Here is a 47,947-nt window from a genome sequence, read left to right on the forward strand (position 1 = left end):
GGCGACGCCAACGACCACGACTCGCTGGGCCTGTTCCAGCAGCGCCCGAGCTCGGGTTGGGGTACCCCGGAGCAGATCACCGATCCGGAGTACTCGACCACCGCGTTCCTGAAGGGCCTCAAGCAGGTCGACGGGTGGCAGGACATGCCCCTGACCCAGGCGGCGCAGACGGTGCAGGTGTCGGCGTACCCGGACGCCTACGCCCAGTGGGAGCAGCAGGCCGCCGATCTGGTCGCCCAGTACTGGAACAGCTGACAACCGGATCAAAGCAACAGACGCTGCTGGCCGGCACCCCGAACCCGGGTGCCGGCCAGCAGCGTCTCCGTCTGGCGCCGATCAGGTCGCGCTGATCGTCCCGGTGAGGAGCAGGCACAGGACGAGGGTGCCGAGCGCCACCCGGTACAGCACGAAGAGGTACAGGGTGTGATGGGCGACGTAGCGCAGCAGCCAGGCGATGGCCGCATAGCCGATGGCGAAGGCGATCACCGTGGCGACCACCATCTGGGCCACGCTGGGTGCCGCAGTGCCCGGCTCGGCGGGCTCGAAGACGTCGCCCAGGCTGAACACGCCGGACAGCACCACGGCCGGAATGGCCAGCAGGAACGAGTACCGGGCCGCCGTCTCCCGGGTGAGGTTCAGCAGCAGGCCGAAGGTGAGCGTGCCACCGGACCGGGACACGCCGGGGATGAGCGCCATCGCCTGGGCGAAGCCCATGACGACGCCGTCGCGCATCCGGAAGTTCTCCAGCGTGCGGGTCTGCCGTCCCCAGTACTCGGCGAAGGCCAGCACCAGCGCGAAGAAGATCAGCGTGAAGGAGATCAGGTACAGGTTCCGGGCCGTGTCGCGGATCGCGTCCTTGAACAACAGCCCGAACACGCCGATCGGGATGGTGCCGATGATGACGTACCAGCCCATCCGGTAGTCGAGGCTGGACCGGACCGAGGGGTCCCACAGGCCGACGAACCAGGTACGGACGATCCGCCAGATGTCCTTGAAGAAGTAGATGAGCACCGCCGCCTCGGTGCCCAGCTGGGTCACCGCGGTGAACGACGCGCCGGCGTCCCGGCCGAAGAAGATCGCGGAGGTGATCCGCAGGTGCCCGGAGGACGAGACGGGCAGGAATTCCGTGAGCCCCTGGACGATGCCCAGGACGATGGCCTCGACCCAGGTCACTCGCCGACTCCGGACAGTTCCAGGGCCTCGGCGACGGTCCGCAGGGTCTGCACACCGCTCTCCCGGTCGGCCACGAAGAGGGTCACCGACAGGGTGGTGACGCCCGCGTCCGCGTACTCCTGCATCCGCTCGGCGATGCGCTCCTTCGGACCGAGCAGCGAGGTGCGGTCGATGAACTCGGTCGGCACCGCGGCGGCGGCGTCGCGCTGCCGCTTGGCGAGGTAGAGGTCCTGCACCTCTCGGGCGGCGTCGCCGTAGCCCATCCGAATGGCGAGCTGGTTGTAGAAGTTCTGCTGCCGGCTGCCCATGCCGCCCACGTAGAGGGCGGCGTACCAGCGGACCAGCTCGGCGCAGGAGGCGACGTCCTCGCCGACCACCACGGGGACGCTGGGCACCACGTCGAAGCCGGCCAGTTCCTGGCCGATCCGGGCCCGGCCGGCCCGGACGGCGGCGAGCTGCTCCTCGGCGAACTCGGGTGCGTAGAAGACGGCGAGCCAGCCGTCGGCGATCTCGCCGGCCAGTTCCAGGTTCTTCGGGCCGACGGCGGCCAGGTAGATCGGGATGTGCTCGCGGGGCGGGTGGAAGCCCAACCGGAGTGCCTTGCCCGGGCCGTCCGGCAGCGGCAGTGTGTAGTGCTCGCCGTCGTACGCGACCTCCTTGCGGGCGATCGCCAGCTTCACGATGTCGACGTACTCCCGGGTGCGGGCCAGGGGCTTGGCGAAGCGGACGCCGTGCCAGCCCTCGGAGACCTGCGGGCCGGAGACGCCCAGGCCGAGCCGGAACCGGCCGCCGGAGAGGGTGTCGATGGTGGCGGCGGTCATCGCGGTCATCGCCGGGGTGCGGGCGGGGATCTGCATCACCGCGCTGCCCACGTCGATCCGCTCGGTCTGGCCGGCGATCCATGCCAGCATGCTCGGCGAGTCGGAGCCGTAGGCCTCCGCCGCCCACACCACCGAGTAGCCGAGCCGGTCTGCCTCCTGGGCCAGGGCCAGATGATCGGCCGGCGTGCTCCACGCCGTCTGGTATCCGAGGCTGAGCCCGAGTCGCACTGGTCCTCCCACCGTCCGCACCACAGGTCGCATCAGGTTACGCAATACGGGTGGCCGAGCCGATCACCGGCTCACCCCGAACGCGTCACAACCCGGGCCGGACGGTGGAGCAGGAACTTGACTCCGGGCGAGGATATCCGTGACGCGACGTTCGAAATAAGGTTCACCCATGCAACAGCGACCGCTCGGCCGAAGCGGGCTGGCGGTTTCGCGGCTCGCGCTCGGCACCATGACCTGGGGACGGGACACCGACGCCGACGACGCGGCCGCCCAGTTGAAGAGCTACCTCGACGCGGGCGGCAACCTCGTCGACACCGCCGACGTCTACGCCGACGGCGACGCCGAGTCGGTGATCGGCTCGCTGCTGGGCGGCCTGGTGCCCCGCGACGAGCTGCTCATCGCCACCAAGGCGGGGCTGCGGCCGGGCAGCGGCCGGCGCCGGGACAACTCCCGGGGGCACCTGCTGCGGACGCTGGAGGCGTCGCTGCGCCGGCTCGGCACCGACCACGTCGATCTCTGGCAGGTGCACGGGTACGACCCGGACACCCCGCTGGAGGAGACCCTGGCCGCGCTGGACCACGCGGTGTCCAGCGGCAAGGCCCGGTACGTCGGGGTGTCGAACTTCTCCGGCTGGCAGACCGCCCGGGCCGCCGCCTGGCAGGCCGCCTGGCCGGGGCGTGCCCCGGTGGTCGCCGCGCAGGTGGAGTACTCGCTGCTGGAGCGGGGCGTGGAGCGCGAGGTGCTGCCCGCCTGCGCGGCGTTGGGGCTGGGCGTGCTGCCCTGGTCGCCGCTGGGCCGCGGGGTGCTCACCGGCAAGTACCGGCACGGCCGCCCGGCCGATTCCCGGGCCGCGTCGCCGCACTTCGAGCGTTTCGTCGCCACCTACCTGGAGCCGCGCTGCTCCAGCATCGTGGAGGCGGTCGCCACCGCGGCCAGCGGGCTGGGCGTCTCGCCGCTGGAGGTGGCGCTGGCCTGGATCCGGGACCGCCCGGGGGTGACCGCGCCGATCCTCGGCGCCCGCACCGTGGGGCAACTCCTCGGCGCTTTGCAGGTGGAGCGGATGACCCTGCCGGAGGAGATCGTCACCGCGCTCGACGACGTCTCGGCGGTGCCGGTGGGCTATCCGGAACGGGACGGCTGAGGACCTACCTGCCCGCCGGCCAGCGACGCCGGTCACTCAGGGGGTTGGCGATGGGCCACCGGGCTGGGCAGCATAGAGGCCATGGACTACGAATACGCGCCGCTGCGGTTGCCCGCGAATGTCGACCGGTTGACCGCCGCGGCGCAGCTGGCGATCCAGGCGGAGTTCTCCGGATGGGAGTTGGCCCGGGTGCGGCTGTACCGGGACGGGACGCGGCAGGTGATGCTGCGCCGCCGCCGGGTCAACCAGCCGCAGCCGGGCCTGTCGTACTGAGGGCGGCCGGACCGGGACGACGCGGTACGCCCCGGGGCCCGCACCGGATGGTCGGGCCCCGGGGCGGCGCGGCTCAGTGCGCGTGGTCGTGTTCCTCGTCGAGCTCCAGGAACGGGTGTTCGTCGAGCCGGCCCACGAGACGGTCGTCGGCCGTGGGCTGGAACGGGCCGACCGCGTCGTCGTCGTCGAACGACTCCAGGTCGACGGGGTTGCTGACCTCGCTGACCATGACCAGGCCGTCGAGCGGCTCCAGCTCGGGGACGTCCAGCGCGCTGAGCGAGCCGTCCCCGCTCTGCAGCAGCTCCAGCACGGCCTCGCCGACCCCCTCGACCGGGGCCGGCTCGTCCTCCTCGGGGGTGCCCTCCCGGCGGGCCGCCTCGGCCGCCCGGATCAGGGCGGACACGCTCGGCACCCGGTAGTCCCGGCGCTGCCGCACCGAGATGACCCGCGGGTGCGGATCGGTGGCCTCCACCCCCTCGACGCCGCCGAAGCGCTCGTCGGCCTCGTTCGGGTCGATCGACTCCACGTCCCACGGGGTCACCTCGCCGAACGCGTCGAGCAGCTGCTCGTCGTAGGCGAACGAGGCGTTGTTCAGAGCGACGTACGCCTGCCAGACGTTGTCGTCGTCGATCCGGCCCTGGGCGGCACGGACGGCGGCCAGGTGGGCCCGCGCCGCGTCGATCACCCGCTCCAGGGCGGCGTCCAGCTCACCGTGCTGGTCGGTCATGTGAGGCAGTCCCTTCGGGATGGGGGAGATTCCGCGCCGACGGTGACGTGACGGACACGGTTAGCAACTGCGGAGGAACCGGTCGAGAACCCGCACGCCGAACTGTAGTCCGTCCACCGGAACCCGCTCGTCGATGCCATGGAACAGGCCGGAGAAGTTGAGGTCGGCGGGCAGCCGCAGCGGCGCGAAGCCGAAGCAGCGGATGCCGAGCTGCGAGAACGCCTTGGCGTCGGTCCCGCCGGAGAGCATGTACGGCACCGGGCGGGCGCCCGGGTCCTCGGCGCGCAGCGCGGCGGACATGGCGTCGACCAGGTCGCCGTCGAACGTGGTCTCCAGCGCCGGCTGGCGCTGGATGTACTCGATGGCGATGTCCGGGCCGATCAGCTCGCGCAGCTGCCGCTCCAGCAGCTCCGACTGCCCGGGCAGGCTGCGGCAGTCGATGGTGGCGGTGGCCCGGCCGGGAATGACGTTGTCCTTGTAGCCGGCGGCCAGCCGGGTCGGGTTGGCGGTGTTGCGGATGGTCGCGCCGATGAGGTTGGCGATCGGGCCCAGTTTGGCGATCGCGGTCTCCGGGTCCTCCGGGTCGATCTCGATGCCGAGCACGTCGGAGACCTCTTCGAGGAACGCCCGCACGGTGTCGGTGACCACCACCGGGAAGCGGTGCCGGCCGACCCGGGCGACCGCCTCGGCGAGCGCGGTGACCGCATTGTCGTCGTGCACCATCGAACCGTGGCCAGGCCGTCCCTTGACATGCAGGCGCAGCCAGTCGATGCCCTTCTCGGCGGTCTCGATGAGGTAGAGCCGCCGCTGCTCGTCGACGGAGTAGGAGAAGCCGCCGACCTCGCCGATGGCCTCGGTGCAGCCGGCGAAGAGGTCCCGGTGCCGCTGGGCGAGGAAGTGCGCGCCGTAGTCGCTGCCGGCCTCCTCGTCGGCGGTGAAGGCGAGCACGATGTCCCGCGACGGGCGCACCCCGGCGCGCTGCCAGCCGCGGACCACGGCGAGCACCATCGCGTCGAAGTCCTTCATGTCGATCGCGCCGCGACCCCACAGGTAGCCGTCGCGGAGTTCGCCGGAGAACGGGTGCACCGACCACTCGTCGGGGTCGGCGGGCACCACGTCGAGGTGGCCGTGCACCAGCAGCGCGTCCCGGCCCGGGTCGGTGCCGGGGATCCGGGCGACCAGGTTGGCCCGGCCCGGCGCGGACTCGTGGATCTCCGCGTCGACGCCGACCTCGACGAGCTTCTCGGCGACGTACTCCGCGGCGCGGCGCTCCCCGGCGCTGGTGTCGTTGTCCCCGGTGTTGGTGGTGTCGATGCGCAGCAGGTCGCGGCAGAGGTCCACGACCTCGTCGGTGGGGTCGGGTCGGGCGGAGGCGGCGTCGCTCGTCATCGCTTCTTCATACCAGCCGGCCCCGAGGCGTCCACCCCCGCCCGCGCACGGTTTCGCGGATGTCGCGGACGGGTACCGCCGCTGGCGTCTCCGCAACGCTCACCCGGGCCGGCGACCCCCGCCGGTCCCCCGCCGGCCACCAGCCGAGGAGGGCACCATGACCGTCCCCCTGCCGCCGCTGCCGCCCGCCGCCGACGACGTGTACCGGCCGGGCGGCCGGAGCGTGGCCGACCTGGTGACGCGGGAGCACGGCGCGCTGCTCGGCCTGGCCGGGCAGGTCACCGACCCGGACCTGCCCGCCGAGCGCCGGCGGGAGGTGCTCGACGTGCTCACCGCCGCGGTGTCCCGGCACCTGTCCGCCGAGGAGCAGTACCTCTTCCCCGCCGCCCGGGCCGCCGTGCCGGACAGCGCCGAACTGGTGGACCGGGAGATCGAGGCGGACGCCGCGCTGCTCACCGCCCTGCGGGACCTGTCCGGGCCGGACGATCCGGCGCTGGCCGAGGTGGCCGACCGGGTCCGCCGGCACGTCGACCGGGTCGCCGCGCTGGTGGCGCCGCTGCGCGAGGTGGCCACCGACGCCGAGCTGATCCGGCTGGGCAACCGGTGGGAGATCGCCGAGGAGGCGGCGCCGACCCGGCCGCACCCGGGCACCCCGGCCAGTCCACCCTGGAACAAGGTCGTCGAGCCGGCGGTGGGGGTGCTGGACAAGGTCCGCGACGCGGTGACCGGCCGGCGTACCCAGCTGTCCGATCTGGAGCGGCCGGCGAGCGGTGAGCCGGGGGCGGCCGACTGATCGGCGCACATCGATGGCGGACGAACCCTTCCGCATACCCGTTCGTGGTCCTACCGTCACCGTATGAATCTGGAGCTGCGACATCTGCGGGTGGTCTGCGCGATCGCGGAGACGGGAAGCGTCACCAAGGCCGCCTCGATGCTCGGCCTGGCCCAGCCGGCGCTGACCGCCCAGCTCCAGCGCATCGAGCGGGCCCTCGGCGGTCCGCTGTTCGACCGGGACCGCCGCGGCGCCCGCCCCACCGCGCTGGGCGAGCTGGTGCTCGACCGGGCCCGGGTGCTGCTGCCCGCCATGAAGGGCCTGCAGGACGAGGCGGCCCGGTTGGCCGGGGCGGCCGACCCGCCGAGCCGGTACCGGTTCGGCGGCGTGAACAGCCCGATCCTCGGCCGGCTGGTGCACCGGCTCACCGCCGAGCAGCCCGACGTGCGGATCACCACGTACGCGTCCTGGTCGGTGGACGAGCTGGCCCAACTGGTGACCGGCGGCCGGCTCGACTTCGCGCTGACCGGGGTGTGCGGGGACGCCGCCCCGTCGGCGGAGTTCGGGCTGAGCTGGCGGGAGGTCGCCGTCGACCCGATCTTCGTGCTGCTGCCGCAGACCCATCCGCTGGCCGGCCGGGACGAGGTGCGCCTGGTCGACCTGCGGCGCGAGCAGTGGGTGGCGGCCCCGGGGGAGGGCTGCTTCGGTGACTGCTTCGCCGCCGCCTGCGCCCGGGCCGGCTTCACCCCCCGCAAGGTGTACGAGACGGACGTGCGCGGCTGCATGGACCTGGTTGACGCCGGCGCGGCGGTGGGCCTGTGCCAGGCCACCTTCCGGCCGGTCGCCGGCCTGGTGACCCGCCGGCTGGCCGGCACGCCGCTGCGCTGGCGGCTGCTGCTGGGCTGGCACCCGGACGCGCCGGCCGCCCGGGTCGCCGAGACGGTGCTCGAGACGGCGGTGGCGGCGTACACCGACGCGCTGGCGCCGCACCCGGACTATCTGGCCTGGCTGCTGGGTCATCCCGAATTCGGCGCGCAGGTGGCGGTCGCCGACGGGGTGCGAACCGCCTGAGCGCGGGTATCACGGCGACATGACTGATCTGTACCCCGCCGCCGACCAGCGGGAGCTGCTGCGCCAGGCCGCCGCCGCGCACACCGCCGCCTCCGCCGACCTGGAGGCGTTCCTGCGCCGGTTGCCGGAGGTGCCCGACGCGGCGGACATCACCGAGTACGCCAACCTGCTCAGCCGGGAGGAACGGGCCCGCACCGACCGGCAGGCCGCCGCCGACGCCGCCGGCCTGGAGCTGCCCAGCATGGAATCGTCCGAGTAACAACAGGTACGCGGACGGCACCCGGGCTGGCCCGGGTGCCGTCGGCTGGTCCGGTCAGCGTTCGACCAGGACGTCGTGCCCGAGGTCGAGCAGCGAGTACCGCCACTCGTTGTCGCTGTTGCCCCCGCTCGGCCGGGCGTCGATGAGGGACTGGATGCGGTCGATCGCCTCCTGCATCACCTCGATGTCCTCCCGGGTGAGGTCCACCTTGCGCTTGCTCAGCACCCGCAGGATGTGCCGGCCCGGCTCGGGCAGGTCCATGTTCGGGGCGGGGCCGAACGACTCCTCGCCCGAACCGCGGGTCAGCAGCCACTGGCGCAACTGCTCGGAGGGGACGTTCACCAGGGCGTGGAAGTCGTCCCAGATCACGTCGACCTCGGGATCCACGCGAGTCTCGCGTACCATCACGCCTCCTCTTCCGGCGGCGGCCCGGACGGTGTCCGGTCGCCCTCCTCGGTCTGCTTCTTCACGCCCTCCGGCGGCACCTTCACCCGGGACGGGTTCGCCGTCGGTGGGCTCACGATCGGTTCGCGCCGCTCGGTTTCCTCCCGGCTCTCCTCCGGTTCGGTCATCTCGTCCCGCTTCCGCTTCACCGCGGGTGCGACGTGCTGGCGGCGGCGTAGTCGCGGTCCCCGCTGCCCACGTCGACGGACAGCTGACCGTCGCGGGCGTCGACCACGACCTTCTGGCCCGGCGAGACCTGGTGTTCCAGCAGCATCCGGGAGAGCCGGTTGTCGACCTCCCGCTGGATCACCCGGCGCAGCGGACGGGCGCCGAACTCCGGCTGGTAGCCGTGCTCGGCCAGCCAGTCGATGCCGGCCGTGGTGAACTCGACCCGGATGTCCTGGGCGTGCAGCCGGCGCTTGGTCTCCTCCAGCATCAGCTCGGTGATCTGCCGCAGCTGCTCGGCCTCCAGCCGCTGGAAGATGATCACCTCGTCGATCCGGTTGAGGAACTCGGGGCGGAAGTTCTCCTGCAGCCGGCGCATCAGCCGCTCCCGCAGTTCGCTGGCCTCCTGCTCCCGGCCGGGCTCGCCGACGCCGAAGCCCACCGTGCGCTGGGTGCCGGTGATCATCTCCGAGCCCAGGTTGCTGGTCATGATCAGAACGGTGTTCTTGAAGTTGACCGTGCGTCCCTGGCTGTCGGTGAGCCGGCCGTCGTCGAGCACCTGGAGCAGGATGTTGAACACATCCGGGTGCGCCTTCTCGATCTCGTCGAGCAGCACCACCGCGTACGGGCGGCGGCGCACCGCTTCGGTGAGCTGCCCGGCCTCCTCGTAGCCGACGTAGCCGGGCGGGGCGCCGACCAGCCGGCTGACCGTGTGCCGCTCCTGGAACTCGCTCATGTCCACCCGGACCATCCGGTCCGCCTCGCCGAAGAGCGCCTCGGCCAGGGCCCGGGCCAGTTCCGTTTTGCCGACGCCGGTGGGGCCGAGGAAGAGGAAGCTGCCCATCGGCCGGTCCGGGTCCGCCAGCCCGGTACGCGAGCGGCGCACCGCCTCGGCCACCGCGCTGACCGCGTCGTCCTGGCCGACGACCTTCTCGTGCAGGTACCCCTCCAGCCGCAGCAGCCGGTCACGCTCCTCCTCGGTGAGCTGGTTCACCGGGATGCCGGTGGCCCGGGAGACCACCTCGGCGATCTCCGTCGGCCCGACCGTCGGCACGTTCGGGCTCTCGCCCTCCCCGCGCGCACGGCGGACCTGGTCCTCCAGTTCGGACACCCGGTCGCGCAGCTCCGAGGCGCGCTCGTACTGCTCGCTGGCGACCGCCTGCTCCTTGTTGCGGCGCATCTCGTCGAGCTGCCGCTCCAGGTCGCGCACGTCCTCGGCCGGGGTGCGGGTACGCAATCGGACCCGCGCGCCGGCCTGGTCGATCAGGTCGATCGCCTTGTCCGGCAGGTAGCGGTCGGTGATGTAGCGGTCGGAGAGCTCGGCGGCGGCGACGAGGGCCTCGTCGGTGAAGCGGACCTGGTGGTGCGCCTCGTAGCGGTCCCGCAGGCCGCGCAGGATGGTGATCGTGTCCTCGACGCTCGGCTCGGGCACGAAGACCGGCTGGAACCGGCGGGCCAGCGCGGCGTCCTTCTCGATGCTGCGCCGGAACTCGTCCAGCGTGGTCGCGCCGATCACCCGCAGCTCGCCGCGGGCCAGGGCGGGCTTGAGCATGTTGGAGGCGTCCATGCCGCCCTCGCTGCCGGCGCCGCCCGCGCCGACCAGGGTGTGGATCTCGTCCAGGAAGATGATCAACTCGTCCTTGTGCGCCCGGATCTCGTCGATCACCTTCTTCAGCCGTTCCTCGAAGTCGCCCCGGTAGCGGGTGCCGGCCACCAGGCCGGCCAGGTCGAGCTGGATGACCCGCTTGCCGATCAGGGTCTGCGGCACGTCGCCGTCGCAGATCCGCTCGGCCAGCCCCTCCACGATCGCGGTCTTGCCGACGCCCGCCTCGCCGATCAGCACCGGGTTGTTCTTGGTCCGCCGGGACAGGATCTCCACGGCCTGCTCGATCTCGTCCGCCCGGCCGATGACCGGGTCGATCTGGTCGTTGCGGGCCAGTTCGGTCAGGTCCTGCCCGTACTGGTCGAGGGTGGGGGTGCCACGGTCGGGACGGGGGGCGCCGCCGCGTTCCGCGCTGGCCGCCTGGAGCGACTCCGGCTGAATCCGGCCCGCGGCGAGCATCCGGCCGGCCGGCGACTCCGGATTCAGCGGCAGGGCCATCAGGATGTGTTCGGGGCCGATGTAGTTGGCGCCCATCGCCCGGGAGAGCTGGTGGGCGTCGAGCAGCGCCCGCTTGGCCGCCGGGGTGAGCGACAGGTTCGGCGGCACCTCGCCGCGGGGCGCCCCGTCACCGCGCCCGCCGAGGGCGTTGACCAGGGCGTCCGGGTCGGCGCCGGCCCGGCGTACCAGGTCGCGCAGCGGCTCCCGCTGCAGCCCCGCCCAGAGCAGATGGTCGGTGTCCAGGTCGTTGCTGTGCTTCTGCGCCGCGCGCCGGGCCGCGTCGGCCAGCATCTCCCGCGCGTCGGCGGTCATCAGCCGGGTGATGTCGACCCGGTGCGCCGGTCGGCGTCCCCCCTCGCCGCGGCCGAAGTACCGGGCCAGGAACTCGTCCCACGGGTCGGAGCCGAAGTCACCGGGTCCCATCATCTCTGTCCTCCGCTGTTCGGACGGGCACGGCCGCCGGGCGACTGGCGCGGCACGGTCGGCGGTGGCTACCCGGCGGTCGGCGCGACAAACGCAAGCGGGTCGGGAGTGGGGCGGCAGCCGGGTCGATGGCAGGGTGGGGGCATGGAGGACAGGCCGCTGCTGATCGTCGACGGCGCGAACGTGGTGGGCTCGCGGCCGGACGGCTGGTGGCGGGACCGGGCCGGGGCGGCGGCGCGGCTGCGCGACGCGCTCGCGCCGCTGGCCGACCGGGGTGTGCCGCCCGAGCTGCCGCCGCCGGTGGACGTGGTGCTGGTGGTGGAGGGCGCGGCCCGGGACGTGCCGGCCACGCCGGGGGTGGTCGTGGTCGCCGCGCCCGGCTCCGGCGACGACACCATGGTCGAGCTGGTCGCCGCGGCGCCGGACCGGCGCCGGGTGGTGGTCACCGCCGACCGGGAGCTGCGGGCCCGGGTGGGCGCGCTGGGCGCCGAGGTGCACGGGCCACGCTGGCTCCCCCAGGACGTCCAGCGCCGCGGGCCGGCGCGGTGACCGGGGTACGCCCCGGCGGGGTGACCCGTGGACGGGACCAGCCGGTTCGCCGGTGGGACCGGCGCCGCCCGGCCGAAACGGTCTCCGCGCACGTCAGGGGACTGATCGGACAGGCGGGCAGGAACACCGCGAGGGCGGATGTTCGTGCACCCGCCGGGATGGGTTGTAATGGAGATCTCCCTTGCCCCCAGGAGGTCCCCCGTGGCGAGCGTCGCCGAGCTGAAGGCAGCCATCGATGTCGCCCTCCAGCAGATAGGTGACGGGCAGACAGCTGTGCAGGCGGCCGGCGAGAAGCTGGCCGAGGCGCAGCAGACCCTGGCCGGCGCGCTGGAGGGCAGCGGGCACGAGACGGTCGAGGCGGCCCAGGCGTCGCTGACCCAGGCCAGCCAGGAGCTGGAGGAGTGCCTCGCCGCCACACTCGTCGCGGTCGAGCAGGCGCAGCTCTACGTCGCCACCCTCTAGGGCCGGCCGTGTCCATCATCGAGGACGTCGGCGCGCAGGTGCGGGCCGCCGCCGAGGAGCTGCCGCTGGCCCAGCTCGCCGCGGCGCTGGAGAAGTTCGGCCAGGCCACCGAGCGGCTGCGCTGGGTGCGGCAGGAGTCGGCGAACCCGATGGGGGTGCCCGAGCTGTCCGCCGCGACCGAGCACGCCGAGACCGCCGGGTACGCGCTGCGGGTGGCCCAGGAGCAGCTGTCCGCGTACCTGGCCGCGATCGGGCTGGCCGCCGACGGCGCGCCCGCCCCGCCGACCGCCGGGCGGCGGCCGCGGCACGACGCGCCGCGGGAGGTGGCCCCGCCGGCGGCGGCCGGCGCACCGGAGCAGGGGGCCGAACCGGCGATGCGGCGCTGGTGGTCGGTGCGGGTGGCGGAGCTGACCGGCGGCCGCGAGGGCGCGCCGGACGAGCCGGACGCGCGGGTCGGCGACTCCCGGGAGCTGCTGCGCCGGGTGGTGACCGGGGTCCGCTCCGGCGACCGGGCCCGGTTGCACGCCGAGCTGCGCCGGGCGCACGCCGACGTCGGGCTGGGGCTGGCCGCGGTCGCCCCGCCGCTGCTGCGCGACCTGGCCGGGGAGCTGCTCGGGCACCCGCCCCGCGCCGACGACCTGGGCCGGCTGCGCCGGGAGGTGGACGGTCGGGTCCGCGACCTGCTGCCGGGGCTGCCGCCGCCGGTGCTGGACACCCTGCTGACCCGGGTCTGCCGGATGCCCCCGCCCCGCCGTTCCGGCGAGCAGGAACAGCCGCACGCCGCGGATCCGGCGGTCACCGCCGGAGTGGTCACCGCAGTGCTGCTCGACCGGCTCGGTCGCGACCTGCCCACCGAGGCCGACGAGCGGAAGACGCATGGCTGACGTCCGGGCCCAGGTGGTGTCGCGGGTCCGGGGGCTGCTCTCCGAAGCCCTCGGGGCGACCCGGAGCCGACTGGCCGACGCCGACGCCGAACTGGCCGCCCGCCGGGACCGGCTGGTCCGGGTGCGGCGCGCCGCGGCGGCCGTACCCGAGCGGGTGGGCGGCGCCCGCGACCGCCGGCTGACCGAGATCGACGCCCGGCACAGCGCCCGGATCGCCGAGCTGGCCCGGCGGGCCGCCGCCGCGGCCGAGCGGGAGGCGCCCGGCGCGGCGTCCGCGCCGTGGGACCGGTGGCACCCGACCCCGGCCGATCGCGCCGAGACCCCCGGCGCGGTACGCGTCGGCACCGTGCGCATCCCCGGCGCGGAGCCGGTGCCGGCGCTGGTGCCGCTGCTCGACGCCGGCCACGTGCAGCTCGCCGGCGGCGACCGGGACGGCATCGCCGCGGTGGTGCCGGCCCTGCTGCTGCGCTCGGTCGGGCGCGCCGACCCGGGCACCGTCCGGCTCGTCGGGTACGACCCGGAGCACCTGGGCGGCGGGCTGGCCGGGTTCGCCCCGCTCGGCACCGCCGGCCTGCTCACCTTCGTCGGCCCCGGCGGGCTGGGCCGGCTGCTGGACGACCTGGTGGAGCAGATCCGCCGGATCAACGAGACCGTGCTGGCCGGCGAGTACGCGTCGCTGCGCGAGCTGGCCGCCGCCACCGGCCGCCGGCCGGAGCCGTGGCGGGTGGCGGTGCTGCTCGGCGGTGACGAGCTGTCCCGGCACGAGCGCGGCCAGCTGGACCGGGTGGTGCGCACCGGGGTGGCCTGCGGGGTGCACCTGGTGGTCCGCGGCATCGAGCTGCCCGACGACCCCACGGTCACCCGGGTCGTGGTGGAGCCGGACGACGCCCGGATCGGCGGGCTGCCGGTGGTGCTCGACGCCCCACCCCCGGCCGGGCTGGTCACCGAGACCTGCCGGGAGACGGCCTCCCGGGTCAACGCCGGGCCACCCCCGGCGCCCTTCACCGACCTGCTGCCCCCGCCCGAGGACTACTGGCGGGAGGACTCGGCGCACGCCCTGACCGCCCCGATCGGCGAGGGCCCGCACGGGCGGCAGGTGCTGCTCACCCTCGGCGACTACCCGCCGCACGCGCTGATCGGCGGCCCCTCCGGCACCGGCAAGACCAACCTGATCTTCGCCTGGATCGGCGCGCTCGCCGCCCGCTACTCCCCCGCCGAGCTGGAGTTCTATCTGCTGGACTTCAAGGAGGGAGTGTCCTTCGCCCGGTTCGCCCAGGGCCGGCGGGACCCGAGCTGGCTGCCGCACATGCGGCTGGTCGGGATCAACGTGAACACCGACCGGGAGTTCGGGCTGGCGCTGCTCCGTTTCCTCGCCGAGGAACTGCGCCGCCGGGCGGACGCGGCGAAGAAACACGAGGTCACCAAGCTGGCCGAGCTGCGCGCGGTGGACCCGACCGGGCACTGGCCACGGATCGTGGCCGTGGTCGACGAGTTCCAGGCGCTGCTGGCCGGCCGCGACGTGGTCGCGCGGGAGGCCGCCGACCTGCTGGAGGACCTGGCCCGGCGGGGCCGGTCGCAGGGCATCCACCTGGTGCTCGCCTCGCAGGACGTGCGCGGCATCGAGGCGCTGTGGGGGCGGCCCGCCCTGGTTGCCCAGTTCACCCTGCGGATCGCGCTGCCGAAGGCGCTGCGCATCCTGGCCGAGCGCAACGACGCGGCCCAGTCGCTGCCCCGGCACCACGCGGTGGTGAACGCCGAGTCGGGGCTGATCGAGGGGAACCAGGTGGCCCGAATCCCGTCGGCCAGCGACTGGGAGACGTGGAGCGAACTCCAGCACCGGCTGTGGCGGATGCGCCCGCAGGACGCCGCCCCGGCCCGGCTCTTCGACGGCGACGCGATCCCGAGGCTGGCCGAGGCGCCGGACTTCCGGGCGCTGGCCGCCCCCGAGCAGGGGGTGCCGCGCAGCCCGGTGGCGCTGCTCGGGGAGATCATCGACGTGCAGGCCCGTTCGGCGGCGCTGCGGCTGCCCCGGGCGCCCGGGCGCAACCTGGCCGTGCTCGGCACCCGGGTGGACGAGGCGTGCGCGGTGCTGGACGCCGCCGCCCGCTCGCTGGCCCGGCAGCACCGACCCGGCACCGCCCGGTTCTCCATCGCCTGCCTCGACCCCGACGCCGACCCGGCCGCCCGCGCCCTCTACGAGGACCTGGCCGACGACGCCGCCTGGTACGACGAGGAGACCGTCCCGGAGCTGATGGCCGAGGTGGGCGACTCGCTCGGTGCCCCGGGCACCCCGCACAGCCCGCACTACCTGCTGCTGTACGCGGTCGACGCGGCCGCCGGGCAGCTCGCCGGCAAGGCGGGCCGACGCACCGGGCTGGAGCAGCTGCGCCGGATCCTGCACGACGGGCCGGAACGGCGTACGCACGTGCTGGCCTGGTGGCGCGGGGTGGCCCGGATGCGGGTCGACCTGGGCGGGCCGGCGGCGCGCACCGACCAGATCGGGGCCTGGGTGGCGCTCGACGTGCAGGGCGCGGAGCTGGGTTCCTCGCTCTACCCGGGCACCGGCGGCCCGGACTGGTACCCGCGCCCGTGGCGTGGGCTCTACTTCGACCGGGCGGTGCACCGCACCGGACAGGTGATCATCCCCTATGGTCCATCGCGATGAACGAACCGGTCGCCAGTGAGACGTACGCCGCCCAGATCCGTCGGCTCGCCGAGCTGACCGCCCGGGTCGCCGCCCAGCGCGCCGAGGCGCACACCTGGTACGCGCAGCAGTGCGCCGCCGCCGACCGGGCGGTGGCCGAGGCCACCGAGCAGGTCCGCCGGGCCGAGGCGGAGGTGGCGGAGGCGCGGGAGCTGGTGGAGCGGGTCGACGCCGAAGCCGCCCACCTGTGGGGGCAGCTGCGCGCCCGGGTGGGCACCGGTGGGCGGCGACTGGGCGAGCTGCCCGGGCCGGCCCGGGACGCGACCGGCGACCCGGTGCCGCTGCTGCACGGGGTGCGTGAGGTGCTGGACCGTACCCGCCAGCCGGGCGAGCTGCCCGGCTCGGCGAACCCGCTGCTGGTGGGCTGCGGGATCGGCGGCGCGCTGGTCGCGTACGCGCTGGGGATGGGTGCGCGGGCGCTGGGCGACGGCTCCAGCGGGGACCTGGCGGTCGGCCTGCCGGTGCTGGCGCTCGTGGTCACGCTGCTCGGGCCGCTGGTGGGGCTGGCCCCGGCCCGGCTGCTGGCCGACCGCCGGCACGCCGTGCTCACCCCCCGCGCGATCACCCTGGTGGCCGCCGCCGGCCTGGTGACCACCGTCCTCCTGCTCGCCCTCGCCCCCCGCTGACCGAGGGCTGGTCGGTTGCTGCACTCCGCTGCACACGCCCGCACCGCCGCCCCCGCGCCCCGGCCCACGGCAGGCGGTTTGGGCCGGGCCTCGCCTCGGCGATCATGAGGTTGGCGGCGGTCGCCACGGCGTGTCGCGCCGCCAACCTCATGATCGACGCGCCCTGGAGCGGCGGCAGCGGGGCGGGGCCGTCAGGCCGGGGTGAGGACGGCTTCCTTGAGGAGGCGGCGGGCCAGGACCAGGCGGTCGGCGTCGTCGTCGAGGCCAGGCAGGTCGCCGACCCGGGTGACCTCGCCGGTGAGCAGGGCGCGCAGCGCCGGCTCGCAGGTGTCGGGCAGGGTGATGGTCCGGTCGAACAGGCGCAGCGTGATCCGGCCGTCCCCGCTCGGGTCGAGCTGCCAGCGCAGGCCGCCCCGGACGGCGACCCGGCTGTCCGGGTCGAGCCCGGCCAGCGCGGCGGCCTGGGCGAGGGGCCGGATCGGCGCCGGTCGGGCGGCCGACCAGGCCCGCTCTCGCAGCCGCGCGGCCACGACGGCCGGGTCGGCCCGCAGCAGCCAGTCGCGCAGCGCCTCCACGGTCTCGGTCAGCTCCGGCTCCAGCGCGTCCGGGTCGGCCACGTCGGTGCCGAAGGGCAGCCCGGCGCGCAGCCGCGGATCCTCGGCGGCGAGTGCCAGCAGCTCCTCGACCAGGGCGTACCGGGTGAGCGCCCGGATGCCCACGGTCAGGTGCAGCGAGCTGCTCTCCTGCGCCTGGGCGCTGTGCAGCCAGCCGCGGGGCAGGTAGAGCGCGTCGCCCGGGGCGAGCACCACGTCCAGGGCGGGCGGCCCGTCGGCGGTGGCGGCGATCTCGTCGGCCCGCCCGCCCCAGGGCTGCCGCTCCAGCGGGTCGGGCAGCACCGGCGGGTGGATCCGCCAGTGCTTGCGGCCGTCGACCTGGAGCACGAAGACGTCGTGCGTGTCGTAGTGGGTGGCGAAGCCCTGGCTGCCGGCCGGGGTCAGGTAGGCGTTGACCTGCACCGGTTGGGCCAGCGCGAGGCCCAACTCGCGGGCGAAGTCGACCAGCGCCGGCCAGGTCCGGTGCAGACCCTGCAGGACCAGGGTCGCGCCGTCGGCGTACAGCTGGAGGACCTTCTCGTCGAGGACCTGGTCGCCGATCTCGGCGCCCGCGCCGCCGCCGCCGGTGTAGCGGGCCGCGGCGACGAGCTCGCCGTCCTTCGCCATGCGCAGGAACGGGGTACGCAGGCCGCGCCGGCTGAGCAGCTCGTCGGCGTCGGCCGGGCTGAACAGGTCGGTGAAACCGCGCGGGTTGGGCAGCTCGACGGCCCGGGACAGCAGCGGGCTGCGCCCCCAGTGGTCGGCGGCGAACTTGGCCGGCTCCACCGTGATGCAGCGGGCGAGTGCCTCGGCGGCGGACGACGGAACCGCCGGGCGGCCGTCGCCGCCCGGCGGCGGTTCCAGGTCGTGGCGCGGCGTCAGACGCGCCGAGCTGGATCTGTCGGACGCGTCGAGGTGCGTCATGGCGACCGGTCAGGCGCTGCCGTCGGCGCCGCCGTCGCGCTGGCCCGGGGTCGCGCCACCGTCGGCCGGACCTTCCGCGCCGCCATCGGCGCCACCGTCCTGCTTGCCCGGGGTAGCCCCGCCGTCGGCCGGACCCTCGGCGCCCCGGTCGGCGCCGCGATCGGCCCCGCGCTCCGCGCCGCGGTCCGCGGCGCCGTCCGCGCCGCCGTCGCGCTGGCCCGGGGTCGCGCCACCGTCGGCCGGACCCTCGGCCCCGCCGCCACCGGTGGTCTGCATGTCGTCGTCGTTGAGTGCCATGGGTGCTCCCTCGGGTGTGCCCCGGTGTCCGTCGGGGTTCGTCGTGGAGCGGGTGGTACCCCACGCGCGATCTTCTCTAACCCCACGGTAGACGGCGGGGCCCGGCGACACGGACGGTTCGCCGGGGCGGGCGTCACCCGGCCCGGGCGCGCGGGCGTGCACGGCGGGCCGGCCCGGTCGGTGCCAGGATGGCGGGAGGACGCCGGAGAGGAGGTGGCCGTGGGGCAGCCCCAGCCGCTGGGGCGGCGGCGATGATCCTGGTCGGCACCTCCGGTTGGCAGTACCGCGACTGGCGGGAACGGTTCTACCCGGCGAAGCTGCCGCAGCGGCTGTGGCTGGAGCACTTCGCCGCCCGGTTCGCCACTGTGGAGGTCAACAACGCCTTCTACCGGCTGCCCGAGCGGGACACCTTCGTCGCCTGGCGGGACCGCACCCCGGACGACTTCTGCGTGGCGGTGAAGATGAGCCGCTACCTGACCCATATAAAGCGGCTGCGGGAGCCGGCCGAGCCGGTGGCCCGCTTCCTCGACCGGGCCACCGGGCTGGGTGACCGGCTCGGGCCGGTGCTGGTGCAGCTCCCGCCGAACCTGCGGGCCGACCCGGACGCGCTGGACACCACGCTGCGCCTCTTCCCGGCCGAGGTGCGGGTGGCGGTGGAGCCACGGCACCCCTCCTGGTGGACCGACGACACCCGGCGGGTGCTGGAGCGCCGCCAGGCCGCGCTGGCCTGGGCGGACCGGCTCAGCCGCCCGGTGACGCCGCTGTGGCGTACCGCCGACTTCGGTTACCTACGGCTGCACGAGGGACGGGCCCGGCCGTGGCCGCGCTACGGCCGGGCCGCCCTCGCCTCCTGGGTACGCCGGTTGACCGCGACGTTCGACGCCGCCGAGCCGGCGTACGTCTACTTCAACAACGACCCCGGCGGCGCGGCGATCGTGGACGCGGTGGCCTTCGCCGACCTGGCCGGGCTCAGCGGCCGAGCGGTGAGCCGCGTGCCGCGGGCGGCCGAGGGCTGAACGCGGACGGCCCGCTCCACCGGTGGTGGGGCGGGCCGGGTCGGGACCGTCGGTCAGGGAAAGATCTGCACCAGGTCCCGGGGCATGTTGTCCTTCACGTCCTCCCACTGGTCCTGGGTGATGTGCCGGCTGAGGGCGTCCAGCACCACCTGGACCACGCGCTCGGTGCCGCCCTCGACGTCGTACGGGAAGTGCTGCCGGACCTCGAACAGGAAGTCGTCCCGGTTCAGCTTCACCGGCACGTCCGTCGGCGTCCAGCCCTCGAAGTAGATCCCGCGGAGCAGCAAGGGCAACTGCGCGGCGAACTCCACGCTCTCCTGCACCGGCATCCGGTCGCGGAGCAGATGCAGCACCGTACGCAGCGCGCAGTAGGACTGGTTGCGTTGCGACTTCGGCCAACCGTAGGCCTGCTCGATGTCCTTGAGGATCAGGTTGGTCTTCTCGATGGAGGACTCAATCGCGGTACTCAGCTGCTCAGCCATCTGCCCACCCCCGTAGGTCGGTTTCCCACCGTCGGTCGTCGGTGCGTCGCGGCGGCCCGCTGGGCCCCCGCCACTGCCGGGTCGGACTGAACCGACCGGGCCGCTCGCCGCGCCGGGGGCCGTCGGACTTCCCGACCACGTGCAGCACCCCGCCACGGCGTCGATCCGATACCACCCGCACCGCCATGGCCCACCTCCTGTCGGCCTCGCGGTCGCGTCGTCGACGGACCGCACACACCGCCCAGACTGTCCGGGGAGAGGGTGAGCCGGCCTCACCCCGACGGGGTGAAACCGCACCGGTCAGTCGACACCGAGCAGGGCCTGCAACCGCTGGCCGTTGCGCTGGGCATAGTCGCGGTAGCAGTTGTTCATGAGCACGTGGGTCTGCTCGGCCTCCCCGGCCAGCTCGCGCAGCCGGGGCGCCCAGTCGCGCAACTCCCGGTCGGAGTAGTCGTAGCCGAACTTCTCGTGGATGTCCTTGCTGGTCCACCGCTCGCTGTGGCCGTGGAAGCGGACCACCGCGAGGTCCGCGGTGGCCGCCAGCACCGGCGGTACGGACGACCGGTGCCCCTGGGGCATGTCGACGCAGACGTACGGGAGCTGGTGCTTGCGCAGAAAGCCGAGGGTCTCCTCCCGGTTGTCGCCGTCGAACCAGGAGGCGTGCCGGAACTCGAAGGCCGCCCGGAGCGGGGCGCACCGCTTCGCCACCTCGAGGAGGTACTGCTTGTTGTCCCGCTTGATGGTGAACCAGGGCGGGAACTGGAACAGCACCACGCCGAGCCGGTCCGCCTCGACCAGCGGGTCGAGCGCGGACAGGAACCGACTCCACACCTCCTCGTACGCCTGCGGCGGCAGGTCGTCCGGATAGAGGTTCTTCTTCTCCGTGTCCGGGCGCAGGTCCTTGTAGAGCGCCCCGACGCGGGTCGGGTGGCCGGTGAGCAGGCTGAACGCCTTGACGTTGAAGGTGAAACCGGGTGGCGTACGGTCCACCCACAGGTGCGCCGTCCGCTCGGCGGGTGGCGAGTAGTAGGTGGCGTCCACCTCGACCAGCGGGAACTGCCGGGCGTAGTACGCCAGCCGCTTCTCCGGGGTGTCCGCGGTCTGCGGGTACCAGCCGGAGTCGAGCAGGGTCCGGTCGGTCCACGAGGCGGTACCCACCTTGAGCTCACCCATGGGGCGAGTCCACCGCGTCCGGGACCGACCGGCAACCCGGGGCGACGCTCAGGCCGCCCGCCGCTCCCGGGTCTGCTTGCAGGACACGCAGGAGGTGGCGGACGGGAAGATCTCCAGCCGCTCCACGGGGATCGGCGCCGAGCAGCCCTCGCAGAAGCCGTAGGTGCCCTCTTCGAGGCGGGTGAGCGCGTGTTCGAACTGGGCTCGCCGGTCCAGGATGCTGCGCAGCAGGGACTGCGCGGTGTCCCGCTCGGCGGTCTTGGTGCCGCTGTCGGCCTGGTCGTCACCGGCGGTGTCGCCGACCTCGACCAGCCGCAGCACCTGGCTCTGCAGCACGGCCTGCTCGTACTCCGCGGTCAGCTCGTCGTACCGCGACCGCAGGGACTGCCGGATCTGGTCGACCTCCGCCTGCGAACGGCCCGTGGCTGTCGTGTCGTGGACGAGCATGGCTGCCTGCCTTTCCTCGGGGCCTCATACCGGTCCGGGGCGACGAGCGCCCCGGACCGGAACGTTGGGGTGCGCGGGCGAGATCACCCGTGCTCTGTGAGCCGGGCGATTACCCACCACCTCGGAGGATCAAACCGGGGATTTCGGTGGCCTTCCACCGCATTCGTGCGCTGTTGCGCCGCCCGGTCCGTCCCCGGCCGTCCCCGAGGCGGCCCGGCCGTCCGGGCTGTCCGACTCGGGTCGCCGGGTCAGCCGGCCTCGACCACGGCCGGGTGGCGCGGGTCGTCGGCGCGGACCACCACGTCGGCGAAGGAGGCCGGGGCGACCTCGTCGGCGTACCGGGCGAAGGCGGGCAGGGTCCAGCGCAGCTCGGGACCGGTCCGCCGGTCCAGCGCGGCCGGGGAGAGCTCCACGTGCACGGTGACGTCGAAGGGCAGCCCGCCGCCGAGCAGCAGTGACCCGCTGACCAGCACCACCCCGCCGGGCGGCAGCTCCACGTACGCCGCCCGGCTGGCCCGGTCGGCGGCGGCGTCCCACAGGGACGGGAGCAGCCGGCCCGAACCGTCGGGACCGGCGGGGTCGAGCACCTCGCGGCGCAGCCCTGCCTCGTCGATCCAGCCCTCGTAGTACGCGTCCGGGTTGGTCCGGCCGTGTTCCAGGCGTACCGAGGCGGGCCGGAGGAAGTCCGCGGCGCGTACGTGCAGCACCGGCCGCCCGGCGGCGCGCAGCGGGTCGACCAGCGCCCCGGCGAGGGCGTCCGGGTCGGCGGCCGGCGGGCCGTCCACGGCCACCCGCAGCCGGCCCGGTACGGCGGTGCCGGTCAGCCGGTCGGTCAGCTCGGTGACGAGGCGCTCTGGCGTGATCGGACGGACCCGCATCCGACCATCCTGCCCGGCGACCGGACCGGCGGGTCAGCCGGTGCGGTCGATGGTGACGCGGGCGTCGTCGGCGAGCCGGTAGCCGACCCCGTAGACGGTGGTGACCAGCGGGACGTCCACTCCGACCTTGCCGCGCAGCCGGCGGACGTGCACGTCGACGGTGCGGACGCCGGCGTGCTCGTACCCCCAGACCGCGTTGAGCAGTTGCAGCCGGGTGAACACCCGGCGGGGGTGGGCGACCAGGTGCAACAGCAGGTCGAACTCCAGCCGGGTCAGCGGCAGCGGCTCGCCGTCGCGCAACACCGACCGGGACGCGGCCAGGATGTGCAGGGTCGGGATGGCCGGCGCGAGCGGGCGGCCGGGCGACCGGCCGATCGGCACCGGGTCGGCCCGGCGGTCGACCGGCCCGCCGCTGGTGACCACGGCGTCGCCGCGTTCCAGCAGCTCGCGGGCAGCGTCCAGCAGTCGCCGGGCGGCCGGGCTCAGCGACTCCTCACCGGCCAGCGGGATGTTGAAGGTGACCGTCAGCACCGGGGTGGTGGTGTTGGCGGGGCGACGCTGGCCGCCGGGGGGGACGACCGGGAACCGCGGGTTGGGACGTATGCCATCCGGCGCGCGACGAGGCGGGGCTGACCGACATGGTCCTGCTTCCTACTAGTAGCTCATGGCTGAGCGGTTCGGATGGTTCGCTCTCCGCCCAGCGGTGGCTGGGCTGGAGTCCTGGACCGGCAGTCTGGTCCGGTGGCGATCGGTCCGGTCCTGCAGGATCTGCTTCACCCGCCGGTGTGGGGTGTGCAGGGCGATGTCGGGGTCGCCGGCTCGGTGCAGGATGTTGATCGCGGCGTTCACGTCTGCCTGCCACACCACCCCGCACGTAGTGCAGTGAAACCTGTCCCCACTACGGCGGCCGAAGACGCCGCAGCGGTGACAGGTTTGTGAGGTGTAGGCGGCGTTGACGGGAACGAGCGCAGAACCTCTACGCTCCGACACGCTTTTCAGGGCCTCCGCGGTGACTCCTTTGGTCCACGCGGCGAGACGCCTGTTCATGTTCTTGGGAAGCTCTTTGCGGCCGGCGATGCGTTTGGTGAGGTCTTCGGCGACCACGGTGGCTGCCTTGTCGACGACCTCGTGCACGGCGGTGAAGATCTCCGTACGCACCCGCGCCCGGTGCCGGGCGGCCTGCCGGTCCCGCTTCACGGTCCCGAGGTTGTTGACCTTGATCCGGTGGGCTTTCGCGTGATCACCACGCAGGGAGGCGGTGTTGGCGATCGAGCGCAGCTTCGCTCGGCGCCGGTTGCGTTCCTTCAGCCGGTCCGACTCACGGGTGAGCAGGTCGCCGAGTTGTTGGCCGTAGGGCTGGCCGTCGGAGTCGGTCAGGGCTTCGGTGTAGCCCTTGTCCACACCGACCTTCCGATCGCCGCATGGCCGCTGCGACGACCGCATCGCCGCCGAGTCGATCTGGTAGTGCACCTCGACCCGCCCGCCGCGCAGGATCAGCCGCAGCGTGCCCGTCGGCGCAACAGTCGTCGACAGCGGGATGCGGACCATTCTGCGGCGTTCCAGGCCGGGGATCGCCAGCCACAACCGGCCCCGCCCGTCAACGAGCGTGTTGTACCTCTCGGCGCGCACGACGATCTGGTTGTGCGTGTGGTTGCGGCCCCGCTTCCAGTGCTTACGCACTTGCCGAGCCAGGAACGGATCACCGGCCCACTCGTCAGCCTTCAACGCGCCGAACATCCGCTTCCGCCCGTCCGGATCGTTGGTGTGTCGGCTGATCGCCCGCCGGACGTCGACCTTGGCCGCCTCCAGGTTCGCGGCGATGTCGCCGATTGCGTCGCGGACGATCTCCTTCCACGCATTCGCCAACACACCAAACGACGCGTGTGTGCCGTCGGCCAGCCACCGGTCCCGCACCTGCCGGTCTCTCAACCCGGACCCGACCCCGCCGATCGAGCCGTAGCGCTGCCACACCTCACTACGAACCCGGCCCAGCCGGCGCGCCTGCTTCACCAGGACGGCGTACTTGCCCGGATTCAGGTGCGCGGAGTAGGCGATCCGGGTGACCTTCACCGGTCATCCTCCGCAGCGCGGTCCGTTCTTTTCCGCACGCTCCCGTAGCGACGCAGCCCGTCCAGCGGACGCGAGAACCTGTGCACCACCGCCGGCAAGTCCCCGACCAACTCCTGCCGCAGGGGCATTCGCATCGTAAGCACGGAACCGCCGCCCACCCGCTCGCCGAGCCGGCCGATCCCATGCACGCTACCCACAGCAGTCAACATCGACAGTTCTAAAACAACCACTTGTCGCTGCTCCTTGGCTGGTCCGGGTTCCCACGGCCCCGGGATGCCGCTTCGTCGATGCTTCCCGGCACCCAAGTGAGGGTCAAGAGGGGCTACGTTTGCATGAATGTGACAATTGACGAACACAGCGGAGCCAGGCGCTCGCTCTGCGTACGAGCCAGACCATTACAGCAGAGCGGCGAGATGACCCGTTACGGGGGGTCCCCGCCCGGTTGCCCGGTTCGACGTGGCGACCTGCCGGCGCATGCGACGGAAGCGCGGCGCACCGGGCCACCCGGTACGCCGCGCCGTCGGCGCGCCGCGCTCAGCGCTGGCGGTCCACCACGATCCGGGCCTCGTCGGCGAGCCGGTAGCCGACGCCGTAGACGGTGGTCACCACCGGCGTGTCGGCGCCGAGCTTGGCCCGCAGCCGGCGCACGTGGACGTCCACGGTACGGGCCACCGCGTGGTCGTACCCCCATACGTTTGCGAGCAGCTGGAGCCGGGTGAACACCCGCCGGGGGTGCTCGGCGAGGAAGAGCAGCAGGTCGAACTCGATCCGGGTCAGCGGGACCGGCACGCCGCCCCGGCGGACCACCCGGGTGCCGGCCAGGATGCGTACCGTGTGGGGCTGCTCCGCCGGCGGGGGCGCGGCGGCCTCCGGGGTGGCCGGCGCGGGTGGCTCGGCACCTCGCCGCGGGTCGAGCACGCGGACAAGCTGGTGCTCGTCGGCCCGGACCACCCCCTCGCCGGACGCGGCGAGCTCGTCGAGGAGGTCGACCAGGCGGGCCAGGCCGGGCGTCAGCCCGGCGCCCAGGTCGAGGGTGATGGTCAGGGTGGGGGCGGTGCGGGGTCGGGGCGGGGCGGCCCGGTCGGGGCGGCCGGACCGGTGCGGGCGCGGGGAGATGGCGACGACGGACATGGAGCCTCCTGAGCTGGCGGTCGCGCCCGCCGGGGTGTGGCGGGACGATCAGCGGAGCGCCCGGCCGGTGGTGACCGGGGGCGGGGCGGACGAGGGTCGGAGCGGCGGGGTCGGGCCGAGGGTGGGCAGCCCGGCGATGCGCCAGGCGGCGAACCCGCCGACCACGTCGGTGGCCCGGTGCAGGCCGAGGTCCTGGAGCGCGGCGGCGGCCAGCGAGGAGGTGTAGCCCTCCTGGCAGAGGATCACCACCGGCACGTCGTAGTCGACGGCCTGGGGCAGCCGGGCCGGGCAGCGCGGGTCGAAGCGCCACTCGAGCACGTTGCGCTCGACGGCGAGGGCGCCCGGCACGGTGCCGTGCGCGGCCCGCTGGCCGGCCGGGCGGATGTCGACCAGCAGCGCGCCTTCCCGGTACGCCAGGTGGGCCTGCTCGGGGTCGAGGCGGCGCAGCCGGCGACGGGCGGCGGCGAGGATCTCGTCGATGCCCCGCGAGCCGGGTGGTGGGACCGGACAGCTCTCGGTACGGGTTCGGGGCTGGGACATCCTCGGGTCCTTCCGTGCGGCGTGGGTCGGGGTCACGAATGCGGCGGGCGGCCGGGTCACCAGCCCACTCCCGCCTCGGCCACCTCGGCGGCCAGGAGCTGCCCGGCGACGAGGCGGTAGCGGGTCATCCGGCGCAGCGCGGGCCGGTAGACGTGCACGCTGACCGCCGGCCGGTCCCCTCGGTTGGTGACCACGTGCACGTGGCGGACGCCGAAGCGCCGGCCCGTGCCGGCGGCGAGCCGGTGCGGGCGCAGCCGGCCGCCGCTGACCGTCTCCTCGGTGAGGGTGCCGGCGAGCACCAGGAAGGCGCCTGCGGAGCCGCCGTGGTCGTGCAGGTCGGTGCCCTGTCCGGGCAGCCAGCTCAGCGCCCACACCTCGTACGCGGTGTCGGCGGCCAGGCGCGCGTACCACCGCTCGGCGGGGTCGAAGTGCAGCGGGACCGGCCAGCCCGTCGGGTCGGCCCAGCGGGCGGCGACGGCGAGCAGGTCGGGCGGATCGGGGCGGGCCATCGGCGGTTCGTCCTCACGGGTACGGGGCGGCGCGGTCCCCCACAGCATAGAAGGCAAACCCTATAGGTTTAGTAGGTAATACCGGATGCTGGGACAGCGCGTCCGGCGCCGCGGACGGTCAGCGCCGGACCGGTGGGCCCACCCGGTAGCCGGGCACCGAGGGCCAGCGCACGGTGAGCACCACCGACTCCCGCTCGGCGTACCAGGAGTGGTCCACGCCCTGGCCCCACACCACGTAGTCGCCCGGCTCGCGCAGCACCACCGTGCGGTCCCGCAGTTCGATCCGGAACGCCCCGCTGATCAGCACCAGCAGGGCGGTGCGCCGCTCCCCCGTCGCCCACGCAGCGCGGGTCTCCCCGGCCGGGTGCACGCCCCACTTCACCTCGACCTCGCTGCTGTGCCGCACGTCCTCGAGCGGCTTGAAGTGGCCGAGCAGCCAGCCCGCGTCAGCCGCCCCGTCTACCGCCGCGTTGCCGACGTACACCCGATCGCGCATCCATCCCCTCCCGTGCCGGCTCGGCAAGCTACCAGGCGGCTTCGGGCGCCTCCGACCGCCGAGGCCGCCCGCACCTCTCGGCGACGGCACCGACCGTCTCGGGCTGGCCGACCACGCGCCCACACCGCCCCTGACCAAGCCGACCTCGGCGGGCGGACCTGCCCGAGGCGCTGGCCCAGCTCACCCGGAGCTGACCGACCCGCCAGGGCCCCGGCGCGGCGGTCGGCCACACGGTATACAGGTGCGGTGGAGGATCCCCTACCCGAGCGGATGCGCGCGGCGGCCGGCGCGTGGCTGGCGGCGCTCGACGAACCGGCCCGGCAGCGGGCCCGGCACGATTTCGCCGACGAGGCCGCCCGGCGCTGGCTGGAGTACCGGCCGCGGCCCCGGCCCGGGGTTAGCCTCGCCGACCTGGACGTCACCGCGCGCAAGGCCGCCCACCGGCTGCTCGCCACCGCGCTCAGCCCGGCCGCGTACGCCCAGGCCATGGCGGTCGTCGCGCTGGAGGAGGTGCTCGACCGGGCGGAGGGCTGGCGGCGCGGCCGGCACAGCGGCGACTACTGGGTGGCCGTGTTCGGCGACCCGACCCGCGACGACCGGTGGGGGTGGCGGTTCGAGGGGCACCACCTCTCGGTGACCATGACCGTGGTCGACGACCAGGTCTCCCCCGCGCCGCTCTTCCTCGGTGCCAACCCGGCCACCGTCCGGCACGCCGGACGTCCGGTCTCCCGGCCGCTCGGCCCCGAGGAGGACCTGGCCCGGGAGCTGCTCGACGCGCTCGGGCCGGCCGGCCGGGCCGCCGCGATCATCGCCGACGAGGCGCCGGGCGACATCATCAGCGCCACCCGGGCCAGCGCCCCGGACCGGCTCGACCCGCTCGGGGTACCCCGGGACCGGCTCACCCCGACCGGGCGGGCGCTGCTCGACCAGCTCGTCGCGCTCTACCTGGACCGGCTGCCGCCGGAGCTGGCGGCCCGGGAGGCGGGCCGGCTCGACGGTGGGGAGCTGCACTTCGCCTGGGCCGGCCCCACCCGGCCGGGGCAGCGGCACTACTACCGGATCCAGGGCGACGACCTGCTGATCGAGTACGACAACACCACCGACGACGGCAACCACGCGCACACCGTGCTGCGTCGCCCGGCCAGCGACTTCGGCGCCGACGTCCTCGCCGCCCACCACACCACCGCCCACTGACCCGCCGCCGGGTCCCGCCCGGTTGATCAAGAAGTTTGCGTCCGGTTGGAGATCGACTCCGACGTAAACCCCTTGATCAACGCCTGCTCGCGGTGGGGCGGGCCGGTCGGGCGGTCAGGGGCGGCGAGCCTCGATGAGGAACCGTCGGGCGTGGGCGACGAAGGGGCCCTCGGTGCGGATCCGGTCGTGCAGGCGCCGGAGTTCGGGACGGTAGCGGTCGACGGTGAACCCGGGCACCGTCCAGATCACCTTGCGCAGGAAGTAGACCACCGCGCCGATGTCGTGGAAGACCATTCGCAGGGTGGCCGTACGCAGGTCCACCACGGTCAGCCCGGCGGCCTCGGCGGCGGCGACCGCCTGCTGCGGGTGGCGCGCGGTCGGCGGCGGGAGCGGGCCGAGGATCGCCTCGCTCAGCTCCCGCACCGTGCCGGCGCCGATCTGCTGGGAGAGGTAGCTGCCGCCGGGGCGCAGCACCCGGGCGATCTCGTCCCACCAGGTGTCCACCGGGTGCCGGCTGACCACCAGGTCGAAGGAGCCGTCCCGGAACGGCAGCGGCGGCCGCTCCGCCACCTGGACGACGGTGGCACCGACCGCGCGCAGCGTACGGCGGGCGACCGCGACGTTCGGCGGCCACGCCTCGGTGGCGACCAGCAGCGGCGGCGGGGTGGGCACCTCGGCCAGCACCTCGCCCCCGCCGGTGTCGATGTCCAGCGCGGCGTGGACGGTCGCCAGCCGCGCGCCGACCAGTCGGGCGTACCCCCAGGGCGGGCGTTCCTCGCTGGCCCGCCCGGCCAACCAGGAGAAGTCCCAGCCGTCGACCGGCACCGAGGCGGCCTCGGCGATCAGGTCCTCGAAGTCATCCGCGCTCACCGGGTGAGCCTGTCCCAGCGGCGCGCGCCACGGCAACGGGTTTCCGGCTGCGGCGCGGCGCGGCCCTGACCGACCTCCGGCCGGCGCCACGGCGACCGCCTCCGGGTCGTTGCGGCCGCCCCGTCCGAGGGCGGCAACCGCTCAGGCCGGCGGGCGGATGATCTCCACGGTGGATGCGGGGAGGTCGGCGAGCGTCTCCAGGCCGGCCTGCTCGCTGGCCCGGCCGCGGTCGAACTGGCGCACCAGCCGGGCGCCCAGCCACACCCCGACCGACCCGACCGCCAGGGCCAGCAACTCGGTGGCCAGCTCGACGCCGGTCGCGCCGCGCTCCGGCGCGTCGGCCCGCATCAGGCAGGTGAGCAGGAACAGCGCCGCCATCGCGGCGTTGACCAGGTTGACCGTGACCGCGGTACGCCGGGTCCGATCGGCGCGCGCGTCCCACAGGTCGACCAGGCCGGCGACGGCGGCGAGCGCGGCGGCTACCAGGGCGGCCACGGCGGTCCAGTAGCCGACCTCGCCGAGGAAGGCCGGGCCGCCGGCGACGTCGGCCAGGTCGAGGACCGCGGCGCTGACGAAGAGTCCGAACGGGAACGTCACCAGCATCGGTTGGATGGGGTGCCCCTGCACCCGCAGTCGGCTCTCCATCGGTCCCTCCCCAGGTCGGCGCGGCTCACCAGTCCAGGGTGCTACCCCCGCGCCAGCGGGACGAAACGAACGCTCAACTCTCCCGGGGCCGGGACACGGTGGACACCAGCCGCTCGGCGACCTCGCGCAGCGGGATGTCCAACGAGGACGCGGCGCTGCGGAGCACCGCCAGGGCCTCCGGCGCCCGGCAGCCGCGCTGCGTCATGATCACGCCGACCGCCTGCCCGATCACGCCCTCCTCCAGCAGCGCCGAGTCGAGCTGGCCGGCCTGAACGGCCTGCCGCTCCCGGTCCCGCACGGCGGCGAGGAGCAGCCCGGCGTGCTCGGCCAGGAGCATCGCGGTGAGCTGGTGCCGCGGGGTGAGCGCGTCGGCGGGCTCGGCGTACAGGTTGATCGCACCGATCACCTGCTCGTCCACGTCGACGGGCGCGGAGATCACCCCGCGTACGCCCAGCCCGCGCGCCCGCTCGGTCCAGGCCGGCCAGCGCGACTCCCGGTCGAGATCCGGCGCGGTGATCATCTCGCGCCGCCGGATGGCGGTCAGCGCCGGCGTGTCGGGGCCGTGCCGCAGGTCGTCCAGCTCGGCCCGGGCGGCGTCGGAGGCGGCCCCGCCGGCGGGCTCGCCGGCGCGCAGCGCGGTGAAGCCGCAGCAGTCCACCCCGGGCACGGCGTCCCGGGCGACCCGGACCAGCCGGGCCAGCGCCTCGTCGAAGTCGGCGACGGCGATCAGGCCGGCGGTCAACTCGCGCAGCAGGGCGGCGGTCTCCAGCACGTTGAGCGTGTCGATCATGGGTTCCCGCGTGTCGAGGTTCACCGGGCCACGGCCCCCGCCGCCTCCGCCTCCGACCACGCGGTGTCCCTGTCCGGCGCCATTGCCTGTCGCATCCGCTCTCTCCCTGACTCGAAGCCCCGGCCTACTACCCTCGCAAACCCGGTTCGAAACAGTGCAAAGGGGTCCCTTTCGGCGCGCCACGCGCCGGCGGGGACCCCTTCGTCGACGGTCAGCGGGACCCGGAGATGAGCCGCCGCCCCACCGAGGCGATCAGCCGATCCAGCTCCGAGCCGAACGGGTTGTCGTGCACCAGGTAGGTCCAGGTGGCGCTCGGCCGGACCAGCTTCGCGGCGTCCGGCTCCCACCCCTCGGCGAACTCGGTCTCCTCGAAGGTGGCGATGGTCCGCGTCTCGATCTCCGGGACGAGCGCGTTGAACGCCGGGACGGCGCTGCGGTGGAACTCGTCCAGCGGGTCGAGCCGGCCCAGCGCACGCAGGTGCACGCCCTCGCGGACCTCGGAGAGCTCGGCCAGGTGCTCGGCCCAGAGCCGGTCCAGGTGGTAGAGGGCGATCTTGCGGGCCACCTCGGCGAGCAGGTCCTCGTCCATCTCGCCGGCCTTCTCCGGCACCCGCTCCAGCAGCATCAGTGCGGCGATGTCGCTGGTCAGCAGCCGCTCCCGCCGCTCGGCGAGGGCCTTGCGCTGCTGCTCGATCACGACGCTGTAGCGCCAGGTGTTGCGGTGGATCTCGTGGTTGACGCCCTCGGCGACCCGCTGGGCGTGCTCCACCGCGTAGTCGACCTGCGGGTCGGTGACCAGGCCGTCGGCGTTCATCCGGGGCGACGGCGGAACGGTGTCGCCGGCGTGCCGGACGACCAGGTCGTCCTCCAGGCTGACGAAGAAGACCGACCCGCCCGGGTCGCCCTGCCGGCCGGCCCGGCCGCGGAGCTGGTCGTCAACCCGGCGGCTGTCGTGCCGGCCGCTGCCGATCACGTAGAGGCCGCCCAGGTCGGCCACCCGCTCCCGGTCGGCCTGGTCGCTGCCGCCGAGGCGGATGTCGACGCCACGGCCGGCCATCTGGGTGGAGACGGTCACCGCGCCGTACGCGCCGGCCTCGGCGATGATCGCCGCCTCCTCGTCGTCGTTCTTGGCGTTGAGGACCACGCAGGGCACCCCGGCCGCGTGCAGCCCGGCCGCCAGACCCTCGGACTCCTTGACGTCCAGGGTGCCGACCAGCACCGGGCGGCCCGCCTCGTGGCAGCGCTTGATCTCGTCGATCAGCGCCTCCTCCTTCTCGGCCCGGGTGGCGTAGATCCGGTCCGGCTCGTCCTCCCGGATGCAGGGGGTGTTCGGCGGGATCACCGCCACCTCCAGGCCGAAGAACTCGCGGAGCTGGTCGCCGACCAGCACCGCCGTCGCGGTCATCCCGCAGACCTTCGGGTAGAGCGCGATGAACGCCTGCACGGCGATGGTGCCGAGCACCTCACCCTCGGCGGTGGCGTCCAGGCCCTCCTTCGCCTCGACCGCCGCCTGCAGCCCGTCCGGCCAGCGGCGGCGCTGGGCCACCCGGCCACGCATCTCGTCGATCAGCTCGACCGAGCCGTCCCGGACGATGTAGTCCACGTCGCGGTGCAGCAGGGCGTGCGCGTGCAGCGCCACGTTGACCGCGGAGAGCTGCCCGACGTGCTCCTCGTCGTACAGGTCGATGCCGCCGAGCTTGGCCTCGATCGTGGCCAGGCCGGCCGAGGTGAAGGCGACGCTGCGGCCGTCCTCGGCGATCGTGTAGTGCTTGCCCTTGCGCAGGCCGCGGACCAGCGCCGCGGCCGCGTGCACCGGGTCCTGCCCGCCGGGGACCGCGCCGGCGAGCACCATCGGCACCCGGGCCTCGTCGATGAGGATGGAGTCGGCCTCGTCGACGATGGCGGTCTTCAGCGCCGGCTGGACCCGGTCATCGAGGTCGGTGACGAGCTGGTCGCGGAGGAAGTCGAAGCCGGCCTCACTGACCGACACGTAGGTGACGTCGCAGGCGTACGCGGCGCGCCGCTCGTCGGGGGTGGAGGACTCGTTGACCCAGCCGACGGTGAGCCCGAGCAGGCGGTAGACCGGCGCCATCCACTCGGCGTCGCGGCGGGCCAGGTAGTCGTTGACGGTGAGCACGTGGACCGGGCCGTTGCCCATCCGGACGTGGCCGTACGCGGCGATGGTCGCGGTGAGCGTCTTGCCCTCACCGGTCGCCATCTCGGCCACCTTGCCGGCGAGCAGGGCCATCGCGCCGAGCAGCTGGACGTCGTACGGCCGCTGGTCGAGGCCGCGGCGGGCCGCCTCACGGCCGATCGCGCAGAGCTCCTCGTACCCCTCGGCCAGGCCGGCGGCCTCGGTCAGCTCGGCGTCGGAGAGCTTCTCCAGCTCCGCCTCGCGGGCCTCGATGGCCGGCAGCAGCTTCTCCAGCGGGGCGAGCTCCACCGTCGTCCCCGGGCGCTGGAGGAACCGCCGGAACCTGCTCTTCAACCGTTGCGACACACCCATGAGCGGCAACGGTACGCGAATCGGAGCCGATTGGGACCCCCGCCCGGCGCCGGGTCTGTCCGGTGTCCGATTTCCTGACCGTTTCGGCAGCTCAGGGCGGTTTCCGGGCGGTGACCGTCGGGGCTGGCGGGCGCCCGGTCGGTCCGCGGATCAGCCGGTGACCGTCGGGGCCTGGCCGGCGCCCGGGCGGTCCGCGGGTCAGCCGGCGAACACCACCTGGAGTTCCTGGCGGCGGCGCTCGGCCAGGTCGATCAGCAGCCCCGGCGCTTCCTCCAGCGGCGCCACCGCCGTCACGAGGTGCTTGCGGATCAGGTCGCCGTACTGGCGCAGTAGCTCGATGGTCTCCGCGGAGAGCCGCTCCCGGTCCCAGACGGGGGCGAGCCCCCGGGGCACCCGCCCGATCTGGGCGCAGCGCAGCGACAGCCCGTTGTGATGGAACTCCTCGCCGAGCCGGACCTCGTCCGCGCCGGCCTGGTAGAACGCGAGGTCGATGACGGTGCCCTGGGGGCGCAGCAGGCGCAGCGCGAGGTGCAGCGCCCACGCCTGGCCCCGGCACTGGAACACCACGTCGGCGCCCCGGTCGCCGGCGGCGTGGTTCCACCGGGTCTTAAGCACCACGGCCGGGTCGTCCGCCTCCGGGTCCAGAGTCTCCAGGCCCAGCGCCTCGGCCACCTCCCGCCGGGCCGGGGTCGGGTCGAGGACCACCACGGAGGCGGCACCGTGCCGCCGGGCGAACAGCGCGGTGAGCAGGGCGACCACCCCGCTGCCGACCACCGCCACCCGGCGGCCGCGGACCCCGTCGCCGAGCGAGCGCACGTCGGTGCCGCACAGGTCGGCGGCGGCGTGCAGCAGACCGTTGGCGCAGATCGGGCCCATGTGCGCGACGTAGACGCCGAGCAGCGGGTCGAGGTCGTCGGGGAGCGGGACGAAGCGCTCGGCGACCGGGTCGGCGACGTACCCGGTGCGGTGGCCGTAGGTCATCGCCCCCACGGTGCCCACCCGGACGGCCGGGGTGCGGCTCTCCACCACCCGGCCGACCTGCATGTAGCCGAGCCGGGTCACCGGGTACGGGGTGCTCGCCGCGCCGGGCTGGAACAGCCCGAGATCGCTGTTCCAGGTGACGTTGAGGTAGGGGTTGGTGCCCTTGACGTAGCTCAGCTCGGTGCCGGCGGAGACGCCGCTGTAGACCGTCTCCACCCGGAAGGTGCCCTCACGCAGCTCAGCCGGGTCCTGCTCGACCAGCTCCACCGCGCCCGGTCCGTTGACCACCACCACCCGGTCACGCATCGACGGTCACCTCCCGTTCCGCCTCAGCCGGCACAGTGCCGGTGACCGGGGTGGTGGGGCGTGCGGCCGGCCCGGTGGGCAGGGCCACGCTGCGCCCGGTCCGCGCCGACTCGGCCACCGCGAGGGCGAGCCGCTGGGTGCGCAGCGCCTCGGCGTACGGGACCCGGATGTCGTCGCCGACCCCCCGGACCGCGTCGACGAAGGCCCGGTCGACGGCCACCCGGGCGCCGTCCGGGTCGGCGGGCAGGTGCCGCTCCCCCTCGCCGTCGCAGATCAGCAGGCCGTCCTCGGCCAGCGACATCGCCAGCCCGTCGGCGAGGATCTCCACGCCGGCCCGGTGCTTCCAGCCGAGCACGCAGGCCGCGGCGAGGGTGCCCACCGCGCCGGAGGTGAAGCGCAGGGTCGCCGCGGTGACCGAGTCGATGTCGGCGCCCTCCACCGGCGGCGGAGTCCCGTCCCCGTACGCGGTCACCTCGGACGCCTCGCCGACCAGCAGCCGCACCAGGTCGAGCACGTGGGCGGCCTGCTCTACGACCGGGCCGCCGGAGCGGTCGCACCGGGCCCACCAGGCCACCGGCGGAACCTTGTCCAGCCAGGCCGCGTTGACCATCCGCGCCGGGCGGTCGGCGAGCAGCTGCCGGGCCTCGTCCACCACGTGCAGGTAACGCCAGTGGTGGCCCACCGCGGTGAGCAGCCCCCGCCGCTCCACCAGGGCGGCGATCCGTTCCGCGGTGTCCAGGTCCACCGCCACCGGCTTCTCCACGAACATCGGCACGCCGGCGTCGATCACCGCCTCCTCCACCGGGCCGTGCGCGAACGGGGGCACGCAGACGTAGACGGCGTCCGGGCCGGCGGCGAGCAGCTCGGTCACGTCGGCGAACGGGCACCCGCCGTACGTCCCGGCCAGGGCCTCCGCCGCGTCCCGGGCGACATCGGTCACCCCGACCAGTTCCACGTCCTCGAAGCCAGTCAGCACACGGGCATGCCGCTGCGCCACCCCACCCGCCCCGACCAGTCCCACCCGGCACGTGCGCATCCGTCGCCCCTCCCGCCGCAACTCACGAAGCTGTCGACAGCTCTCCCCTGGCGGGCGTGCAATCAAACGTTCACCGGCCGGGAACCGGACGGCGCGCGACGGGTGATCAGGCTGTTCGGCATGATCCGGTTAGCGCGGGGCGCCTACTGGGAAAACCTAACCCGCGTTTCCGCCATGAACTGGGGGTGCCAGTGCGGGATACAGAAGCGATCGTCTCACCGGTGGTGGAAGCCTGGGCCACGTACCGCACCACGACGGCCAGCGACTGGCCGGCGCGCCGGCTGCTGCGGGCGAAGGGTGACAGCCGGGTCAGCGTGGTGCTGCCGGCGCGCAACGAGGAGGCCACCGTCGGCGCCATCGTGTCGACGATCCGCGAGCACCTGATGGACCGGGTGCCGCTGGTGGACGAGCTGATCGTGGTGGACTCCCGGTCCACCGACCGGACCGCGCAGGTGGCTCGCGCGGCCGGCGCCGAGGTGGTCAGCCAGGACGCGATGACCCGCGGGCTGCCCCGGCTCTCCGGCAAGGGCGACGCGCTCTGGGCCGGGCTGGCGGCGGCCGAGGGGGACGTGGTCGCGTTCGTCGACGCCGACCTGCACGAGTTCCGTCCGCACTTCGTCACCGGGCTGATCGGCCCGCTGCTGACCGACCCGTCGGTCGACTTCGTCAAGGGCTTCTACCACCGCCCCCTGGTGGGGGCGACCAGCGTGGAGCCGGACGGCGGCGGGCGGGTCACCGAACTGGCGGCCCGCCCGCTGCTGAATCTCTTCTGGCCCGAGCTGGCCGGGTTCGTGCAACCGCTGGCCGGCGAGTACGCCGGCCGCCGGGTGGTGCTGGAGCGGGTGCCGTTCGTCTCCGGGTACGGCGTGGAGACGGCCATGCTCATCGACCTGCTGGAACTGGTCGGGCTGGACGCCCTGGCCCAGGTGGACCTCGGCGAGCGCAAGCACCGCCACCAGGACGCGGCCGCGCTGGGCCGGATGTCCGCCCAGATCGTGCTCACCGTGTGGTCCCGGTTGCAGCGGCGGGGCTGGGCGAGCCCGGACGCCGTCCCGACCGCCCTACTGACCCAGTTCCGGCGGGGCGGCTCGGAGGCGCTGCCGAACCTGGACCGGGAGATCGTGGTCAGCGACGTCTCGATCGAGGAGCGCCCGCCGCTGGCCCAGCTCCGGCACCGGGTGCCCCGGCGCCGGGTCGCGGCGTGAGTGAGCCGCGCGTGAACCACCCCGCTCAGCAGCCTGGCACCGCCGACGGAAGGGACAGCGCACGATGAGCCTCACGGTCCTGATGAACGCGGGTCCCTGGTTGTCCGTGCCGCCGCCCGGCTACGGCGGGATCGAGAACGTGGTCGCCACCCTGGTGCCGGAGCTGCGCAAACTCGGCGTACGGGTGGTGCTCGCGTCGGTGGAGACCAGCACGCTGGCCGTCGACGAGAAGATCTCGGTCTTCCCGGACGGGCAGTTCCACGCCCTGCAACGCCCGTACAACCAGGTCTGCGGGATCTCGCAGGCGCACCTCAACGGCGTGGTGCGCGCGCTGCACACCCGCGACGACATCGACCTGGTGCACGACCACGTGGAGGCGGTCGGGCTGGCCACGCTGGCCGCGATGGGTCCGGACGCCCCGCCGGTGCTGCACACCCTGCACTGGGACCTGGCCAAGCATCCCGAGCTGTACGGCAACCTCGACGGCGGCGACCGGGTCCGGGTGAACGGGGTCTCCGCGGCGCAGCTGGCCCGCGCGCCCCGCGCCCTGCAAGACCACTCGGTCGGGCACGTGCACCTGTCCACCCCGCTGGCGGTCGGCGCGGAGCGTCGTCCGCCGGCGGAGAAGGGCGACTACGTGATCGTGCTGGGCCGGATCAACCCGGGCAAGGGGCAGGACCTGGGCGCCCGGCTGGCCCGGCAGGTGGGTTTCCCGCTGGTGCTCGCCGGCCCGGTCGGGCCGTACCACCGGCCGGCGGACCTGGCCGCGGCGGGCGACGAGGCCCGGCAGAACCCGGACGTGCGCTTCTTCTACGACCACGTCGCCCCCTACGTGGACGGCGACCTGGTGCGCTGGGTGGGCACGGTGGCCGGCCAGGAGCGGGACGACCTGCTCGCCGGCGCGCGGGCCGCGCTCTTCCCGCTGCACTGGGAGGAGCCCGGCGGCACGGCGGTGGTGGAGTCGCTCGCCCTGGGCACCCCCGTGGTGGCCGTCGCCCGCGGCTGCCTGCCCGAGCTGGTCGAGCACGGCCGTACCGGCCTGCTCACCACGGACGAGGAGGAGCTGGGCGACCTGGTCATGGCCGCCGGGCTGCTGGAGGCGGACGAGTGCCGGCGCGAGGCGGCCGCCCGGTTCACCCCGAGGGTGATGGCCGAGCGGTACGTGGGCCTGTACGAGCAGGTTCGTCAGCCCGCCGCCCCCGCGTTCCAGCTCGCCTGAGGCGCGCTGCCATTGGGGCCGTTTGCCGCCGCGGCTCGCGGGGAAGCCGTCCGGTCCCTGTCCGCTCAGGAGGCCGGCATGACGAACTCGATGGCCCACGCGCGCGCCCGACGGAACCCGGCCGACGGCCGCGCCCCGGCAAGCCGGGCCGCCGCGACCATCGGGGTGATCTTCCTGATCGTCGGGGTGCTCGGCTTCCTCCCGGGGATCACCACCAACTTCGGCGCCCTCTACTTCGTCGGGCACGAGTCGATGGCGAAGCTGTTCGGCGTGTTCCAGGTCTCGGTGCTGCACAACCTCGTGCACCTGGCCTTCGGGGTGGCCGGCCTGGCGCTGTCCCGGACGGTCCCCGGGGCCCGGACGTTCCTGATCGGCGGCGGGGCGGTCTACCTGGTGCTCTGGCTCTACGGCCTGATGGTCTACCACCGCACGGGTCCCGCGAACTTCATCCCGGTCAACGGCCCCGACAACTGGCTGCACCTCGCGCTGGGCATCGGGATGATCGCCCTCGGGCTGGCCACCACCCGGGGCGTCGCTCGTCGCTGAGCAGGCGGGATGGGCGTCTGGTCCGGTTTCACCCGCCCTGGTCGCGGGTAGTTCACAGGTCCGCGACGACACGGAAACGAGGGCCTGATGTCGACCCGGATCAGCTGCGAGGTGCGCGACGAGTCGCCGGTCACCGTCGTACGGCTCGCCGGCGAGCTCGATGTGGGCACGATGCGGTCGGTGCACACGGTGCTGGAGCGGTGCCTCGCCACCCAGCCCGACGCGCTCGTGGTCGACCTGGGGCGGCTGGACGTCGCGGACCGGCTGGCGCTGTCGGTCTTCGCGGCGGCCGCCCGGCGGGCCGCCGACTGGCCCGCCGTGCCGCTGGTACTGTGCGCCCCACCACCGGCGGCGGCGAGCTGGCTCAGCGAGACGACCGCGGGCCGGGAGCTCCCGGTACGCCGGGACTGTGCCGAGGCGGCCGCCCTGGCCGGCGCGGTGGCCTCCCCCCGGCTGCGGGAGCGGCTGGAGCCGGTCGCCGGGGCGTGCCGGCGGGCGCGGGAGCTGGTCACCGACGCCTGCCGGCGGTGGAACATCCCGGAACTGGCCGGGCCGGCGGCGCTGGTGCTCACCGAGCTGGTCGGCAACGTGGTCCGGCACGCGGGCACTCCGATGCAGGTGACGCTGACCCTGCACCGGCCGTACCTGGGGGTGGCCGTGCTGGACGGCAGCCCGGCCGAGGCGCGGGCGGTGACCGCCCGGGACCCGCGCGCCGAGGGTGGCCGTGGGCTGATGCTGGTCCGCGAGCTGACCCAGCGGTGGGGCAGCGTCCCGGCGGGTGCCGGGAAGGTGGTCTGGGCCATGCTGCCAGCGAATTGACCTGAATTACCCCTCTCGCCTGGTTTGATGAGCGGAGGTCGGGTAACCGTGCCCGGCTGTTCCGCCGTCGCATGACGAGGTGAGAGCCATGCCGAAGCAGGTAGTCACCGAGCCGCCACGAGACCGCGGGCCGGCGATCCTCGCGCCGGCCGAGTTCGGCGGCTATCCCGGTCCGGTCCGGGTGGCGACCCCGGGCGACTCCCTGTGGCGGCTGCTGCGCACCACGGACCACAAGCTGATCGGCCTGATGTATCTGACCACGTCCTTCGGCTTCTTCCTGATCGCCGGGATCGAGGCGATGCTGATCCGGGCCGAACTGGCCCGACCGGGGCTGCAGTTCCTCTCCCCCGAGCAGTACAACCAACTCTTCACCACCCACGGTTTCGCGATGCTGCTGCTCTTCGCCACGCCCGCGGCGTTGGGGATGGCGAACTTCCTCGTCCCGATCCAGGTCGGCGCTCCGGACGTCGCGTTCCCCCGGCTGAACGCCTTCGGTTACTGGCTGTTCCTCTTCGGCGGCCTGATGCTGTACGGCAGCTTCCTCACGCCCGGCGGGTCAGCCGACTTCGGGTGGTTCGCGTACACCCCGTTGAGCACCGCCCAGCACTCCCCCGGCGTCGGGCCCAACATGGTGGTGGTCGGGCTGGTCATCAGCGGCCTGGGCACCATCCTCACCGCCGTCAACCTGATCACCACCATCGTCACCCTGCGCGCCCCCGGGATGAGCATGTTCCGGATGCCGATCTTCACCTGGAACATCCTGCTCACCAGCGTCCTGATCATCTTCGTGTTCCCCCTGCTGGCGGCCGCGCTGCTGGCGCTCGCCGCGGACCGGCTCCTGCACTCGCACGTCTACGACGCGGCCACCGGCGGGCCCATGCTGTGGCAGCACCTCTTCTGGTTCTTCGGCCATCCCGAGGTCTACATCATCGCGCTGCCGTTCTTCGGGATCATCACCGAGATCATCCCGGTCTTCTCCCGCAAGCCGATCTTCGGCTACACCGGTCTGGTGCTCGCCACCATCTCGATCACCGTGCTGTCGATGAGCGTCTGGGCACACCACATGTTCGGCACCGGCCAGGTGCTGCTGCCGTTCTTCAGCATCCTGAGCTATCTCATCGCGGTGCCGACCGGAGTGAAGTTCTTCAACTGGATCGGCACGATGTGGAAGGGCCAGCTCACCTTCGAGACGCCGATGCTCTTCGCCATCGGCTTCCTGGTCACGTTCCTCTTCGGCGGGCTGACCGGGGTGCTGCTGGCCAGCCCGCCGGTGGACTTCCACACCACCGACACCTACTTCGTGGTCGCCCACTTCCACTACGTCCTCTTCGGCACCGTGGTCTTCGCGTTCTTCGGCGGGATCTACTTCTGGTTCCCGAAGATGACCGGACGGCTGCTCGACGAGCGCCTGGGCAAGGCCCACTTCTGGACGATGTTCCTCGGCTTCCACACGACCTTCCTGGTCCAGCACTGGCTGGGCAACGAGGGCATGCCGCGCCGCTACGTCGACTACCTGCCCAGCGACGGCTTCACCATCCTGAACACGGTCTCCAGCATCGGGTCGTTCGTCCTCGGCGCGTCCACGCTGTTCTTCATCTACAACGTCTGGAAGTCCTGGCGGTACGGCGCACGGGTCACCGTCGACGACCCCTGGGGCTACGGCAACTCCCTGGAGTGGGCCACCACCTGCCCGCCCCCGCTACGCAACTTCGACCGGATGCCCCGGATCCGCTCCGAGCGGCCCGCCTTCGACCTCAAGTACGGCCGGCTGGTCGCCAGCCTCGGCAGCGACCTGCCGCAGCGCACCACGAAGCCGCCGCAGCACCTCGCCCAGGAACTGCACCGCGAGCGGCACCTCCCCGAGGCACCGGCCGCCGAGGGCGCGCACGGCGCCCGGGAGGCGGTCGCCTACCACCCCGCGCCGCAGTCGGGTGCCCGGCCGGTCGACGTGCCGGAGCCGGAGGAGATCCTGCGACCCAGCTTCGAGGAGACCGACGAGCCCGAGGAGACCATCCTCGGCGCGGAGCGGACCCCGGTGGAGAACGAGGAGTGGCGCCACCCGCGTGGACGTGGGGACAGCCCGGAGTACTGACCCGGGGTTAACCGCGAGAGGGCCGGCGCCACGGGGGCGCCGGCCCTTCCTCGGATACCGGGTCAGTCGCCGGCCGGCAGGCCGGCCGCGGCGAGCGAGCGGCGTACCGCGGGCTGCACCCGGGTCAGCCGCAGCGGCACCCCGGTCCGGGCCGCCGCGTCCCGGCCGGCCATGAGCGCGGCGATGCCCCCGGCGTCGAAGCCGCCCGCGCCGACCAGGTCGACCACCACCTCCCGGGGCTGCCCGGTCACCGCCTCCAGCATCGCCTTGCGCAGCTGGTCCGCACCGTCCCGGTCGACCTCCCCGCCGACCTCGACGACCACCCGGTCCCCGTTCTGTTTGACGGAGATCTTCGCCTTCGCCGGCTCGGACTCGGCCGTGCCGTTCTGCCACGGCGGCGGGGCGTCGGCGAGCATCGCCTGCCGCAACCAGGTCAGCGCCCGGGAGAGCAGCCGGGAGACGTGCATCTGGGAGATGCCGAACCGGGCCGCGATCTCCGCCTGGGTCTGGTTGCCGTAGAAGCGCATGGCGAGGATCCGCCGCTCCCGCCAGGGCAGCCGATGCAGCAGGCCGCTGACGGTGACCCGATCGTCGACCGACTCCAGCGCGTTGTCCGACTCGCCCACCAGGTCGCCGAACTCGGCGGAACTCTCCCCGCCGACCGGCGCGTTGAGCGAGGCCGGACTGTAGCCCGCGGCCGACTCCAGCGCGGCGAGGATCTCCTCCTCCGGCGTCTCCAGCCGCTCGGCCAGTTCGGCCACCGTCGGCGCCCGGGACAGCTCGCTGGTCAGTGCCGCGGTCGCCTGACCCACCTCCAGGATCAGGTCACGCAGCCGACGGGGCACGTGCACCCCCCAGGTGCGGTCCCGGAAGTGCCGTTTGATCTCCCCGACGATGGTGATCGCCGCGTACGCGGTGAAGGAGCCCCGTTCCGGGTCGTACCGGTCGACCGCGTTCACCAGGCCGAGGCGGGCCACCTGCTCCAGGTCCTCCAGCGGTTCCCCGCGGCCCCGGTACCGGCGGGCCAGCCGGCCGGCGAAGGGCAGCGCGAACCGGACGAGATCGTCGCGCGCCTCCTGCCGCCGCTCCGGCGGCAGCCCCTGGATCCGCGCCGCGTACGCCAGGGCCGCGGCGTCGAGGTCCTCCAGGCCCCGCTCGGTGGGTGGTGGTGTGGTTGTGGTGGTCTGTCCGAACATCCGCGCCTCCCTCAGGAAGGTCCCCCGCCCGGATTGGAAGACCGGTCGTGCGCGTGGTCGGGCCACGCACCGGGCCGGAAATGGGTTAGGTGACGGAACGCCAGGAGCGGCGGCAGCTCGCCGCACGGCATGGTGGGCCGTCTCGCAGCGAGCGGTGTTCCTGCTCCGTAGGTACTCAATCACGGACCGCGGGATCGTGAGGATGTTTCGCCGTGTTCGGTCAGGAGACGAGCAACCCCTGGTGGGCGCCCGCGTCCCGGAGCGCCGCGAGGGCCTCGGCCATCCGCAGCGGCGGCGGGGTCGGCAGGTCGTACGGCTGGTTGCGCAACACCTCGGTGGCACGCCGGGTCGGCACCGAGCCGACCGGGTAGCCGCGGGCCGCCCCCCGGTCCAGCGCCCGCCGTCGGCGCCCGAAGCCGGCCACGGCGAGCCACTGCGGCAGGCCGGCCAGGGCGGGCGACCGGACCCCGGGCGGCTCGGGCAGCACGTCCACCGAGCTGAACGGCTCGCTGCCGGCGAGCCACCATTCCGCCCCCTGCACCCGGCGCCGGGTCGCGTTCTCGCACCAGTACGGCACCAGCCCGGCCCGGACCACCTGCCACGGGTCGAGCAGCCGGCCGCACTCGACCACCAGCCGGTCGCCGGTCTTGCCGGCCCGGCGCAGCCAGCGCCGGTACAGGTCGGCGGTGGCGGCGCTCAGCGCGTCCGGCTGCGGGACCAGCACCCGGTGCAGCGGATGACCGTGCCGGCCCGTCCACTCCCGGGCGCTGTGCTCGAAGCCGGACTCCACGCCGTTCTCCGCGTACGCCGCCGGGCACGAGACGTCCGGCGGCTCCCAGTGCGCGCCGTCCCCGCCGGCGGAGCGGAGCACCTGGCGCAGGGCGTGCGCGTCCGGGTGGAAGTCGACCGGGTCGAGGCCGCTGGCTGGGGAGCCCACCTGGAAGCTGTGCCCAACCCCCTCGTCGAGCACCGGCCAGGTGCGCGCGTCGTGCAGCAGCAGCACCGGCGCAGCGGGTTCCAGCCGGTCGGCCAGGAACCGGGCGTACGCCCCGGGCAGCGCCCGCCAGCGCACCGCGAGGGTCACCGTGGCCCCCGCCGACGCGCCCCGGCTGGCCGGGCAGTGCACCTGGCGGACGTGCACGTCCCGGTTGCCGGCGAGCAGCCGGCCGGCGAGCGCGGCGCCGTGGTCGAGGGCGGCGCGCGGCCGGTCCACCGCCCCGCGGGTCCAGTGCACGGTCATTTCGAAGGCGGCGGGCAGCCAGGGCACGCCGAGAGCCACCGCCAGGTGCGCCGCCGCGCCGTGCGGTGAGCCGAGCACCAGTCCGGGCCAGCGACCGGCCGGGTACTGGTCGACGATCCAGGCCGCCACCCGCTCCGCGTCCACCTCGGCGATCTGCTCGGGGGCCAGCGCGATGCGGCCGGCGGCACGCGCCGCGGCGGCCCGCCGCACCGGCTCGGGGGCGCCGGCGAACCGGGCGAACGGGGTGGCGTGGCCGAGGTCCGCGCAGTCGTCGCCGCGCAGTGCCCGGGCCGTCGCGGCCACCAGCACCCGCGCCGTGCTGCCCGCGGCCATGATCCGGTCGCCGCTCAGTCCGTCGGACCCCACGGGCACCTTCCGTACCGAGCCCACCTTGCCTCGTTCGCTCACCACGCGGCCCGGCTTCCCGTCCCGATGGGGTCTAAACGGGGCATCCCCCCACGGGCCGGACCAATCCTCGGGTGTCCGTCTCCACGGCGCTTGCCACGCACCGGGCCCAGGCGCGGCGACTCACCCGAGATCCGCACAGGAACGGGGAAGTTGCTGCCTCACGGCGCGCGAAGGCAGCAACTTCCCCGATGTCGTGACGGCGTCCCCGTACGGTCAGGCGTTGCCTCGGCCGGGGGTGCTGGCGTCGACGTAGCGCAGCACCGCACCGACCCCGTCGGTGAGCTCAGGCGCCTCCTCCGGCGCGAGCACCGTCAGGTCGGCGTCGGTGCCGACCAGTGCGCGCAACAGCGCGGCGTCGGCGCGTACCCGCTGCGGGTCGGCCACCGACATGGCCTCCAGCTGGCGCGGATCGGTGGCGATCTCGGTCGGCTCAGGGCCGACCCACAGCTCACCGGTCGCGGACGGGTCGTCCACGATCAGCATGGTGTCGACCTGGTTGCGTTGCAGGGCGGAGACCACCGCGTCCAGCCCGGCACCCACGTCCTCCTGGGTGCCGAACCTGTCCAGCGCGGTGGTGATCCGCTGGTCGGCGATCTCGGCGATGGTCTGCACGGTCACGTCGTCCATGAGCATGGGATCGGCGCCCCGGGCCCGGGAGCCGGCGTCGGTGCGGACCAGCACGTCCTGCCAGCGCTCCGGGAGCTGGGCGGCGATCATGCCGGTGGCCCGGACGTCGCCGGCCACCACCACCACGTCCGCCCCAACCTTGTCGGCCAGCTCGGCGGTGGCCGCGGCGGCGTCGCCGGCGTTGTGGTGCCACGCCTCCATGGCCGCGCGCTGGTAGCGGGACTGGGACCACCCGCCCGGATTGACCTGGCGTAGCTGGTAGCTCTCCCGTCCGACGATGTGCGACTTACGCGGCACCCCGCCCGCGCTGACCGCGATGGCGTCCGCGCCGATCCGGTCGGCCAGCACACGCACCCAGGCGATCTGCTCGCCCCGCTGGGCGACCAGCGGCATGGTGTGCGGCAGGGCGGACCAGCTGGCCAGATCCCGCAGCGGCGGCGCGGAGAGGTACTCGGTGAGCACCACCCGGCCGCGGGTGGCGAAGATGGCCACGCCGTAGTCGCCGGGCATCGGGTCGTGCCGGCGGACCACCTCCTCGACCGCGTCAACGGTCACCTGGTCGGCGCCCTGCTCCAGCAGGCTCCCCTTCAGGGAGCGCCAGCGCAGGTCGACCGCGGGACGGGAGTCGTGGGTGTCCCGGGAGGCGTCCAGGTACACCGAGCACCACGGCCCGGGACGGTCGTAGAGCGGACGCAGGAAGGACAGCTGCATGCTCGACCCCTTTCCAGCTCGGCCGCACGCATACCCGCGCCACCGGGGATGTCACCTGGCAGGGCCGGCCCCGTGACCGCCGTTCATTCACGTCATTCAATCTCGAGAATCGATACCATCGGTGAACGGAACCAGACTCTCGGTGGTGACCATGGACACAGACCTCCACATCCGGCGCGTCGCCCACCCGACGGAGCGGATCGTCACCGCCCAACTGGTCCGGCTCATGGAGGGCTACGCGCGTGAGATCCGGGTGGGACAGCCGGTGCTCCTCGCGGTGCTGACCGCGGCGGGCGTGGCGGGACTGCCGGTACGGCTGGCGCGGGCACTGCTCAGCATCGACGGCGGCACCCGGCGCCGCTTCAAGGAGCTGAAGAAGGGGCCGGAGTTCCTGGTCACCCCGGTCCGGCTGCGCGACGCCGCGAACCGGCTGCTGGAGGTGGAACTGCACGGCCACCTGCCGCAGAGCGCGCTGCACCCCGGTGACCACGTGCAGCTCACCCTGCGGCCGCAGCGCGACGACGACCTGCCGCCGCGGATCGAGCGGATCGTCAACCTCACCACCGGGCAGTTGCTGACCCCGCGTACCGCCACGATCTGGTCCCACCTGGGTCCGCCGCTGCTGCTCCAGGCGGCGCTCGGCACGCTGCTGATGCTGGGCGTCGCCGCCTGCTCGGTGGTCACCTGAGGTTCCCGCCGCCCCGCCCACGGGCAGCCTGCGGCCGGTTCCCGGGTTTGCTCCCGGCCGGCGCGCGGTCAGCCCACCGGGGTGAGCGGACGTTCGACCGGTGCCGGCTCGCCGAGCAGGCCGCGCCGGCGGGCCCACCGCTCGAACAGCACGGTGGCGAACGGGGGCACCGCGCAGGCCAGGGCGACGGCGGTGTGCCACAGCGACCAGCGGCGCTGCCGGGCCACCACGAGGACGAGCAGGCCGTACACCACGAAGAGGGCGCCGTGGATCGGGCCGAACACCTGCACCCCGAGCTCGTTGCGCGGTGGGCCGTACTTGACCGCCATGCCGGCCAGCAGGCCCGCCCAGGAGCACGCCTCGGCGATCGCCGCCGCCACGAACAGCCTGGTCGTCTTCTCGCCCATCCGCACTCCCCCCGATCGGTTCGGCCATGCTATCCAGCCGACCCGTACGGACCGGGTGGTTCGCGGTCCGACGCGACGGGGATCACCGGGGCCGTGGGTGGGTAGTAAAGGGTCCTTCAGGTCTTCCCCACCCCGCCGTGGCGTGCGAGGTTAGGGGGACCAACGGTGACAGGGTGGTGACGATGGGCGAAGACGTCGGCGTACGCACCTTCAGCCGCGAGGACCGGGCCCGCTACCGGGAAAAGGTACGGCGCTGCCTGGACGTCTTCGCCGAGATGCTGCGGGAGTCCCGCTTCGACGTCGAGCGGCCGATGACCGGGCTGGAGATCGAGCTCAACCTGGTCGACGACGACTCGCAGCCGACGATGCGCAACGCCGACGTGCTGGCGGCGGTCGCCGATCCCAGCTTCCAGACCGAGCTGGGCCAGTTCAACGTGGAGATCAACGTGACGCCCCGCCGGCTCGGCGGCACCGGCACCGCACAGTTCGAGGAGCACGTCCGGGCCAGCCTCAACGCGGCCGAGGAGAAGGCCCGTACGGTCGGGGCGCACATGGTGATGATCGGCATCCTGCCGACCCTGCGCCCGGACCACCTGACCGCCGCCAGCCTCTCGGCGAGCCCCCGCTACCGGCTGCTGAACGAGCAGATCTTCGCCGCCCGCGGCGAGGACCTGCGGATCTCGATCAGCGGCGTGGAACGGCTGGTAGTCACCGCGGACACCATCACCCCGGAGGCCGCCTGCACCAGCACCCAGTTCCACCTCCAGGTCAGCCCACCCCAGTTCGCCGACTACTGGAACGCCGCCCAGGCGGTCGCCGGCGTCCAGGTCGCGCTCGGCGCCAACTCGCCGCTGTTCTTCGGCCGGGAGCTGTGGCGGGAGACCCGCGTGCCGCTGTTCCAGCAGGCCACCGACACCCGCGCCGAGGAGATCAAGGCCCAGGGGGTACGCCCCCGGGTCTGGTTCGGCGAGCGCTGGATCACCAGCGTCTTCGACCTGTTCGAGGAGAACGTGCGCTACTTCCCGGCGCTGCTGCCGGTCTGCGACCCGGAGGACCCGGCCGAGGCCCTGGCCAGCGGCGACGTCCCCGGTCTGGCCGAGCTGCGGTTGCACAACGGCACCATCTACCGCTGGAACCGCCCGGTCTACGATGTGCTCAAGGGACGCCCGCACCTGCGGGTGGAGAACCGCGTGCTGCCCGCCGGCCCGACCGTGCTGGACACCATCGCCAACGGTGCCTTCTACTTCGGCCTGGTCCGGGCGCTTGCCGAGTCGGACCGGCCGCTGTGGTCGCAGATGTCGTTCAGCGCCGCCGAGGAGAACTTCACCACCTGCAGCCGGCACGGCATCGACGCCCAGGTGTTCTGGCCCGGGCTGGGCTACCTGCCGGTGACCGAGCTGGTGCTGCGCCGGCTGCTGCCGCTGGCGTACCACGGGTTGGACCAGTGGGGCCTCGACCCGGACGAGCGGGACCGGCTGCTGGGCATCATCGAGCAGCGCTGCCTGACCGGCCGTAACGGCGCGACCTGGCAGGTGGCGACGCTGCACCGGCTGGAGTCCGCCGACCACCTGGACCGGCCGGAGGCGCTGCGCGAGGTGGTCCGCCACTACGTGGACTTGATGCACAGCAACCGGCCGGTCCACGAGTGGCCGATCCCCTGAACTCCACGGGCCACGGCGCGGCGGCGTCGGTG

48 protein-coding genes and 1 pseudogene are annotated in these 47,947 nt (G+C 73.8%); 20 read left to right on the plus strand and 29 right to left on the minus strand.

The genetic code is table 11. The annotated features are described in order from the left end of the window. Positions 1-255, plus strand: a pseudogene (locus ACY34I_RS29910) (hypothetical protein); the annotation flags it as partial. 81 nt (positions 256-336) lie between these two features. On the opposite strand, the gene ACY34I_RS29915 reads toward ACY34I_RS29910, so the two are convergent. Both ACY34I_RS29915 and ACY34I_RS29920 read right to left on the minus strand, forming a co-directional pair. Further along, complete coding sequence (locus ACY34I_RS29915) at positions 337-1,173, minus strand: undecaprenyl-diphosphate phosphatase (RefSeq protein ID WP_148803741.1); 837 nt, start codon at positions 1,171-1,173, stop codon at positions 337-339. After that, the gene (locus ACY34I_RS29920) at positions 1,170-2,222 is read right to left on the minus strand and encodes an LLM class F420-dependent oxidoreductase (protein ID WP_462758402.1); all 1,053 of its coding nucleotides are present in this window, start codon (positions 2,220-2,222) and stop codon (positions 1,170-1,172) included. Before ACY34I_RS29920 ends, ACY34I_RS29915 begins: the two co-directional genes overlap by 4 nt. 169 nt (positions 2,223-2,391) lie before the next feature. Between ACY34I_RS29920 and ACY34I_RS29925 the strand changes: the two genes are divergently transcribed. Both ACY34I_RS29925 and ACY34I_RS29930 read left to right on the plus strand, forming a co-directional pair. After that, entirely contained in the window at positions 2,392-3,363 is a 972-nt protein-coding gene (locus tag ACY34I_RS29925; RefSeq protein ID WP_148803745.1) for an aldo/keto reductase, read from the plus strand. Positions 3,364-3,444: 81 nt separating this feature from the next. Next, positions 3,445-3,636: a DUF5703 family protein gene (locus ACY34I_RS29930; RefSeq protein ID WP_073838148.1), complete on the plus strand. Its 192-nt coding sequence runs from the start codon at positions 3,445-3,447 to the stop codon at positions 3,634-3,636. Positions 3,637-3,709: 73 nt separating this feature from the next. Here the strand turns inward: ACY34I_RS29930 and ACY34I_RS29935 are convergent, their stop codons facing one another. Then, positions 3,710-4,363: a hypothetical protein gene (locus ACY34I_RS29935; protein WP_462758404.1), complete on the minus strand. Its 654-nt coding sequence runs from the start codon at positions 4,361-4,363 to the stop codon at positions 3,710-3,712. Between the two features lie 60 nt (positions 4,364-4,423). Further along, positions 4,424-5,752, minus strand: coding sequence for a M20/M25/M40 family metallo-hydrolase (locus tag ACY34I_RS29940; protein ID WP_462758405.1), 1,329 nt, complete (start codon positions 5,750-5,752; stop codon positions 4,424-4,426). 157 nt (positions 5,753-5,909) lie between these two features. Here ACY34I_RS29940 and ACY34I_RS29945 point away from each other — a divergent pair, with 157 nt between their 5' ends. From ACY34I_RS29945 to ACY34I_RS29955, 3 genes are all read left to right on the plus strand, one after another. Then, the gene (locus tag ACY34I_RS29945) at positions 5,910-6,545 is read left to right on the plus strand and encodes a hemerythrin domain-containing protein (protein WP_462758406.1); all 636 of its coding nucleotides are present in this window, start codon (positions 5,910-5,912) and stop codon (positions 6,543-6,545) included. A gap of 63 nt (positions 6,546-6,608) precedes the next feature. Further along, a complete protein-coding gene (locus ACY34I_RS29950; RefSeq protein ID WP_462758408.1) occupies positions 6,609-7,595 on the plus strand; it encodes a LysR family transcriptional regulator in 987 nt (328 codons plus the stop codon). 19 nt (positions 7,596-7,614) lie between these two features. Beyond that, a complete protein-coding gene (locus tag ACY34I_RS29955; RefSeq protein ID WP_462758410.1) occupies positions 7,615-7,854 on the plus strand; it encodes a hypothetical protein in 240 nt (79 codons plus the stop codon). Between the two features lie 54 nt (positions 7,855-7,908). On the opposite strand, the gene ACY34I_RS29960 is transcribed toward ACY34I_RS29955, so the two are convergent. The 3 genes from ACY34I_RS29960 to ACY34I_RS29970 are packed head-to-tail and all read right to left on the minus strand — an operon-like array spanning position 7,909 to position 10,990. Further along, positions 7,909-8,259 carry a DUF3140 domain-containing protein gene (locus tag ACY34I_RS29960; protein ID WP_148803757.1) on the minus strand — a complete coding sequence of 117 codons (351 nt, stop codon included), beginning with the start codon at positions 8,257-8,259 and terminating at the stop codon, positions 7,909-7,911. After that, positions 8,259-8,426, minus strand: coding sequence for a hypothetical protein (locus ACY34I_RS29965; RefSeq protein WP_462758411.1), 168 nt, complete (start codon positions 8,424-8,426; stop codon positions 8,259-8,261). The genes ACY34I_RS29960 and ACY34I_RS29965 overlap by 1 nt, the downstream gene beginning before the upstream one ends. A gap of 17 nt (positions 8,427-8,443) precedes the next feature. Further along, positions 8,444-10,990 (minus strand): ATP-dependent Clp protease ATP-binding subunit, encoded by a 2,547-nt coding sequence (locus ACY34I_RS29970; protein WP_148803759.1) that lies wholly within the window; start codon positions 10,988-10,990, stop codon positions 8,444-8,446. Between the two features lie 141 nt (positions 10,991-11,131). Here ACY34I_RS29970 and ACY34I_RS29975 point away from each other — a divergent pair, with 141 nt between their 5' ends. From ACY34I_RS29975 to ACY34I_RS29995, 5 genes are all read left to right on the plus strand, one after another. After that, a complete protein-coding gene (locus ACY34I_RS29975) occupies positions 11,132-11,536 on the plus strand; it encodes a hypothetical protein (RefSeq protein WP_462758412.1) in 405 nt (134 codons plus the stop codon). Between the two features lie 201 nt (positions 11,537-11,737). Next, a complete protein-coding gene (locus ACY34I_RS29980) occupies positions 11,738-11,998 on the plus strand; it encodes a hypothetical protein (protein ID WP_030504016.1) in 261 nt (86 codons plus the stop codon). An 8-nt stretch (positions 11,999-12,006) separates the two neighbouring features. Further along, positions 12,007-12,882 (plus strand): hypothetical protein, encoded by an 876-nt coding sequence (locus ACY34I_RS29985; protein ID WP_462758413.1) that lies wholly within the window; start codon positions 12,007-12,009, stop codon positions 12,880-12,882. Next, positions 12,875-15,547 (plus strand): FtsK/SpoIIIE domain-containing protein, encoded by a 2,673-nt coding sequence (locus tag ACY34I_RS29990; protein WP_462758414.1) that lies wholly within the window; start codon positions 12,875-12,877, stop codon positions 15,545-15,547. The genes ACY34I_RS29985 and ACY34I_RS29990 overlap by 8 nt, the downstream gene beginning before the upstream one ends. Beyond that, positions 15,544-16,212: a hypothetical protein gene (locus ACY34I_RS29995; RefSeq protein ID WP_462758415.1), complete on the plus strand. Its 669-nt coding sequence runs from the start codon at positions 15,544-15,546 to the stop codon at positions 16,210-16,212. The genes ACY34I_RS29990 and ACY34I_RS29995 overlap by 4 nt, the downstream gene beginning before the upstream one ends. A 191-nt stretch (positions 16,213-16,403) precedes the next feature. On the opposite strand, the gene ACY34I_RS30000 is transcribed toward ACY34I_RS29995, so the two are convergent. Beyond that, a complete protein-coding gene (locus tag ACY34I_RS30000; protein WP_462758416.1) occupies positions 16,404-17,729 on the minus strand; it encodes a cupin domain-containing protein in 1,326 nt (441 codons plus the stop codon). 9 nt (positions 17,730-17,738) lie between these two features. Further along, positions 17,739-18,026, minus strand: coding sequence for a hypothetical protein (locus tag ACY34I_RS30005; protein WP_148803771.1), 288 nt, complete (start codon positions 18,024-18,026; stop codon positions 17,739-17,741). Between the two features lie 251 nt (positions 18,027-18,277). Here ACY34I_RS30005 and ACY34I_RS30010 point away from each other — a divergent pair, with 251 nt between their 5' ends. After that, positions 18,278-19,042, plus strand: coding sequence for a DUF72 domain-containing protein (locus ACY34I_RS30010; RefSeq protein ID WP_462758417.1), 765 nt, complete (start codon positions 18,278-18,280; stop codon positions 19,040-19,042). Positions 19,043-19,095: 53 nt separating this feature from the next. On the opposite strand, the gene ACY34I_RS30015 is transcribed toward ACY34I_RS30010, so the two are convergent. The 10 genes from ACY34I_RS30015 to ACY34I_RS30060 all read right to left on the minus strand — a co-directional run bounded on the left by ACY34I_RS30015 (position 19,096) and on the right by ACY34I_RS30060 (position 26,768). Beyond that, positions 19,096-19,524, minus strand: a complete 429-nt coding sequence (locus ACY34I_RS30015; RefSeq protein ID WP_462758418.1) for a DUF2267 domain-containing protein — start codon at positions 19,522-19,524, stop codon at positions 19,096-19,098. A 300-nt stretch (positions 19,525-19,824) separates the two neighbouring features. Next, positions 19,825-20,697, minus strand: coding sequence for a DUF72 domain-containing protein (locus tag ACY34I_RS30020; RefSeq protein WP_462758419.1), 873 nt, complete (start codon positions 20,695-20,697; stop codon positions 19,825-19,827). A 48-nt stretch (positions 20,698-20,745) separates the two neighbouring features. Continuing rightward, positions 20,746-21,144 (minus strand): TraR/DksA family transcriptional regulator, encoded by a 399-nt coding sequence (locus ACY34I_RS30025; protein WP_148804938.1) that lies wholly within the window; start codon positions 21,142-21,144, stop codon positions 20,746-20,748. Positions 21,145-21,392: 248 nt separating this feature from the next. Then, complete coding sequence (locus ACY34I_RS30030; protein ID WP_148804939.1) at positions 21,393-22,022, minus strand: nucleoside/nucleotide kinase family protein; 630 nt, start codon at positions 22,020-22,022, stop codon at positions 21,393-21,395. A gap of 33 nt (positions 22,023-22,055) precedes the next feature. Then, positions 22,056-22,550 (minus strand): winged helix-turn-helix domain-containing protein, encoded by a 495-nt coding sequence (locus tag ACY34I_RS30035; RefSeq protein ID WP_462758442.1) that lies wholly within the window; start codon positions 22,548-22,550, stop codon positions 22,056-22,058. Positions 22,551-22,676: 126 nt separating this feature from the next. Beyond that, positions 22,677-24,092 (minus strand): RNA-guided endonuclease TnpB family protein, encoded by a 1,416-nt coding sequence (locus ACY34I_RS30040; RefSeq protein ID WP_462758421.1) that lies wholly within the window; start codon positions 24,090-24,092, stop codon positions 22,677-22,679. Between the two features lie 534 nt (positions 24,093-24,626). Next, positions 24,627-25,223 (minus strand): winged helix-turn-helix domain-containing protein, encoded by a 597-nt coding sequence (locus ACY34I_RS30045; RefSeq protein ID WP_462758422.1) that lies wholly within the window; start codon positions 25,221-25,223, stop codon positions 24,627-24,629. A 48-nt stretch (positions 25,224-25,271) separates the two neighbouring features. Beyond that, the gene (locus ACY34I_RS30050) at positions 25,272-25,763 is read right to left on the minus strand and encodes a rhodanese-like domain-containing protein (RefSeq protein ID WP_462758423.1); all 492 of its coding nucleotides are present in this window, start codon (positions 25,761-25,763) and stop codon (positions 25,272-25,274) included. A 56-nt stretch (positions 25,764-25,819) separates the two neighbouring features. Continuing rightward, positions 25,820-26,272 carry a cysteine dioxygenase gene (locus tag ACY34I_RS30055; RefSeq protein WP_462758443.1) on the minus strand — a complete coding sequence of 151 codons (453 nt, stop codon included), beginning with the start codon at positions 26,270-26,272 and terminating at the stop codon, positions 25,820-25,822. A gap of 118 nt (positions 26,273-26,390) precedes the next feature. Beyond that, positions 26,391-26,768, minus strand: a complete 378-nt coding sequence (locus tag ACY34I_RS30060) for a cupin domain-containing protein (protein ID WP_462758424.1) — start codon at positions 26,766-26,768, stop codon at positions 26,391-26,393. 246 nt (positions 26,769-27,014) lie between these two features. Here ACY34I_RS30060 and ACY34I_RS30065 point away from each other — a divergent pair, with 246 nt between their 5' ends. Further along, positions 27,015-27,962 carry a DUF3500 domain-containing protein gene (locus ACY34I_RS30065; protein WP_462758426.1) on the plus strand — a complete coding sequence of 316 codons (948 nt, stop codon included), beginning with the start codon at positions 27,015-27,017 and terminating at the stop codon, positions 27,960-27,962. Between the two features lie 114 nt (positions 27,963-28,076). Here ACY34I_RS30065 and ACY34I_RS30070 read toward each other — a convergent pair whose 3' ends face one another. The 6 genes from ACY34I_RS30070 to ACY34I_RS30095 form a co-directional block, all read right to left on the minus strand. Then, the gene (locus tag ACY34I_RS30070; protein ID WP_462758427.1) at positions 28,077-28,832 is read right to left on the minus strand and encodes a class I SAM-dependent methyltransferase; all 756 of its coding nucleotides are present in this window, start codon (positions 28,830-28,832) and stop codon (positions 28,077-28,079) included. A 141-nt stretch (positions 28,833-28,973) separates the two neighbouring features. Next, entirely contained in the window at positions 28,974-29,477 is a 504-nt protein-coding gene (locus ACY34I_RS30075; RefSeq protein ID WP_462758429.1) for a DUF2231 domain-containing protein, read from the minus strand. Between the two features lie 73 nt (positions 29,478-29,550). Beyond that, positions 29,551-30,291, minus strand: a complete 741-nt coding sequence (locus tag ACY34I_RS30080; RefSeq protein WP_462758430.1) for a GAF and ANTAR domain-containing protein — start codon at positions 30,289-30,291, stop codon at positions 29,551-29,553. Between the two features lie 187 nt (positions 30,292-30,478). Then, positions 30,479-32,773 (minus strand): accessory Sec system translocase SecA2, encoded by a 2,295-nt coding sequence (secA2, locus tag ACY34I_RS30085; protein ID WP_462758431.1) that lies wholly within the window; start codon positions 32,771-32,773, stop codon positions 30,479-30,481. A 198-nt stretch (positions 32,774-32,971) separates the two neighbouring features. Further along, complete coding sequence (locus ACY34I_RS30090; protein WP_462758432.1) at positions 32,972-34,060, minus strand: zinc-binding dehydrogenase; 1,089 nt, start codon at positions 34,058-34,060, stop codon at positions 32,972-32,974. Next, on the minus strand, positions 34,053-35,096 hold the full coding sequence (locus ACY34I_RS30095) for a Gfo/Idh/MocA family protein (protein ID WP_462758433.1): 1,044 nt from the start codon (positions 35,094-35,096) through the stop codon (positions 34,053-34,055). The genes ACY34I_RS30090 and ACY34I_RS30095 overlap by 8 nt, the downstream gene beginning before the upstream one ends. A 224-nt stretch (positions 35,097-35,320) precedes the next feature. On the opposite strand from ACY34I_RS30095, the gene ACY34I_RS30100 reads away from it, so the two are divergent. From ACY34I_RS30100 to ctaD, 5 genes are all read left to right on the plus strand, one after another. Continuing rightward, on the plus strand, positions 35,321-36,301 hold the full coding sequence (locus tag ACY34I_RS30100) for a glucosyl-3-phosphoglycerate synthase (RefSeq protein WP_462758444.1): 981 nt from the start codon (positions 35,321-35,323) through the stop codon (positions 36,299-36,301). A 64-nt stretch (positions 36,302-36,365) separates the two neighbouring features. Further along, complete coding sequence (locus ACY34I_RS30105) at positions 36,366-37,520, plus strand: glycosyltransferase (protein WP_462758434.1); 1,155 nt, start codon at positions 36,366-36,368, stop codon at positions 37,518-37,520. 78 nt (positions 37,521-37,598) lie between these two features. Then, a complete protein-coding gene (locus tag ACY34I_RS30110; RefSeq protein ID WP_462758436.1) occupies positions 37,599-38,066 on the plus strand; it encodes a DUF4383 domain-containing protein in 468 nt (155 codons plus the stop codon). Positions 38,067-38,153: 87 nt separating this feature from the next. Next, complete coding sequence (locus ACY34I_RS30115) at positions 38,154-38,885, plus strand: ATP-binding protein (protein WP_462758437.1); 732 nt, start codon at positions 38,154-38,156, stop codon at positions 38,883-38,885. 88 nt (positions 38,886-38,973) lie between these two features. Then, the gene (gene ctaD, locus ACY34I_RS30120; RefSeq protein ID WP_462758438.1) at positions 38,974-40,977 is read left to right on the plus strand and encodes an aa3-type cytochrome oxidase subunit I; all 2,004 of its coding nucleotides are present in this window, start codon (positions 38,974-38,976) and stop codon (positions 40,975-40,977) included. 62 nt (positions 40,978-41,039) lie between these two features. On the opposite strand, the gene ACY34I_RS30125 is transcribed toward ctaD, so the two are convergent. The 3 genes from ACY34I_RS30125 to ACY34I_RS30135 form a co-directional block, all read right to left on the minus strand. Next, positions 41,040-42,173 carry a SigB/SigF/SigG family RNA polymerase sigma factor gene (locus ACY34I_RS30125; RefSeq protein ID WP_148799349.1) on the minus strand — a complete coding sequence of 378 codons (1,134 nt, stop codon included), beginning with the start codon at positions 42,171-42,173 and terminating at the stop codon, positions 41,040-41,042. A gap of 220 nt (positions 42,174-42,393) precedes the next feature. Continuing rightward, entirely contained in the window at positions 42,394-43,746 is a 1,353-nt protein-coding gene (locus ACY34I_RS30130) for a hypothetical protein (RefSeq protein WP_462758445.1), read from the minus strand. A gap of 288 nt (positions 43,747-44,034) precedes the next feature. Beyond that, positions 44,035-45,159, minus strand: a complete 1,125-nt coding sequence (locus tag ACY34I_RS30135; protein ID WP_148799345.1) for a baeRF2 domain-containing protein — start codon at positions 45,157-45,159, stop codon at positions 44,035-44,037. A 142-nt stretch (positions 45,160-45,301) separates the two neighbouring features. Here ACY34I_RS30135 and ACY34I_RS30140 point away from each other — a divergent pair, with 142 nt between their 5' ends. Beyond that, on the plus strand, positions 45,302-45,847 hold the full coding sequence (locus ACY34I_RS30140; protein ID WP_462758446.1) for a hypothetical protein: 546 nt from the start codon (positions 45,302-45,304) through the stop codon (positions 45,845-45,847). Between the two features lie 68 nt (positions 45,848-45,915). On the opposite strand, the gene ACY34I_RS30145 is transcribed toward ACY34I_RS30140, so the two are convergent. Then, entirely contained in the window at positions 45,916-46,254 is a 339-nt protein-coding gene (locus ACY34I_RS30145; protein ID WP_462758439.1) for a DUF3817 domain-containing protein, read from the minus strand. Positions 46,255-46,436: 182 nt separating this feature from the next. Between ACY34I_RS30145 and ACY34I_RS30150 the strand changes: the two genes are divergently transcribed. Further along, complete coding sequence (locus tag ACY34I_RS30150; RefSeq protein WP_462758441.1) at positions 46,437-47,915, plus strand: glutamate--cysteine ligase; 1,479 nt, start codon at positions 46,437-46,439, stop codon at positions 47,913-47,915. The last annotated feature ends 32 nt before the right edge of the window (positions 47,916-47,947 follow it).

It is taken from the genome of Micromonospora sp. RTBAU3-60 (assembly GCF_054963695.1).

Coding starts and splice junctions, on each gene's coding strand:
- ACY34I_RS30025 (WP_148804938.1), bottom strand. CDS start 21,144: ATGCTCGTCCACGACACGACAGCCACGGGCCGTTCGCAGGCGGAGGTC.
- ACY34I_RS30090 (WP_462758432.1), bottom strand. CDS start 34,060: ATGCGTGACCGGGTGGTGGTGGTCAACGGACCGGGCGCGGTGGAGCTG.
- ACY34I_RS30055 (WP_462758443.1), bottom strand. CDS start 26,272: ATGGCCCGCCCCGATCCGCCCGACCTGCTCGCCGTCGCCGCCCGCTGG.
- ACY34I_RS30095 (WP_462758433.1), bottom strand. CDS start 35,096: ATGCGCACGTGCCGGGTGGGACTGGTCGGGGCGGGTGGGGTGGCGCAG.
- ACY34I_RS30150 (WP_462758441.1), top strand. CDS start 46,437: ATGGGCGAAGACGTCGGCGTACGCACCTTCAGCCGCGAGGACCGGGCC.
- ACY34I_RS30145 (WP_462758439.1), bottom strand. CDS start 46,254: ATGGGCGAGAAGACGACCAGGCTGTTCGTGGCGGCGGCGATCGCCGAG.
- ACY34I_RS29955 (WP_462758410.1), top strand. CDS start 7,615: ATGACTGATCTGTACCCCGCCGCCGACCAGCGGGAGCTGCTGCGCCAG.
- secA2 (WP_462758431.1), bottom strand. CDS start 32,773: ATGGGTGTGTCGCAACGGTTGAAGAGCAGGTTCCGGCGGTTCCTCCAG.
- ACY34I_RS29930 (WP_073838148.1), top strand. CDS start 3,445: ATGGACTACGAATACGCGCCGCTGCGGTTGCCCGCGAATGTCGACCGG.
- ACY34I_RS30045 (WP_462758422.1), bottom strand. CDS start 25,223: ATGTCCGTCGTCGCCATCTCCCCGCGCCCGCACCGGTCCGGCCGCCCC.
- ACY34I_RS29945 (WP_462758406.1), top strand. CDS start 5,910: ATGACCGTCCCCCTGCCGCCGCTGCCGCCCGCCGCCGACGACGTGTAC.
- ACY34I_RS30010 (WP_462758417.1), top strand. CDS start 18,278: ATGATCCTGGTCGGCACCTCCGGTTGGCAGTACCGCGACTGGCGGGAA.
- ACY34I_RS30005 (WP_148803771.1), bottom strand. CDS start 18,026: ATGGCACTCAACGACGACGACATGCAGACCACCGGTGGCGGCGGGGCC.
- ACY34I_RS30050 (WP_462758423.1), bottom strand. CDS start 25,763: ATGTCCCAGCCCCGAACCCGTACCGAGAGCTGTCCGGTCCCACCACCC.
- ACY34I_RS30105 (WP_462758434.1), top strand. CDS start 36,366: ATGAGCCTCACGGTCCTGATGAACGCGGGTCCCTGGTTGTCCGTGCCG.
- ACY34I_RS29950 (WP_462758408.1), top strand. CDS start 6,609: ATGAATCTGGAGCTGCGACATCTGCGGGTGGTCTGCGCGATCGCGGAG.
- ACY34I_RS30110 (WP_462758436.1), top strand. CDS start 37,599: ATGACGAACTCGATGGCCCACGCGCGCGCCCGACGGAACCCGGCCGAC.
- ACY34I_RS29960 (WP_148803757.1), bottom strand. CDS start 8,259: ATGGTACGCGAGACTCGCGTGGATCCCGAGGTCGACGTGATCTGGGAC.
- ACY34I_RS29940 (WP_462758405.1), bottom strand. CDS start 5,752: ATGACGAGCGACGCCGCCTCCGCCCGACCCGACCCCACCGACGAGGTC.
- ACY34I_RS30060 (WP_462758424.1), bottom strand. CDS start 26,768: ATGCGCGATCGGGTGTACGTCGGCAACGCGGCGGTAGACGGGGCGGCT.
- ACY34I_RS30030 (WP_148804939.1), bottom strand. CDS start 22,022: ATGCGGGTCCGTCCGATCACGCCAGAGCGCCTCGTCACCGAGCTGACC.
- ACY34I_RS29965 (WP_462758411.1), bottom strand. CDS start 8,426: ATGACCGAACCGGAGGAGAGCCGGGAGGAAACCGAGCGGCGCGAACCG.
- ACY34I_RS30135 (WP_148799345.1), bottom strand. CDS start 45,159: ATGCAGCTGTCCTTCCTGCGTCCGCTCTACGACCGTCCCGGGCCGTGG.
- ACY34I_RS30000 (WP_462758416.1), bottom strand. CDS start 17,729: ATGACGCACCTCGACGCGTCCGACAGATCCAGCTCGGCGCGTCTGACG.
- ACY34I_RS29925 (WP_148803745.1), top strand. CDS start 2,392: ATGCAACAGCGACCGCTCGGCCGAAGCGGGCTGGCGGTTTCGCGGCTC.
- ACY34I_RS30075 (WP_462758429.1), bottom strand. CDS start 29,477: ATGGAGAGCCGACTGCGGGTGCAGGGGCACCCCATCCAACCGATGCTG.
- ACY34I_RS30130 (WP_462758445.1), bottom strand. CDS start 43,746: ATGGCCGCGGGCAGCACGGCGCGGGTGCTGGTGGCCGCGACGGCCCGG.
- ACY34I_RS29935 (WP_462758404.1), bottom strand. CDS start 4,363: ATGACCGACCAGCACGGTGAGCTGGACGCCGCCCTGGAGCGGGTGATC.
- ctaD (WP_462758438.1), top strand. CDS start 38,974: ATGCCGAAGCAGGTAGTCACCGAGCCGCCACGAGACCGCGGGCCGGCG.
- ACY34I_RS30020 (WP_462758419.1), bottom strand. CDS start 20,697: ATGGGTGAGCTCAAGGTGGGTACCGCCTCGTGGACCGACCGGACCCTG.
- ACY34I_RS29975 (WP_462758412.1), top strand. CDS start 11,132: ATGGAGGACAGGCCGCTGCTGATCGTCGACGGCGCGAACGTGGTGGGC.
- ACY34I_RS30115 (WP_462758437.1), top strand. CDS start 38,154: ATGTCGACCCGGATCAGCTGCGAGGTGCGCGACGAGTCGCCGGTCACC.
- ACY34I_RS30015 (WP_462758418.1), bottom strand. CDS start 19,524: ATGGCTGAGCAGCTGAGTACCGCGATTGAGTCCTCCATCGAGAAGACC.
- ACY34I_RS29990 (WP_462758414.1), top strand. CDS start 12,875: ATGGCTGACGTCCGGGCCCAGGTGGTGTCGCGGGTCCGGGGGCTGCTC.
- ACY34I_RS30125 (WP_148799349.1), bottom strand. CDS start 42,173: ATGTTCGGACAGACCACCACAACCACACCACCACCCACCGAGCGGGGC.
- ACY34I_RS29995 (WP_462758415.1), top strand. CDS start 15,544: ATGAACGAACCGGTCGCCAGTGAGACGTACGCCGCCCAGATCCGTCGG.
- ACY34I_RS29970 (WP_148803759.1), bottom strand. CDS start 10,990: ATGATGGGACCCGGTGACTTCGGCTCCGACCCGTGGGACGAGTTCCTG.